This is a genomic window from Herbaspirillum sp. Her3 (genome assembly GCF_057961275.1).
Genome location: NZ_CM176328.1, coordinates 1,426,116 through 1,481,079, shown reverse-complemented (window position 1 = coordinate 1,481,079; position 54,964 = coordinate 1,426,116). Strand labels below are relative to the sequence as shown.

The following is a 54,964-nucleotide window of genomic DNA, read 5'->3' as shown; positions in this document are numbered from 1 at the left end:
ATGCCGGCCTGATGCTGGTGAACCTGATGAGTTCGCACCGCTACTGGTGGAGCCTGGGACCTCTCCTTGGCTGGGGAATCGGGGTACTATTCCACGCCTTGAGCGTATTCGGGCGCTTTCCCGCCGGCTGGAAGCAGGCGATGATCGCGCGTGAACTGCGCCGACGTTGAGAGGCCCGGTGCGCCGGGCAGCTTGTTTGCCTCATCACCACAAACGCATGACCCAACACGATACTTCCATCCCGCCCCGCCTGATCGTCCTGCTGCGCGAGCTGGCCTTGTCCCTGCTGCCCACGCTGGTCATCAACCTGCTGTGTGCACTGGCGGTGACCTACCTGATGCACATCGGCGGCAGCTTTTATGAAAACCTGCAGGTGTCGATGTGCATCGGCCTTTTGGCCATGCTGCTCATCAATGGCACACGCCTGGCGATCTGGGGCGACGGCGAACCCAACAAGCTGGGCTTCCTGGTGGTCATCGTGGTCATGGCGCCACTGGCGGTGCTGCTGGGACGCCTGCTGGCCAGCCTGTTGATGGGGCAGCCGGTCCTGACCCTGGTGCCCGAGCACAGCGACAACATCATTGCCGTGATCGTACTGACTTTCCTGGTCTGCTTCGGCGCCACCCTGTTCTTCTGGAACCAGCAGAAGATGGCCGCCCTGCAAGCCCACGCCAGCCAGGTCGAAAAGCAGGCCGTGCAGGCGCAGCTGCAGATGCTGCAGGCCCAGATCGAGCCGCACATGCTCTTCAACACCCTGGCCACCCTGCAATCGCTCATCGGCACCGATCCGCTGCAGGCCGAGCTGATGTTGAACCAGCTGGTGCAATACCTGCGCACCACACTGTCGGCCTCGCGCGCCGACAGCACCTCGCTGCAAAAGGAATTCGACCTCATCAAGGCCTATCTGGGACTGATGTCGCTGCGCATGGGCCTGCGCCTGACCTATACCCTGCAACTGCCGGAACACCTGGGCCGCCTGCGGCTGGCCCCGATGCTGCTGCAGCCACTGGTGGAAAACGCCATCAAGCATGGCCTGGAACCCAAGGTGGAAGGCGGCAACTGCACCGTGCGTGCGGCGGTCCACAACGACATGCTGGTGCTGAGCGTGCTCGATACCGGCGTGGGCCTGCCCACCAGCATCAGCCTGAACCAGCCGCCCGCGCAGAAGGAGCCGGTGATCGGCATGCACTTCGGGCTGGACAACATCCGCGAGCGCCTGACCACCCTCTACGGCCCGCTGGCCGAACTCATCATCACCCACAACGTGCCGGCCGGCGCGATGGCGCAGATCACCATCCCGCTCAAGGCCCTCAAGGCCGCGCACCGCAGCAGCAAGCACACGCGCCTGCTCGACGCCTGACCACCCTGCCCTGCCGCTTTACGGAGGTTTGCCCATGGCCGCGCCCACTGCCCTGATTGCCGAAGACGAACCGCTCCTGGCCAACGCCCTGCGCCAGGCCCTGGCGCGCTGCTGGCCCGAGCTGCCCGCGCCGCCCCTGGCGGCCAATGGCAACCAAGCGCTTGACCAGGCGCTGGCGCTGCTACCGGACGTACTGTTTCTGGATATCAAGATGCCCGGCCGCAGCGGCCTGGAAGTGGCGGGCGAACTGGCCGAGGAATGGCCGGCCACGCACCCGTTTCCGCTGATCGTCTTTGTCACCGCCTATGACGACTATGCCCTGCAAGCCTTCGAGCGCGCCGCCATCGATTACCTGCTCAAGCCGGTCAGCCAGGAGCGCCTGACCGTGACGGTGGCCCGCCTGCAAACCCTGCTGGCGCAACGTGCCGCCAGCAGCCAGGAAAGCCACCTGGAACGCGCACTGGCACAGCTACGTACCCTGGCCACGCCCGCGCCGCAGGAGACGCCGCCACGACTGGACTACATCCGCGCCGCCGTAGGCAACAAGATCAAGCTGATTCCGGTGGAAGAGGTGCTGTATTTCGAAGCCACCGACAAGTACGTCAACGTGGTCAGCGCCGATGGCGAGGCGCTGATCCGTACCAGCCTGCGCGACCTGATCCCCCAGCTCGACCCGCGCCAGTTCTGGCAGATCCACCGGGGCACGGTGGTGCAGGTGCGGCAGATCCAGGCGGCGGTGCGGGAGGAGAACGGCAAGCTCTTCGTCACCCTGCACGGCCGCCCGGAAAAACTGGCGGTGAGCCGCCTGTTCGCCCATCTGTTCAAGCAGATGTAGAGATCATCCGCCCCCCCCTCAGCGGCCATAGTAATAGCCCGGGCCATAGTAGGGATGGTAATAATGCGGCGGCGGTGGCGGACCCACCGGCACCATCACGCAGGCCGACAGCGTGGAGGCCGCCAGGGCGGCGGCGACGATCAGCTTGATGCAACGGCTCATGATGCACTCCTTGGTTTTTGGGTTTTTCCTTCACTGCGCCCGCAGCCAGGCAGGACGCACAGGCAGATTGCCAGCCGGGACGCCCCACAGGTAATGCACGGACGTATCTTCTGTAACAAGAACAGGAAAAAACCTTCATATCGGCTCCAGGCGCCTTGCCAGCGGGCAAAAATTCTTGCCGGAACGGCCGCAAAGCCCGTGGAACCTGGGGAGCTGCGGTAAAATGCTTGCCATCTGAATAAACAGGCATTCCTCCCCCCGATTCATCTCATGAGCAACGAACTGAAAAACGGCCACACCCCTGCCCCCTCCACCAATTTCCTGCGCGGCATCATCGAGTCCGATCTGGTCTCGGGCACCTATGCCGAGCGCAGCAGCCAGGATGGCCAGGCCCTGCCGCAGGTGGTGACCCGTTTTCCGCCCGAGCCCAACGGCTACCTGCACATCGGCCACGCCAAGTCGATCTGCCTGAACTTCGGCCTGGCGGCGGACTACGCCGGCCGCTGCCACATGCGTTTCGACGACACCAATCCCGAGAAGGAAGAACAGGAATACGTCGACACCATCCTCGATTCGGTCAAGTGGTTGGGTTTCTCCTGGGAGCATGAAGGCAAGTCGCACCTGTATTACGCCAGCAACTACTTCGACGTCATGTATGCCTGCGCCCAGGCGTTGATCCGCAAGGACCTGGCCTATGTCGACGAGCAGAATGCCGAACAGATGCGCGAGAACCGCGGCACCCTGACCGAACCCGGCAAGAACTCGCCATGGCGCGACCGCCCGGTGGAAGAATCGCTGCGCCTGTTCGAGGAAATGCGCGACGGCAAGCATCCGGATGGCTCCATGATCCTGCGCGCCAAGATCGACATGGCCAGCCCCAACATGAACCTGCGCGATCCGGCCATCTACCGCATCCGCCACGCCACCCACCACAACACCGGCGACAAGTGGCGTGTCTATCCGATGTACACCTTCGCGCATCCCATCGAAGATGCGCTGGAAAACATCTCGCACTCCATCTGCACCCTGGAATTCGAAGACCAGCGCCCGTTCTACGACTGGCTGCTGGAACACCTGGCCGAGGAAGGTTTCTTCAAGAAGCCGCTGCCGCATCAATATGAATTTGCGCGCCTGAACCTGACCTACATCATCACCAGCAAGCGCAAGCTGCGCCAGCTGGTGGACGAGAAGATCGTCTCCGGCTGGGACGACCCGCGCATGCCCACCATCGTCGGCCTGCGCCGCCGTGGCTATACGCCCGAAGCGATCCGCCTGATGTGCGACCGTACCGGCGCCTCCAAGAACAACAGCTGGATCGACTTCAGCGTGCTCGAAGGCGCACTGCGCGAAGACCTCGATCCCAAGGCCCCGCGTGCGGTGGCCGTGCTGCGTCCGTTGAAGCTCATCATCGACAACTTCCCCGAAGGCGTCTCCATCGATTGCAGCGCCCCGGTCTATCCGCCCGCGCATCCGGAACACGACACCGCACAGCGCCACTTCCCCATCACCAGGGAACTGTGGATCGAGCGCGAAGACTTCATGGAAGAACCGACCAAGGGCTACTTCCGCCTCTTCCCCGGCAACAAGGTGCGCCTGCGCTACGGCTACGTGGTCGAATGCACCGGCTGCGACAAGGATGAACACGGCAACGTCATCGCCGTGCACTGCAACTACTTCGAAGACAGCAAGAGCGGCACTGAAGGCAGTTCCAATTACAAGGTCAAGGGCAACCTGCACTGGGTCAGCGCCGAACACGCCCTGGCCACCGAAGTGCGCCTGTATGACCGCCTGTTCTCGGACCCGCATCCGGATGCCGGCGGCAAGGACTTCCTGGCTGCGCTCAATCCGAACTCCAAGGAAGTCATCACCGCCTACCTGGAGCCGACCCTGAAGACCGCCCAGCCTGGCGACATCTACCAGTTCGAACGCCACGGCTACTTCGTGGCCGACCGGGTGGATTCGACCGCCGGCCAGCCGGTCTTCAACCGGGCCGTCACGCTCAAGGACAGCTGGGGCAAGTAAGTACCATCAGGGGAATACGGCCGCAAGGCCACGCGGGCGGCCGCGCGCCAGCCGCCCGCGACTACGGGATGGCGCAGCCGGGTGGCAGGGGCCACCGGCAGAGCTAGGGGAACTCATGTTCGAGCAGATCAAGATCCAGCGCTTGTCGATGTCATCCATCTACAAACTGCTGGCCCTCGGTACCAGCTTCTCGCTGGTGCCGTTTTCAACGCTGATGGGTGTGCTTTCGCTGTTCGGCGCGCAAACCATCACCTGGGATGGCAAGCACCTGATCGGCTATGACGGCCTGATCGCGTCGCCCTTCATCGGCCTGTTCCTGTCGGCCTTCATCACGCTCTTCCTGGGCACGCTGTGCTGCATCGGGCTGTGGCTGTATTCGCTGTGGCGGCCACTGTCGCTGAAGGTGGAGGCGGTGGACAACCTGGACATCGACAAGCTGATCCGCGAGAGCGAAGAAGCCATGGCCACGCGCGACTGAACCCGGCCAGCCTGGCGGCCGCGCGGCACGCTCAGAAAATCTTCATCCACTTCAGGAAGGCCACGGTCGCCACACCGAGGCCGCCCATCACGCCCATCACGATCCAGAACGAGGCCTCGTCATGCAGGCCCGGCAAACCCGCCACGTTCATCCCGAAGATCCCCGACACCAGCGTGGCCGGCATCAGCAGCGCGGTCAGGATCGACAGCGCCATCAGGTTGCGGTTCATCTGTTCCGACATCTGCGAGGCGATCTCTTCCTGCAGCAGCTTGGCGCGTTCATAGACCGCTTCCACGGTGGAGTGCAGTTCGTTCAGTTCATCGAGCGCATGGGTGAGGTCTTCCAGCGCCTCGCGTGGCACCCAGGCCGGGCGCAGGCGCTGGAACTGCGCCAGGATGCGGCGTTCCGGCGCAATGAAGCGGCGCAGTTCGGCCAGCTGGCGGCGGATGCCGGAGAGCTCGGCGCGGTCTTCGGCGCGGCGGTCCGAGAGCACCGAGAATTCGATGTCGTCCACCTTGTCATTGAGCTTGTCCAGGCGCGCATTGAAGCCATCGGCCAGGCAGCGCAGCAGCTCGGCGAACAGGTCCATGGGATTGTCGAAGCCGCCGCCGTCGAGCACCTTCTGGCGCAGCATGTTGGTGGAAATCAGCGGCTGGGTGCGCAGCGTCAGCAGGCGCGTGCGGTCCAGGTAGAAATGCAGCGCGCCCTTCTCGGTCCCGGTGTCGCCGATCTCCATCTTCATATCGGTCAGGGTGCCATAGACCCCTTCGGGGGTAGCGTGCAGACCCGGATGGGTATCGCTGCTGAGCAAGAATTCAGTGATGTACTCGGGAATGTCGCTGTGATGCGCCATCCATTGCTGGATCTTCACATCGGCCGTCTTGACGTGCAGCCAGGTGAAATCCGGCGCCTCCGGGTGGTAGTCCACCACTTCATTCCAGTTCATCTGGCGTGCACGACCCTCCTCGAAGCGGAAGGCACAGATGAATCCGGCTGGCTCGTAGAGCAGATGCAAGGCTTGCGGGGTATCCGGCGGATTGTGCATGAGCGGCCAGGTCAGAAAGGGGCGAAAGGCAGGAAGGCGTTAAGCGACCCCGCATTCTAACGGCCGTCTTTGACATATTTGTGACAGCGCCGTGACGGCGCCGTACCGCAGCCGGCCAGGCTCAATAATTGAAGTTGCGGTTGCCCCAGGCTTCGCGGGCTGAACTGCAGACCCTGATCTGCTCCTCGTTCATGCCGGAGGTGCCATTCAACTGGCACTGGTCGGAAACCGACTTGGCCTCATCGATATGGGCGCGGAAATAGGCGTAATCCTTCTTGCCTGCCACGGCATCACAGGCCGAAAGCAAAGGCAGGGCGATGCACAGCAGCGCTGGCAGGCGGAGAGCGGAGTTCATGCGGTGTTTCCCCTGAAATGCGGGCCGGGCCCGCGGCGGCAGCACGGAGGGTACGCCCCGGGCCGGCCCCTGCCGGGTGCCGTCACGGCGGCGCTGCGCTGCAACGCGTCAAAGTATAGACAGCCGCTGAGGATTGCTCAACGGAAATCTTCACTTTCCTCACGCCATGGTAGAACAAAAAAGCCGGTCACAAAGACCGGCCTCGCGGATGTTGCATGTACGTCTTGTCAGGATGAAATCATCCGCGCCGCTTGAGCAGGGCATGCAGGATGATGGCGCCGAAGGTGGCGGTCCCGATGCCGCCGAGGGCGAAGCCGCCCATCTTCAGGGTGAAGTCGCCCGCGCCCAGCACCAGCGTGACGGCCGCCACGATCAGGTTGGTGTTGTTGGAAAAATCGACCTTGTTCTCGACCCAGATGCGCGCCCCCGAGACCGTGATGAGACCAAATACCACGATCGACACGCCACCCAGCACCGCGCCAGGGATGGTCAGGATCACCGCGCCGAACTTGGGCGAGAAGCCCAGCAGGATGGCGATGACTGCCGCCACCACGAAGACCAGCGTGGAATAGATCTTGGTGACGGCCATCACGCCGATGTTTTCGGCATAGGTGGTCACACCGGTACCGCCGACACTGCCCGAGAGCATGGTAGCCAGGCCATCGCCGATGAAAGCGCGGCCGATGTAGCGGTCCAGGTTCTGGCCGGTCATGGCCGAGACGGCCTTGATGTGACCCAGGTTTTCCGCCACCAGGATGATGGCCACCGGTGCCAGCAGGGCCATGGCGCTGCCCTGGAAGACCGGGGAGGCGAAGTGCGGCAGACCGAACCAGGCGGCATTGGCCACGGTGGAAAAGTCGATCGGCTTGCCCAGGCCCATACCATTGGTCAGCACCGCATAGAGCACATAGGCCAGCAGCAGGCCGATCAGGATCAGCAGGCGCTGCAGCATGCCGCGCGTGAAGACCGCCACGAAACCGACGCAGAGAATGGTCGCCAGCGCCATCCAGCTGTCGAAGCTGCTGCCGGAGACGCCCTTGACGGCGATGGGCGCCAGGTTCAGCCCGATCACCGCCACCACCGCGCCGGTCACCACCGGCGGCATGAGCGACTCGATCCAGCGCGTGCCCACGCCCGAGACGATCAGGCCGATCACCGCATAGACGGCACCACAGGCAATGATGCCGCCCAGCGCCACGCCCAGGTTGGCATTGGGACCGGAGCCGGCGTAACCGGTCACGGCAATGACCAGGCCGATGAAGGAAAAGCTCGACCCCAGGTAGCTCGGCACGCGCCCGCCCACCAGCAGGAAGAACAGCAGCGTGCCCACGCCCGACATCAGGATCGCCAGGTTGGGATCGAAACCCATGAGCAGCGGCGCCAGCACGGTCGAACCGAACATGGCCACCACGTGCTGCACGCCCATGGCCAGCGTCTGCGGCGTGGGCAGGCGCTCATCGGTGGCGATCACGGCACCCTGGCCGTCGTTGGTGCTTTGGCGCAGCCGCCATTGGGGGAAATACGAACCCGACATGGAGATCCCTTTCGTTGTGATTTGTTTTGGAATTGTGCGTGGATGTGGAACGGGGGCTAGTGTATTGAGCGCTGGCACAAATAACAATTGCTGCGGCAGTGCGCCACCCAAAAAATCCGTAAAAGATTTCGGCGGTCCGGTGCGCTGCTGCGCGGCGGTGCAAAAAAACCGGCTGCACCCGTCCGATGCCCCAAAACAGGCCACCCATTTGCGCAAATCTGGCGGCCTGTTTTGGGCATGGTTCTTGCGCCTCGGGAGCGGTTAGAATCACGTCCCTGATTGCTTGCTGCCATGTCGATGATCAACCTCACCACTCCTGCCCTGCTGTTCCCGGCGACCTCGCTGTTGCTGCTGGCCTATACCAACCGCTTCCTGGTGCTGGCGCAACTGATCCGCAACCTGCAAAACCAGGGCCAGAACGATGAACGCGGGCTGGTGATCCGGCAGATCCTCAATCTCAGGAAGCGCATCGTGCTCACGCGCTACATGCAGGCGCTGGGCGTGTCCAGCTTCATCATGTGCGCCATCTCGATGTACCTGATTTTCGTGGACTGGAATCGCTGGGCCGAGGTGCTGTTCGGCGTGAGCCTGATGCTGCTGGTGATGTCGCTCTTGGTGTCGCTGTGGGAAATCATGATCAGCACGCGCGCCATCGAGATCACCCTGGAAGACATGGCCCACAAGCTGGAGCAGCGGGGCATCCTGGCCGAATGAAAGCCGGCGCGGGGCGAACATGTGATAATCGATCCGCCCGGCCGGCATTGCAGAGCATCACCGTTGGCCGGCATCCCTCGACTATGCATTGGAGACCTACATGATCCTGGAACTGGCGGACATCCGCATCCAACCCGGCAAGCAGGCAGAATTTGACGAAGCCATCCAGCGCGGCCTGGCGCAAACCATCAGCAAGGCCCGTGGCTATCTGGGCCACAAGGTACAAAAAGGCATCGAGTCGCCCGAACGCTACATCCTCATGGTGTATTGGGCCACCCTGGAAAACCATACCGTGGATTTCCGTGAATCGCCCGCCTTTACCGAATGGCGCGGCATCGTCGGCCCCTTCTTCGCCGGCGCCCCGCACGTGGAACACTTCGCGCTGCTGACCGAATCGGTCTGAGCGCTGCGGCCCGATCTGCGCGACCTGCGCGCATCGGCCACCGGCAGCGCCGCCAAGCCTGGCGCTGCGGAACGTTTGCGGCCTGCCCCTGACTAAAGGGCAGGCCATGGAGGGGCAGGCCGACCCGGCCGCCCCCCGATGGTGGATGAACGATGACCGCTGAAGCGCCGCCACGACAACAGCGCCGGTACGCACCGTGCGCAGGAACACCAGAATGACCACACTGCCCTGTTTTGCCTCTCCCTATTCACGCCATCTGCGCGCCGGTGCCTGTGCACTGGGCATGCTGCTGGCATTGACCGGCTGCAACAATTTCAGCGGCGACGAGCAGCAGCAGGCCGAGGTCATCGGCAACTTCTACCGCATCCACCTCAAGAACCACGCGCCCGGGCTGCCTTCGGCCGATGAACTCAAGCAGTTCGAGCCGCTGGTGAGCCGCGCGCTGTACTCCCTGCTGACGCGCGCCGAAGCCGCCGACCTGCGCTACCACACCGTGGCCGGGGCGCAGGCTGCCCCGCTGATCGAAGGCGACCTGTTCACTTCGCTCTATGAGGGCGCCACCTCCTTCGCCGTGCAATCCTGCGACAGCGAGGCCGATCGCGCTTCCTGCCAGGTGGCCTTCCGTTATCAAAAAGAAGGCGCCGACGAATCCTGGAACGACAAGATCCTGCTGGTGCGCGAAGAGCGCCAATGGCGTATCGACGATATCGAGTTCATCGGCAACGACCAATCCTCCCAGCGCGAATACCTGAGCGACAACCTCACCGACGCCATCCAGCAGGCCGAATGAGCCGGTCCGGCTCGCCCTCGGGCGACCACGGCGGAATTGGTGGCTTTTTGGCGATGTGTTCCCGGGCTTCCGGCTGAGCCAGGCAGCGTAAGATTGCGCGCTGGCATGCTGGTCTTTTTTGCGCACGCTCGGCGCAGATGCGCTCAGGCATGCAAAAACTACCAAAATGGCAATTGCATCATGAACAACACGCCACCCGCACGCCTGCGGAGGGCTCAGGGAGAATCGGATTGAAGCGGATCGGTAAGACACTCATCGTCGCCGCCAGCGTGCTGCTTGCAGCCTGCTCGGCCAATGAAGAGGGCAAGGCCAAGGAACTGGTCACGGAGTTCTACCAGACCCACGCCTCGAACCGCCCTTCGGGCGCGCTGTCGCTCAAGGAACTGATCGTTTTCCGCCGTTTCCTGTCGGTGCCGCTGTTTGACTTGTTGAAGGATGTCTCGGTGGCCGAAGAGGCCCGTACCGCCCAATCGGCGGCGGAGCAGGCCGCCGATCCCGACGCCGAACCGCTGCCGCCGCTGGTGCAGGGCGATCTCTTCACCGGCAACCCGGACGGCGCGGCCGTCTTCCGCGTACTCGACTGCGACGCACAGGAACGCGAGGCCCGCTGCACGGTGGAACTGAGCCTGAGCGACGCCAAGCCGCCGTCGCCGGCCAGGTGGACCGACACGGTCCTGCTCGCCCGCGATGCGCGCGGTTGGGTCATCGACAACATCCAGTATGCGGCCGGCAATCCGCCCCTGCGCAACGGTACCCTGCAAGATGCCATGCGCAAGGTCTTGAAGCGCGATGCGGCGCCGCTGGTACCCTTGGCGCCGGCAAAATAAGTCAGAGTCGGATGGCGGGATTGAGCCTCCCCTCTCCCGCTCCCTTGAAAAAATCAGGCTTCCCCGCGCCCGCGGTGTCGTTGCATGGCAGCAGCCATCGCGCAAGGCTCTATAATCGCGCGATTCCCTTAGAAGCCTGCCGCGATGTCCAATCACACCTTCCTCTGGCACGACTACGAAACCTTTGGCGCCGTGCCGCGCCGCGACCGCCCCTCGCAGTTCGCCGCCGTGCGCACCGATGCCGAACTCAACGAGATCGGCGAGCCCATCATGATCTATTGCCAGCCGGCGCCGGACTACCTGCCCGATCCGGTCTCCTGCCTGATCACCGGCATCACGCCGCAGCACTGCCTGGAACACGGCCTGCCCGAACATGAATTCGCCGCCCGCATCGAGCAGGCGCTGGGCGAGCCCGGCACCATCGGCGTGGGCTACAACACCATCCGTTTCGACGATGAAGTCACGCGCTTCATGTTCTGGCGCAATCTGATCGATCCCTATGCGCGCGAATGGGCCAACGGCTGCGGCCGCTGGGACCTGCTCGACGTAGTGCGGCTGACCTATGCACTGCGCCCGGACGGCATCCAGTGGCCGACCAAGGAAGACGGCAGCGTCAGCTTCAAGCTGGAGCATCTCTCCAAGGCCAATGGCCTGGTCCACGAAGCGGCGCACGATGCGCTCTCCGACGTGCGCGCCACCATCGCGCTGGCGCGCCTGATCCGCCAGAACAACCCGCGCCTGTTCGAGTTCGCCCTGGCCTTGCACAAGAAGGACAAGGCCGCCGCAGAGATCGGCTTGCCGGCGGCCAGACCCTTCCTGCATGTCTCGGGCATGTTCCCGGTGGCCCATGGCTGCCTGGCGCTGATGTGGCCGCTGGGCATGCATCCGACCAACAAGAATGAAGTGATCGCCTGGGATCTGGCCCATGATCCGACCGAACTGGCGGACCTGGACGCGGCCACGGTGCGCGAACGCATGTTCACCAAGCGCGATGAACTGCCCGAAGGCATGATCCGCCTGCCGGTCAAGAGCATTCACCTGAACAAGTCGCCGATGGTGGTGGGCAGCCTCAAGACGCTCTCGGCCGGGCGCGCGGCGCAACTGAACATCGATGTCGACGCAGCCCTGCGCCACGCTGAAAAGGCCGCAGCGCTGCCCGACCTCAGTACGCTGTGGCACCAGGTCTATCAGCGCGAAAACGGGGCCGCTCCGGACGTAGATGAAGATTTGTACGGCGGCTTCATCGGCAACGGCGACCGCCGCCAGCTGACGCAGTTGCGCGCCCTGCCGCCCGAGGCGCTGGCCGGTGCCAGCGTGGCCTTCGACGACATGAGATTGAATGAAATATTGTTCCGCTACCGGGCACGCAACTTCCCCGAGACCCTGAGCCCGGAAGAAGCCCGGCACTGGGAAGAACACCGCGCCGCGCGCCTGTTCGACGGCGCCGGCGGTGCGCGCACCATCGCGCAACTGTTCGAGCAGATCGACCAGTTGCAGGAGCAGGCCGATGACGAACGCACCCAGGACATCCTGGGTGCGCTGTATGACTATGCGGAGATGATTGCGCCGGCCAATCAATGAGGCTTGGCACGCGGGGGCTTATTCGGCGGCAGGACCAGCCTCGGCGGCAGCAGTCGCTGCCTTGCCCTGCGACTTGAGCTTCATGATGAACTCGCGCAGGGCCGGCTGGATGTCCTCGAACAGCGGATGCTTGCGGTTCTTGAGGATCACCTCCCCGAACAGCTTCAACCCCAGCGCCAGCTGCGCGCTGGTATCGCTGTCGAATTGCCCGTTACCACGCAGGCGGGAGACGATACTGAAGAGATCGTCATGATTGCCGGCCTCGAAAGTCAGGGGCGCATGCAAGGGCTGTCCCTCCGAGGCCGTAGCCAGGTGTTCCAGGGTGATGCGGTAGCGATGTTCTCTCATGTGAAGTTCCTTTCCAGATTCCGGCAAAAACCGTTCAGACGCGTTCCACCGCCACGGCAGCGCGGTCGATGATGTCGATGATGGCGTGCAGTTCTTCCTTGGCCAGCTTGCCTTTGGCCAGGCGCGTATGCAGTGCCATGCGGAAGTTCTGCACGGCGCGCTGCAGCTCGGGCGAACCGGCATCCGGACGCTCCTGGCGGCGCAGTTCGAACTTGCGCAGCACCTGCTGCAGCACCTCGGCGTTGTCCTTCTCTTCCAGATGCGCCTGGCCTTCGGGGCTGATGGTGTAGAGCTTCTTGCCGCCCTCTTCGCCCTGGACCGAGGCATGGCCCATTTCTTCCAGCAGCGTCAGGGTCGGGTAGATCACGCCCGGACTCGGGCTGTAGCCACCGCCGACCAACTGCTCGATGGCCTTGATCATGTCGTAGCCGTGACGCGGCTTTTCCTGCAGCAGATGCAGCATCACGATGCGCAATGCGCCCTGCTCGAACATGCGGGCGCCGCGTCCGCCGCCCTCGCGGCCACGCAGGCCATGAGGGCCGCGCGGACCGCGCTGCTCATCGTCGTCGAACAGACCGCCGCCGTGGTGCGGACGGTCGTGGCGCTGGTGCTTGGGGCCGTGGCCGGGCTGGCCGGGTTGATGAAATAGATGCTTGAACATGGTGTTTCCTTCTTGTCGGGTTGCAAAGGCAGCGACTGACGCACGCTGCGGGGCGATCGATATAGCCAAGATATATCTTAATTCGGGGCATTTCAAGATATATCTTAATAATATTTTTTACATTTCCGACAGGAAAGATGAAGCAGAAAGCTTCACCATCTCATGCAGAGAGAGGATGAAGCAGTCTCAGGAGGGGGTGTGGGGGAAATGGGCGTATGCCCGTGCAGTGAACAAGACCGTGCGGAAATCCTCGCTCAGCCCTGTCCTGCATGCCAGCGAGCCACGCGCTGCAGGCAGGTGTGGACATCGCCCTGCACCAGTTCGGCGGCATGGACCAGCATGAGGTTGCGCGGCAGGCCGAAGTCCTCGATGAGCATGCCCGCATGGCAGTACCCCGGTTCAGCCTGCGGCACCTGGCTCAGCAGGTCTTGGGCAGGCGTGTTGTAGCACCACACCTTCTTGCCCCGCCCGACTGCATAGCCGATCTCGAAGACCGTTCCCGAGTCGGGCTCATGCCCACGAAAATTGCACACATTGGCCACCACGTAATCGGCTGAATCGATCAGGGCCACGTTGATCTCGTAGATGCGGCGCGCCACCTCGGCCTTGCAGTCGCCGCTGACTTCATCGTCACCGGGGCACAACGCCACCAGTCCGAGTTCGGCACACCACTGCTTGATCTGCTGTTTGTGCTGCGCATAGTCGCGCTGGAAGACATCGGGGCCGGCCAGGTAGATGCGGGGCTGCGGGGTCATGGTCAATCCTGTGGTTCATCGGGAACCGGCAGGATAACGCAAAGCGTCACGCTTCCTTCAGCGCAACTGCGCGACGATGTCGGCGCGGCCAAAGTCGGCAGAGAAATCGTCGACCCGCACGCTCTGGTCGCCGTAGCGGGCGAAGGTGTCCAGCGCTTCCTTCTCCTGCGGCGAGATCAGGCTGCGCTCCAGCGCCAGCGCGCTCCAGGCCGGGATGTCCGGCAGGTTCTGCGGCATCGGCGGCAGCTTGCCTTCCTTGATGTCGGGCTTGAGCCGGTGCTCCAGCTGCTGCACCACGGGCGTGAGCGCAAAGGCCATTTCGCCGCAGGCCAGCGGATCGCCTTCACGCGGCAGGTAGGCATCGGCCACCAGCCGGTTGCGGCTCTCGCCGGGCGTCTGCATGGCCTTGGCCACGCGCGTGCCCAGCAGATCCGAAGGCCGGCGATACGCCAGGCCCAGCGGGAAGATCAGCACCCGCAACAGCACTGCGATGAAGGGATTGGGGAAGTTGTGCAAGACCTCGATGATGGCGTCCTGGGCGCGGTGCAGCGCATCCTGCACGGACCAGTCCACGTAAGGCAGATCGTCTTCCTGCCGGCCCTCGTCCTCGAAGCGCTTCAGTACCGCCGAGATCAGATAGAGCTGCGAGAGCACGTCACCCAGCCGCGCCGAAATACGCTCGCGGAACTTGAGGGTACCGCCCAGCACGCCCATGCTCACATCGGTCAACAGCGCAAAGGCCGAAGACAGGTGCACGACCGCGCGGAAGTAGCCGCGTGTGGCGCGCGCCGCATGACGCGATGAGGGCAGCAGCCAGCCACGGCTGATGCCTCCCACGAAGCTGCGCGCGGCATTGGCCGCCACGAAGGAGAGATGCGCAAAGAGCAGGCGATCGAATTCCTGCACGGCGCGTTCTCGGTCTTCGTCGGCGGCAGCGGCCAGTTCCTGCAGCACGTAAGGATGGCAGCGGATCGCCCCCTGGCCGAAGATGATGAGACAGCGCGTGAGGATATTGGCGCCCTCCACCGTGATCGCAATGGGTACCTGCTGATACGCCCGCGCCAGGAAATTGCCCGGCCCCATGCAGATGCCCTTGCCACCGATGACGTCCATGCCGTCATTGACCACCATGCGCCCGCGCTCGGTGACGTGGTACTTGGAGATGGCCGAGATGACCGAGGGTTTCTCGCCCGCATCCACAGCCAGGGCCGACAGGCGCCGCGTGGCATCCATCATGTAGAGATGTCCGCCCATGCGCGCCAGCGCTTCCTGCACGCCTTCGAACTTGCCGATCTCGATCTTGAACTGGCGCCGCATGGCGGCATAGGCGCTGGTAGCGCGCACGGCCAGCTTGGAAAAGCCTACGCTGGAAGATGGCAGCGAAATCGCCCGCCCTGCCGCCAGGCATTCCATCAGCATGCGCCAGCCGCGTCCGACCTGCGGTGCGCCGCCGATCACCCACTCCATTGGGATGAAAACATCACGGCCCTCGGTCGGGCCATTCTGGAATACCGCATTCAAGGGCCAGTGACGGCGCCCGGTGATGACACCCGGATGATCGGTCGGAATCAGCGCGCAGGTAATGCCGGGTTCGGCACTACCGCCAAGAAGACCGTCCGGATCACGCACACGGAAGGCCAGGCCCAGCACCGTCGCAATCGGCGCCAGCGTGATGTAGCGCTTGCTCCAGGTGACGCGGAAACCCAGTGTCTCGCGGCCTTCGTGCTCGCCCTTGCAGACGATGCCCACATCGGGAATGGCCGCCGCATCCGAGCCCGCATAAGGGCTGGTCAACGCAAAGCAGGGAATCTCCAGCCCTTGCGCCAGGCGCGGCAGGTAATGGTTCTTTTGCGCCTCGGTGCCGTAATGCAGCAGCAATTCGGCCGGGCCCAGCGAATTGGGCACCATCACTGCAATGGCTGCGGCTGAACAGCGCGAGCCCAGCTTCATCACCACCTGCGAATGCATATAGGCCGAGAACTGCTTGCCGCCGTACTGGCGTGGAATGATCATGCCCAGGAAACCCTTGTCCTTGATGAATTGCCAGGCCTCGGGCGGCAAGTCCTGGTCTTTGATGGTGGTGTCCCAGTCGCTGACCATGGCGCACAACTGCTCGACTTCGTTGTCGAGGAAGCTTTGCTCCTCGGGCGTGAGGCGCGGGGCGGGCAGGTCGAACAGACGCTTCCAGTCAGGCTTGCCGGAGAACAACTCGGCATCCCACCAGACCGTGCCGGCCTCGATGGCATCACGCTCGGTGGCGGACATGCCGGGCATGATCTTGCGGAACAGGTCCAGCGCCGGACGCGTCATCAGTGCCTGCCGTAACGACCTGATCGCTACCAGCAGCGTGGGCGTGAAGAAGAGAATGGCCAGCAGCACCAGCACCGGCAAGTCGATATCGGCCAGCCGCGCGCCCAGCCAGATCAGGACCGCTTCGGATGCCAGCCAGATCCAGGCGCTGGCACGCATCATCATGAGCGCCAGCGCGCTTGCAATGAGAAGGATGAACCAGATGATCATGTCGCCTCCTGTGCTGTTCTCTTTGTGGGTTGGGGGGATGCGGCAGTGTGGCATCGAATGCCGGCAGCGCCTAGGGCCTGCTGCTGCCTGACGATAAGCTGTCAGCACCGTCGCCGAAATCGGACAGTGCAGCCAGCACCCGTCAGACAATGCCCGACAAGCCGCATCCATCTATTACAATCCCGGCATCTCAGACAGCAGCACCGGGAACGACATCATGAAATGGGAAGGCAATCGCGAAAGCGACAACGTGGAAGACCGCCGTGGCGAGGATGGCGGCGGTGGTGGAGGCTTTGGCTTCGGCGGCCGCTCCATCGGACTGGGCACGGTGGCGGTGGCCCTGGTGGCCTCCTATTTCCTGGGCATCAATCCGCTGACCATGCTCAATCTGCTCTCCGGCGGTGGCTCGCCCGCCCCGGTGCAGCAGCAGGTACCCTCGCACAAGCCTTCGCCCAACGACCAGATGGCGCGCTTCGTCTCCACCGTGCTGGCCGATACCGAAGACACCTGGGGCCAGATCTTCGCCAGCAATGGCAAGCAGTACGTGCGGCCCAAGCTGGTGCTCTTCTCCGGGAGCACGCCGACCGCCTGCGGCACCGGCCAGACGGCCACCGGCCCCTTCTATTGCCCGGGCGACCAGAAGGTCTACATCGACCTGTCCTTCTATGAATTGATGAAGCAGCGCTTCAAGGTTTCCGGCAATTTTGCCCAGGCTTATGTGATCGCGCATGAAGTGGGACACCACGTGCAGCACCTGATGGGTATTTCCGACAAGGTGGATGCGGCCCGCCGCAATGCCACCGAGAAGCAGGCCAATGCCATGTCGGTGCGGCTGGAGTTGCAGGCCGACTGCTTTGCGGGGGTGTGGGCCTATCACGCCAACCAGGCGCGCCACATCCTGGAAGAAGGCGACATCGAGGATGCCCTGCACGCCGCCTCGGCCATCGGTGACGATGCCCTGCAGCGCCAGGCGCGCGGCGTGGTCGTCCCGGATTCCTTCACCCACGGCAGTTCGGCGCAGCGCGTGACCTGGTTCAAGCGCGGCATTGCCGAAGGCAAGGTCAGCGCCTGCAATACCTTCGCTGCCAAAGAACTATGACACCCTGAATTCATAACGAGGAGACACAACGCATGACCCTGGCTTACTGGTGCATCCTGATCGCCGGCCTGCTGCCGGTGCTGACCGTTGCCGTGGCCAAGTACGGCTGCCGCGATTTCGACAATGCCGAACCGCGTGCCTGGCTGGACAAGCAGACCGGCCTGCGCCGCCGCGCCGACTACGCGCATCGCAACCACTTCGAAGCCTTTCCCTTCTTTGCTGCGGCCGTGCTGATGGCACAGCAGGTCGGCGCGCCCCAGGAGCAGGTCGATACTGCCGCGGTGGTCTTCATCGTGGCGCGTATCTTTTATACGGCACTCTATCTGACGGACAGGCCTTCGGCCCGTTCGGCGGTCTGGGTCGTGGGATATCTGAGCGTGATTGCCCTGTTCGTCATTGCCGCGTGCGCCTGAAACAGGAGCCATCAATGAGCCACCCCGCCGCCCCGCAACTGGTCCCCATGCGCACAGCCCTGGAGCAACTGTGTGCCGGCCACGCCAGCATCGCCACCCTGTGCAGCACCTGGCGCGCCAGCGAAGAAGTGATGAACGCCCTCCCGCCGCGCTACCGCCAGGTCGCCGAAGACCTGCTGGGCCGACTTGAAGCCGGCAGCCTCTTCACGGAAGAAAGCTGCTCCTTCAGCCAGAAGGATCTCACCGACAGCCTGGCGACCTGGCTGGACAAGGCACAGCAGACGCTGGCGGCGGCCGGCTGAACACAAGGGCGGCTGGACAAATGGCCGCTGCCGGCGTACCGTACCGCTCCCTCCGTCTCGCCTGTTGCGGCCGGGGTTTCCGAAAGAAATCACATGCAAAAGATCACCTTCCCGCTGCAAGGCCATCCCTACGTCGAGCTCAACCAGCTGCTCAAACTCTGCGGCCTGTGCGACAGCGGCGGCGCCGGCAAGCAGTTGGTGGCCGACGGCCAGGTCAAGGTCGACGGCAAGCTGGAGACCCGCAAGACCTGCAAGATCACCGTCGGCCAGAAAGTCACCCTGGGCGACGTTCAGATCACGGTGCTGGCCGAATGAGTACGGCGCCTTCCGCCAACGAGGTACTGGCGTTCTGGTTCGGCCCCGATTGGGAAACACTGCCCGCGCATCAGGTCGCCGAGCGTCAGAAAAAACTCTGGTGGAGCAAGCACCCCGACACCGACGCCGAATGCCGCACCCGCTTCGAAGCCCTGGTGCAGCAGGCCACCGCCAACCAGCTCGATGACTGGACCGAAGCGCCGCGCAGCATGCTGGCCCTGATCCTGCTGCTGGACCAGATGCCGCGCAACATCTACCGCGACACGCCGCAGGCCTTCGCCTTCGACGAACTGGCGCGCCAGTGCTGCCACCTGGCGCTGGCCATGGGGCTGGACCAGGCCTTGCCGCCGATTGCGCGCGTATTCGTCTACCTGCCGCTGGAACATGCCGAAGACCTGGACGACCAGGAGTACGTTGTACAACTCATGCGCGGCCTGGCCAAGGCAGCCAGCGCCGAGGACAAGCCGGCCTTTGATGGCTATGCCGACTATGCGCGGCGGCACCATGCCGTGATCGAACGCTTCGGCCGCTTCCCGCATCGCAACCGCATTCTGGGGCGCGAGAGCACGCCGGAAGAAGTCGAATTCCTCAAGCAACCGGGTTCGTCCTTCTGAAGTTTTCGATAGCTGCAAGCTGATTGCGGCTTTTGCTGGAGACGCATTTTCTTTTGCCATAGACTCGCGGGCTTTCCTTTTCAGGATTCGCCATGCGTGCTCGCTCCCGTGGTTTTTCGATGATGGAAGTGCTGGTGGCCATGCTGGTCATCGGCACCGGTGCCCTGGCCATCGCCATGCTGCAATTGCATGCCCTGCGCAGCAGCCAGGACAGCAGCCTGCACGCCCGCGCCACGCTGATGGCGCAAGAGCTGGCCGAACTGCGGGCCAGCCTGCCACCAGCGCCGGGGGCCAGCGATCCTGCCCTGTTTTCCTTCACTGCCGGGCGGCCGCCCATGGCCCCGGCCGATTGCGAACAGGCCGCCTGCAGCCCATCTGACTTTATCCAGGCCGTACTGGCGGACTGGAAAGCCCGGCTGATGCGCGATTTCCCCCAGGCCCGCGTCATCGTCTGCCGCGATGCCCAGCGCACACCGCAGGTGGACTGGACATGTGATGGCCTGGCCAGCAGCCCGGTGGTGCTCAAGCTGGCCTGGCGCCGCATCGGTGCTGCCAGCACAACCAGTGCTGCAACGCCGCTGCTGAGCCTGATCCTCGGGCATTGATGATGCGCGGCCCGTCCCACTGCTCCCGCCTGGTACGCCGGTACGATCAAACCGGACTGACCCTGGTCGAGCTGATGATCGCGCTGGCCGTGGGGCTGCTGGTGGTGCTGGTGGCCGGCGCACTGCTGCAGCAGGCGCGCGCGGCCTATCAGGAGATGGACGACGCCGGCCGCGTCGAGGAAACCGGCCGCCTGGCCCTGGATCACCTGCAGCAGGCCTTGCGCCAGGCCGGCCACTTGCCGGTGGAAACCCTCGCTCAAGGCGCAGCGACCGCACTTGTCCCGGGCCTGCGCGGGCTCGATGACAGCCGCCAGGCCGAGCTGCTCGACCCGGCCAGTGGCAACTTCGGCAGCAGCACGGGCGATGGCATCAATCATAGCGACGTGCTGATGCTGGGCTTCTTCGGCGCCCCGCGCGGCAGCCGCGCCCAGGTCAGCAACTGCAGCGGCGCCGATGCTGCGGCAGGTCCGCCAGAGGAAGCGACGCGCCAGTGGGTGATCTATTTCATTGCGCCCGGTACCGGCGACGAACCGGAACTGCGCTGCCGCTACCAGGGCAAGAACGGCAACTGGACCTCGGATGCCATCGCCCGCGGCGTCGAAGCCCTGCAGCTGCGCTATGCCATCGACAGCGATGGCTATGGCCGCCCGGACCGCTGGCTGGATGCCTCGGCCATGCCCGCCCACGCCTGGCGCCAGGTGGTGCTGGTGCGCATTGCGCTGCTGGTCAGGGGACTTCAGCGGCGCCCTGCCGGCAGCGAAGCCATACCGCGCAGCTACGACCTCTTCCTCCACGGACGGCGCAGTGACCCGGCCTGGCGCTTCACCGAGCCAGAGCAGGAACAGCGGCGCCGTGCGGTATTCCAGGGCACGGTGATGTTGCGCAACCTTGCCGCAGCGCAGGCCAGCCCATGAAGATCCCGACTGCGCGCCAGCGCGGCGCCACCCTGATGATCGCGCTCATGCTGCTGAGCCTGATGCTGCTGTTGGGCGCGGCCACCACCTCGCTGCTCCTGCTGGAAGAACGCGCCGCCCGCAATCACCGTGAATATGCCCAAGCCCGGCTGGCCGCACAGGCGGCCCTGGAGGATGCCTGCGATGATATCCGCCATCGGCGCCGTATCGAACCGGAGCAATTCAGCGCCACGCTGGAATGCCGCAGCGATGCCGCCGGCGCCGGCCTGTGCCTGGGCCAGCACGAGCGCGCCGGCTGGGAACCTGCGCAGCTGCATGGACCGCAAGCCGTCTCCGCAACGTACGGCCAGTTCACGGGGCGGCGCTTTCGCAGCGCTAGCGGCATGGCCGTGCCGCGTTATCTGATCGAGCGCCTGCCATCCAAGCCCGGCAAGGGACCGCGCAAGCCGGCCGCCGATGAAGCAGCGGCCACGCTCTATCGCCTCAGCGCCGTCGGCTACGGCCGCCACGGCGCCATCGTCGCGCTGCAGGCGCTGGTGCAGTTGCCGGCGCCCGCAGACAGCGCAGCAGCCAGTTGCCCGCTGCGGGCCTGGCGTCCTCTTTATCTGCCTACCCAGGAATGAACATGTCTCCCCTCTCTCTGCCCGCGCCGGCACGTGGCTTCACGCTGCTGGAAATCCTGGTCAGCCTGACCATCGTGATCCTGCTGGCCGGCCTCAGCTGGAACGGCTACCGCCACGTGGTCCAGAAAGCGGCCCGCGCCGAAGGACGTGCGGCCCTCCTGCACGTGCTGCTGCAACAGGAGCGGCATCACGCCTACCAGCACCGCTACAAGGCATTCCAGCCGGGCAGCGGGGCGCATGGCTTCAAGTGGTATTCCGGCCCCACCCCGCAAGCCAGCGCCTATGCCCTGGCCGCCCGCGCGTGTGACGACGAAGACCTCTCCAGCTGCGTGCTGGTCACCGCCACACCCGGCGGCAGCGGCGTCAACACCGCCTATGAAGATGCTCGCTGCGGCGTACTGCAGGCCGACAGCCGGGGCAATCGCCGCGCCGACGGCAAGGATTGCTGGTGATCCCATGGAATCAAGAGGATTTACGCTCATCGAGCTCATGGTGGTCTTGCTGATTGCGGCGCTGGTGCTGGCAGCGGGCATCCCGGCCCTGCAGAACCTGTCCAGCGAGCACCAGCTGGCGGCGGCCGGCAGCGATTTCTTCCACAGCGTACAACTGACACGTTCTGAAGCGCTGCGTGCCGGCCGCCGCGCCGAACTGCGGCCCAGCGATGGCCGCGACTGGCAAAGCGGATGGGAAATCCGCGTCGGCCAGCAGGTGGTCTCCCGCCATCCTTCGCTGGACCACGGCATTGCCGTGGCCTATACCACCGGCGGTGAACTGGTGGGATATCAGCCGGACGGGCAGCCGCTCACGCGCGGCACCTGGTATTTCAGCAGCGGCAGCAACTCGCGCGCGGTCGTGGTCAACTTCCTCGGGCGGGTGCGGATCTGCAACCCGGTCATCGACAGCCAGTGCAGCCAGGCCGCCATCGAGTGAGGTGCGGGCGCTTCCGGCCTTGCGGGCAATGCAGCAAAGCCGTGTATATTGACGGGCATCCGGCCTCGCCCCTGGCAGGCCTTGCCGCCTTTACCGCCTTTGCACACCATGACTTCCACTGCAGATCCGCTCTACCAGTTCGACATCGAGAATGACCAGCAGGCCATGGCCCTGGCCTTGCTGCAGGCCGGCTTCGGCATGCTCGACACCACGCCCAACCCGCGCGTGGGCTGCGTCATCGTCAAGGACCGGCGCATCATCGGTGCCGGTTTCACCCAGCCGCCGGGCGGCAACCATGCCGAGATCCAGGCCATGGCCGACGCCGCCGCGCGCGGGGCGGACGTGCGCGGTGCCACCGTCTACGTCACGCTGGAACCCTGCAGTCATTTCGGCCGCACCCCGCCCTGCGCCGATGCCCTGATCCGCGCCGGCGTAGCGCGCGTGGTCGCCGCCATCGCCGACCCCAACCCGCTGGTGGCCGGCCAGGGCCTGGCGCGCCTGCAGGCGGCCGGCATCGAGGTGGCCTGCGGCCTGCTGGAAGAAGAGGCGCAGGAGATCAACATCGGCTTCCTGCACCGCATGCGCACCGGCCGCCCCTGGGTGCGCATGAAGAGCGCCGCCAGCCTGGACGGCAAGACCGCCCTGCACAATGGCGTGAGCCAGTGGATCACCAGCCAGGCCGCGCGCGACGACGGCCACATCTGGCGCGCCCGCGCCTGCGCCATCATGGCCGGCATCGGCACCATCCAGAAGGACGACGCGCAGCTGACCGTGCGCGCCGTCGAAACCCCGCGCCAGCCGCGCCGAATCGTGGTCGACAGCAAGCTGCTGGTCTCTCCCGAGGCCCGCGTGATCCAGGGCGGCAATACCTGGGTCTTCACCGCCACCGACGACCGCGAGAAACGTGCCGCCCTCGAGGCGGAAGGCGCCGAAGTGATCCTGCTGGCCAATGCCGAAGGCAAGGTCGACCTGCCCGGCCTGGTACGCGAACTGGGCCAGCGCCAGATCAACGAATTGCACGTCGAAGCCGGCGCCAGGCTCAACGGCTCGCTGATCCGCGAAGGCTGCGTGGATGAACTGCTGGTCTACCTGGCCCCGGCGCTGATCGGCGATGGCCGCAGCATGTTCGAATTGCCGCCGCTGGAAGACCTCTCGGGCAAGATCGGCATCCACTTCCATGAGGTCAAGCAGGTCGGGCCGGATTTGCGTATCCTTGCCCGTTTCGAATAATCGTTTTTTGGCTTTTTCTTTCAGATTTTCGTATCAGGGACTGAATCATGTTTACTGGAATCGTTGCCGCCGTCGGCACCATCACCTCCGTCACCCCCTTGGCAGCTGGCCCTGAGGCCGGTGTACGCCTGAACATCGACGCCGGCAGCCTGCCGATGGCCGACGTTGCCCTGGGTGATTCGATTGCGCTCAATGGCGCCTGCATGACCGTGGTCGACAAGACCGAGCGCAGCTTCACCGTCGACGTCTCGCGCGAAAGCCTGCGCCTGACCGCTGGCCTGGACGCCCCCGGCGAAGTCAACCTGGAAAAGGCGCTGACCCTGGCCGAACGCCTGGGCGGCCACCTGGTCTCCGGCCACGTCGATGGTTTGGGCCAGGTGCATTCGTTCGAGCCGGTGGGAGAGTCGCGCGAGCTGATCGTGGACGCGCCCAAGGCGCTGGGCAAGTACCTGGCCTACAAGGGCTCCATCGTGGTCAATGGGGTGTCGCTGACGGTCAACCGCGTGGAAGACCTGGCCGAGGTGTGCCGCTTCTCGATCAACCTGATTCCGCATACGGTGGAAGTGACGACCCTCAAGCACCTAAAGGCGGGCAGCAAGGTCAATCTGGAGATTGATCTGATTGCGCGGTATGTGGAGCGCATGCTGTCGTCCTCGCAAGCAGCCTGATCCACCTGCGCTGCGCGAGGATGCGGTATTCAATTTTGCTTAACGCAGATTGCAACAGCATTAAGCTGGCATGAATGCTCATGATTGCTCATGAGCAGGCGTCCTCCACAATGGCACCATCAGGGTGCCATTTTTTTCGTCCCTGCCTCCCCTGCCGACATCCCGGCACAAGCCTTGCGCAAAGGCAGCAGGCACTGCAATCCACGCCCACCTCATATGCATATGAGGATTCATTTCTTGGCGCATGCACATGCCCGCGCTAGCTTCTCGGGTGGGCAAGCCGTTCCCGCCTGCCAACCACGACAAAGAGAGACAACATGCCAGACCAACCCCAATGGAAATTCGAAACCGTATCCGTCCACGGCGGCTATGATCCCGATCCGACCACGCGCGCCGTGGCCGTGCCGATCTACCAGACCGTCGCCTTTGCCTTCGACGATACCCAGCACGGTGCCGACCTGTTCGACCTGAAGGTCCAGGGCAACATCTATTCGCGCATCATGAACCCGACCCAGGACGTGCTGGAAAAACGCCTGGCCGCCCTCGAAGGCGGCATCGCCGCACTGGCGCTGGCTTCCGGGCAGGCGGCAGTGACCTACGCGATCCAGACCATTGCCGAAGCCGGCGACAACATCGTCTCGGCCTCCACCCTCTATGGCGGCACCTACAATCTCTTCGCCCATACGCTGCCGCAGTTCGGTATCCAGACCCGCTTTGCCGATCCGCGCCAGCCGGAGTCCTTTGCACCGCTGATCGATGAACGCACCAAGGCGATCTTCATCGAATCCATCGGCAACCCGCTGGGCAACGTCACCGACATCGCCGCCGTGGCCGGGATCGCGCATCGCCATGGCATCCCGCTGATCGTTGACAACACCGTGGCCACACCCTACCTGCTGCGTCCCTTCGAACACGGCGCCGACATCGTGGTGCATTCGCTCACCAAGTACCTGGGCGGCCATGGCACGACGCTGGGCGGGGCCATCGTGGACTCGGGCAAGTTCCCCTGGGCCAAGCACAAGGAACGCTTCAAGCGCCTCAACGAACCTGACGTCAGCTATCACGGCGTGGTCTATACCGAAGCGCTGGGCGAAGCGGCCTACATCGGCCGCGCACGCGTGGTGCCGCTGCGCAATACGGGCGCGGCGCTCTCGCCCTTCAATGCCTTCCAGATCCTGCAGGGCATCGAGACCCTGGCCCTGCGCCTGGACCGCATCACCGCCAATTCGCTGGCGGTGGCGCAGTACCTGAAGCGCCATCCCAAGGTGCGCTGGGTCAACTATGCCGGGCTGGAAGATCATCCCGACCATGCGCTGGCGCAGAAGTATTTCAAGGGCCGTGCCTCGGGCGTGCTGACCTTCGGCGTCGCCAACGGACGCGACGGCGGTGCGCGCTTCCAGGATGCGCTGCAACTGTTCACGCGCCTGGTCAACATCGGCGACGCCAAGTCGCTGGCGACCCATCCCGCTTCCACCACGCACCGCCAGCTGTCGCCGGCCGAGCTGGAAAAGGCCGGTGTGACCGAAGACACGGTGCGCCTGTCCATCGGCATCGAACATATCGATGACCTGCTGGCCGATCTGGAGCAGGCCTTGCAATCGGCTTGATCCGACCTCCGCTCCAAGCAAAAAAATGGCTCCGCATCAGCGGAGCCATTTTCACATCCGGCGTCAGAAAGTTCAGGCGGCCTGCTTCTGCCCTGCCCGTTGCTGCACACGCTGGGCCACCAGCTCACGCGTGCGCGGGATCAGTTCACGGCCATAGTCGATGGCGTCTTCCAGCGGATCGAAGCCACGGATGAGGAAGGTGGTCACCCCCAGGTCGTAGTAATCCAGCAGCGCCTCGGCCACCTGCTCGGGCGTACCGACCAGCGCGGTGGAGTTGTAGCGGGCACCGGTTTCCTTGGCGATCGCCGTCCACAGGCGCTTGTCCACGCGGTCGCCCTTCTCGGCCGCGGCCAGCAGGCGACGTGCGCCTTCGCTTTCCTGGGGGCCAGTGTAGGCCGGATGGCGCGTGCCATTGCCCGAGCGCAGGCGGCGTGTCTCTTCCAGGATGTGTTCGGCGCGCGCCCAGGCCTGCTCTTCGGTAGCCGCCAGGATGGGACGGAAGGACACCGAGAAACTGACCTCCCGTCCATGCCGCGCCGCCTCGGCCCGCACGCGCCCGGTCAGGTCGCGCACCTGCTCCAGCGACTCACCCCACAGCGCATACACATCGGCATGCCGTCCCGCCACCGGGATGGCAGCCTCGGACGCACCGCCAAAGAAGATGGGAATGTGCGGCTGCTGCAGTGGCTTGACCTCCGAGTAGGCTTGCTCGAAACGATAGTGCGCGCCCTGGTGATCGAAAGGCTTCTGCGCCGTCCACACCTGGCGCAGGATCTGCAGGTATTCGTCCGTGCGGGCATAGCGCTGGTCATGGTCGAGATAGTCGCCATCGCGGCGCTGCTCGATATCGGAGCCACCGGAAATGATGTGCACGCCCAAACGTCCTCCGCTGAAATGATCCAGCGTCGCCAGCTGGCGCGCCGCCAGCGTGGGCGCGACGAAGCCGGGACGATGCGCCAGCATCAGCTTGATGCGCCGGGTGGCCGCAGCGACCTGGGCGATGGTGAGGATGGCATCGGGACCGTTGGAGTGATACGGCACCAGTATCCGGTCGAAGCCGGCTTCTTCATGCGCGCGCGCAAAGCGCAGCAGGTAATCGGTATCGATGGCCGGTCCCACCGATGGGTGGATCTCGGAATTCTTGTGGGTGGTGACCATGCCGATGAAATTGACGCTCATGTGTGCTCTCCTGATGGCCTGCCATGGCAGGCGGTAGATGAATCAGACCTTGACGATGTAATCGCTCACCTGCACCTTCTGCGACAGGATCTTGCGCGCCGCCAGCCAGTCTGCCGCCCCCTGGAAGGTGGCGATGAACTTGGCGTCGTCGGTGCCATGAAACTCCCAGCGGCGCGCCAGCTTGATGAGCGAATCGCGCACCGCATCCGAATAGCCCGCATCCTTCTGCACCAGCAGTTCGGCTTCACGCGGGTTCTTGCTGATCCACTCGCCCTCGGCACGATAGGCCGCATTGACGGCGCGCACGATGTCGGCGTTCTCTTCGGCGAACTTGCGATGGGTGACGTAGGAATTGAAGTCGATCAGGAATTCCAGGTCACGTCCTTCGAAGAAGACGTCATGCGCCTTGTACTCCACCCGCGCGATATCCACGCCAGGGCTCCACATCGACCAGGCATCGACCTTGCCCTGTGCAAAGGCCGGCCCCGCATCGGGTGGATTGAGGTAGACGAACTTGACCTTGTCGCGTGCGATGCCGTGCTTTTCCAGCGCGGCCACCAGCAGGAATTCACCGAGGCCGGAGCGATTGACCGCCACCGTCTTGCCGACCAGGTCGCTCACCTTGTCGATGCCGGAACCATCCTTGGCAATGATGGCCGTGCTGCGCGGCTCGACCACGGCGAACTGCGTGAACACCAGCGGCGAACCGGCGATCATGGCCGCCAGTGCCGGGGTGGTGCTGCCACCGAAACCGAAGTCCGCACTGCCACCGGTCACCGCCTGCAGTGACGGCGCATGATTGGGGAAGGGGCCGATCCACTGCACCTTGATTCCGTCCTTCGCGAAGATCTTTTCAAACTCGCCGCGCGTGCGGGCAATGCCGGGCAGGCCGCCCTTGCCCCAGGCCAGGCGCACGGTGTCGGTATTGCGCGACTTGCCGGCGGCGCGGGCCAATACGGGAAGACCGGTGGCAGTGAGGGCCGCGCTTCCCAGCGCAGCTTGCAGCAGTTGACGGCGATGGAGATTGGCAGGCTTGGAATCGTGGTGCATGGACATTAATCTGGTTTTAATGAGAATAGGAACAGCATTCAGGAAAATTTAATGCTCGGCCGGCGCCACCACCCCGAGCTCCGCCAGCAACTGCGCACGCAACGCTTCGGCGGCGGGATGGCTGCGGTCATGGGCGGCTTCGGGCGCGACGCGGTAATCGCTGGCGATGGCGCCGTTGCGCATGACCAGGATGCGGTCGGCCAGGACGATGGCTTCATCCACATCGTGCGTGACCAGCAGCACACCCGGACGGTGCCTTGCCAGCAGTTGCCGCACCAGCGCATGCATGCGGATGCGGGTGAGCGCATCGAGGGCGGCAAAAGGTTCATCCAGCAGCAAGAGGCGCGGCTCGCGCACCAGCGCACGTGCCAGCGCCACGCGCTGGGCCTGGCCACCGGAGAGATTGCGCGGCCAGTCATCCAGGCGTTCGCCCAGGCCGACTTCTGCCAGTGCCGCTTGCGCGAGCGGTTTTCCACGGCGCTCGTCGAGCCCCAGCGCGACGTTGCGCCAGAGCGGGTCCCACGGGATCAGGCGCGGTTCCTGGAACACCACGGCGGGCTGCGCCGGTCCGTCGATGCGTCCGCCGTCGATGTGGTCCAGTCCGGCCAATGCACGCAGCAAGGTGGTCTTGCCGCAGCCGCTCTCGCCCAGTAGCGCCACGAATTCACCGCGCGCAATGCGCAGGTTCAGGCCCTGGATCACGGTGCGCTGGCCGTAGCTGCGCTTCAAGCCCGCCACGTTCACCGCCAGTTCATCGGCGCTGGCCGGGTGCAGGGTGTGCCGGTCATGCAGAGCGTGCGTCATCATTTCCCCTTGGCGGCGTAGTTGGGATGCCAGGCCAACAGGCGGCGTTCCAGCAGACGGGCGATGGCGTCCGACACCACGCCGATGCCGGCATAGATGACGATGGTCAGCACGATCACGTCGGTCTGCAGGAATTCGCGCGCATCCATGGCCAGCGAGCCGATGCCGGTATTGGCGGCGATGGTTTCGGCGATCACCAGGGCCAGCCAGGCCACCGCCAGCGCATAGCGCACCCCGGCCAGGATCGAGGGCAAGGCGCCCGGCAGGACGATGCGGCGGATCAGGGTCCAGTTCGACAAGCCGGTCACACGGCCCAGTTCCAGCAGCTTGGGATCGACCTGGCGGATGCCCAGCACGGTATTGATATAGATCGGGAACAGCACGCCCAGCGAGACCAGGAACACCTTGCCGCCCTCGCCCACACCGAACCACACGATCACCAGCGGCAGCGCCGCCAGGAAGGGCACGGCGCGCACCATCTGCACGCTGCGGTCCACCAGCGCCTCGGCCAGGCGCGAGAAGCCCACCAGCGTACCGAGCACGAAGCCGATGCCGCCGCCTATGGCAAAACCTGCGGCGGCCCGCAAGAGGCTCGCACCGAGGTCCGACAGCAGGCGGCCTTGGGCGATCAGGTTCAATGCGGTCTGCAGCACCTTGCTGGGCGCGGGCAACACCTGCGGCGAGAGCACGCCGGCACGGGCCAGCGCTTCCCAGGCCAGCAGCAGCACCAGCGGTGCGGTCCAAGAGATCAGGAAGAACGCACGCGGACCCGGCGCGCGCAAGCTGCGGCGGCGCACCGGGGCGGGCGTGGCGACAAGCTCGGCCGCGGCCGAGGATAGAGGGAAGTGATGGACCGCTTCGTGCATGGGGTTTCCTTCTCGGTGAAACGTTGGCGCGCCCGGCATGCGTGGGGTCGCGCAGAGAAGGAAATCGTAATCAGCTTCGCGGCGAGGGAATACGAATGATTTTGTGTTTGGATATCCGGTAAACGGATTTGGACTCAGCGCAGCTCGGCCGCGTCCACGCCCGGCACTCCCTGCCGGATGCGCTTGCTGTAGTCGTCCTGCACTCCGCTCAGCAAGGCGCGTTGCGTGATCCGCCCGGCCTGGCGCAATTGCGCGAAGGAGTAGCCGGGCGTGAGCACCCCGTGGTCGAACACGTAATCGGCGAAGTAGCCCGAGAGCAGCAGGCGGTAATCCAGCGGCAGCGAGGGCGAGAGGCGGCGCGCCAGTTCGAAGACGATGGTGGTGCAGTTGCTGGTGAGGGTGTTGTAGAAGCGCGGGCTCTCCCGCAATTGGGCCGCGCGCTCCAGATAGCCGAGGAAGACCTTGCGCAACTGGTCCGGACGCAATTGCAGGCGATACAGATACACATCCTCGCCGCGCGCATTGGTACGGGTGCGGATGATGTCGTTTTCGTCGGCAGCGACGATGACGGTCTCGAACTTGCGGAAGAAGCCGCCCAGGGCCGAGAAGGCCTCGCCGCGTTCACGCCGGATCTCCAGCGAGAACACCAGGCGCCGGCCATCGGCAAACCCGAACGACACCAGCGTGTGGGCAATGGCCGGCCCCATCCAGTAGGACAGCAGCAGGTCGGCCGAGACCAGCTGCACCAGATCATACCGGCGCGATTCCCAGCGGATGTCGTAGTCGGTCTCGGTGCGCCAGGCGAAGTTGCGCACGTTGTCCAGCTGCACGAGATCGCCCTGCACCTGCGGCACCAGCATGCGCGCCACGTCGTCGGCCCAGTCACGTTCATGGCTGGGGCGGATGCTGTTCCACCAGGCCATCATGATGAGGCCGGCCAGTGCGAAGACCAGCGCAGCCCAGCGCCAGGAGAGTGGCAGACCGGCCACCCCGGCCAGGATCGCGGCCGGCGGCAGGCACCACAACATGATAGCCACAATGCGCAGCCAGGCTGCACCAGGCAACTGGAACCACAGCGCAAAGGCGCCCCATACCGCCAGGCCCAGCGTGAGCAGGCCCAGCATCGTCATCAACGCAGCATGTACCACAGCCATCGGCAACACCTCAGGTAGTTCAACGCGCGCACCCATGCGGCGCTGGCGCATTGTAGCGGCCCTGGGCGCATAAGTTCATGCGAAAGCATTCGTGGCCGCCGTGCCAGGGGTGATCCACAATCGCGGGTCCGCCCCGCCTTGTTCGAGGAATCCGTCATGTCCCACCCGCCACGCCAGCTGCACCTGAACGTCAACATCCTGCACTCCGGCTTCATCCCTTCTGCCTGGCGCCTGCCGGGGGCCGATCCGCTGGCCTTCGTGAAGGCGTCGCATTACGTCGAGGTGGCGCGCATCGCCGAGGCGGCCAAGTTCGATGCGGTCTTTCTGGCCGACAACGCGACCATCATCGAGCAGATCGATTTCCGCCCGATCACGGCGCTGGAGCCGACCGTGCTGCTGGCCACCATCGCCGCCGCGACCACGCACATCGGCGTGATCGGCACGGCCTCCACCAGCTACAACGAGCCCTACAACATCGCGCGCCGCTTCGCCTCGCTGGATCACGTCAGCGGCGGCCGGGCCGGGTGGAACATCGTTACCACGGCCGACCTGCCCTCGGCGCGCAACTTCGGGCTGGAACAGGTACCCGACCATGCGGCCCGCTATGCCCGCGCCGATGAATTCACGCAGGTGGTCAAGGCCTTGTGGAACAGCTGGGAGGAAGACGCCATCGTGGGCGATCCCTCCAGCGGCCGCTTCATCGACGACGCACGGGTCCATCCGATCGGCCATCGCGGTGCGCACTTCCAGGTGCACGGTCCGCTGAACCTGCCGCGCACACCGCAGGGCCAGCCGGTGCTGGTGCAGGCGGGCGGTTCCGGCGATGGCCAGGAACTGGCTGCACGGCATGCCGAAGCGGTGTTCTCGGCCGCGCATACCATCGACGAAGCGCGCGCCTACAGGCAAGCCATCCACGCCCGCGCTGCCGCCCTGGGACGCGGCCCGCAGGCGGTGAAGATCCTGCCGGGACTGGCCACCATCATCGGCGCCACCGAAGCGCAGGCACGGCAACGGCGCGACGAGCTCATCGACATGATCCCGTGGAGCTACAGCCTCAAGCGCCTGGCCGGCATCCTCGGCGTACCGGTCGCGAGCCTGGACCTGGATCGTCCCTTGCCGGAGAACCTGAGCCTGCCGGGCGGCGGCAACGGCAACCACACCTTCTTCCATGCCACCCTCGCGCTGGTACGCGGACGGGCGCACACGGTGCGCGACGTCATCCGGGCACTCAGCGGCGGTGGCGGGCATCGCGTGCTGGTGGGCACGCCCGAGCAGATCGCCGACGACATCGAGCGCTGGTTCAAGGCCGGTGCGGCCGATGGTTTCAACCTGATGCCGGACGCCCTGCCCGGTGGCTTGCAGGACTTCGTGGATGGGGTGGTGCCGCTGCTGCAGCAACGCGGTTTATACCGATATGAATACGAGGGCAGCACCTTGCGCGAGCATCTCGGACTGGCGCGCCCGGTGGCGCCGTCTGGCAGCGAGGGAACGGCGCGGGCTGCATGAGCCCGTTTGCATGAAGGAAATGACGAAAAATCAGGACGCGCTGGTTCAGCCAGCGCGTCCTTGTTCACTTTTACAACTCAGTTCCTGCCGAGTTTTACCGTGCCGGTGGCGCTGAAGTAATCCGGCAGGGTGAAGCCGTCATAGAAGCGCTCGGCGCAGATGGCCTTCTGGAAGAATTCGGAGCGGTAGGCTTGCGCAATGTCCTGGGCATAGGGCTCGTCCTGGCGCGTCTTCTTGACGGCCACCACGTTGATGTAGGGCGGCTTCATGTCTTCCAGGATGAAGGCTTCGGAGAGCTTCAGCTTGGCAAAGATGGCGAAGTTGCCCTGGATCGCGGCGAAGTCGGCATCGTCCAGCGCGCGCGGTCCCTGCGCGTTTTCCAGCAGGACCAGCTTGAGGCCGACCTTGTTTTCCACCACGTCCAGTTCGGTCACGTCCACCGGCTTGTTCTCGCGGATGCGGATCCAGCCCAGGCGCTGCAGGATCCACAGGGCGCGCTGCAGGTTGACCGGATCATTGGGCACGGCGACGGTAAAGCCCTTCTTCAGGTTATCCAAACTCTTGTGCTTGCGCGAATACAGGCCCATGGGCGGCGTAGGCACCTGCACGATGCCGACCAGATCGGTCTTGTTGCGCTCGTTGTAGGAAGCCAGGAAGACCGAATGCTGCATCACGTTGGCATCGATGTCGCCCTTGAAGACGGCGCTGTTGGCTTCCAGTCCGGTGGAGAATTCGTAATAGCGGATCTTGTAGCCCTTCTGCTCCAGCTGGGGTTGCACGCCCAGCTTGAATTCATCGATGTAGGGGCCAGGGACGAATCCCACCTTCAGCTCGCGCACGGGTGGCGCAGCGTGGGCATTGCCGATCAGGGTGGTGGCGAGAAGGACGAGGCTGGACAAGCGCAGCAAGGGCTGCAGGATCTTCAACATGGCAGGTTCGCTTTCCGGGAGAGGGAGGGTCGCCTGCCAGTGTAGGGATGCACGACGATGAAATGAACGAAGCAATCCGCATGTCGATATCTGCTCGCAGATGAGTACGCGGCGCGCTACGCAGATGCGCTCACTCCCAGCAGAGCAGCCAGGCGCGGCAACACCGACTCGGCATCTTCACGCAGTTTGAAGGCCAGCAAATCATCGGCACGCGTGATGCCGCGATTGATCGCCACCACCGACTTGCCCGCCGCTGCCGCCATGCGCGGGAAGCGGAAACCGGACAACACCATCAGCGAAGAACCGATCACCAGCATGGCGTCGCAGGCCTGGGTCGCGGCCTCGGCCTGGGCGCTGCGTCCGGCCGGCACGCCATCGCCGAAGAACACCACATCCGGTTGCAGCATGCCGCCACAGGCCACGCAAGCCGGGACATGGAAGGCCGCATCGGCCTGCGGCTCCAGCCGGGCATCGCCGTCGGGCAAGGCGTCGGCCTGCAGGTGGACGAAGGCGGGATTGCAGCGCGCCAGTTCCTGCTGGATCTCGGCGCGCGGATAGTTGGTGCCGCAAGCCAGGCAGCGCACCGCATGGATGCTGCCGTGCAGTTCAATGACGGCGCGGCTGCCCGCCTGCTGGTGCAGGCCATCGACATTCTGCGTGAGGATGCCTGCGAGGTAGCCGGCCTGCTGCAATTGCGCCAGCGCACGATGCGCTGCGTTGGGGGTGGCTTGCGCCAGGCGCGGCCAGCCCAGCATGCTGCGCGCCCAGTAGCGTTTGCGGGCGGCTTCGGACTGGCGGAACTCGCTGCCCTGGATTGGCAGGCGGCCGCGCCGCACGCCACTGTCGTCACGATAATCAGGAATGCCGGAGGCGGTGCTGATGCCTGCGCCGGTCAGCACCAGCACCTGGCGATGCGAGGACAGCCATTGCGCCAGCGTGGGCAGCAGGTCGGCAGCGGCATCGACCTCGGGGCCGGCAGGGACAGCGTTCGGAACGGAGAGGATCTGGCTCATGGCTGGACTCGGCGGGAAGATCACATGCGGCAGACTACGCGAATTTGGCACAGCCTGCAGCGGCGAGGGCGCGCCTGTCGAGGTCGGGTGGCGGACGCGATTGTTGGATTGTCCCTATAATCTGCGTGCAACTTTCAAGGTGCCACCCGGCCCGCAAGGCCGAGTCGGCGCCCATATAAAAATTCTTCCGCCAAAAGTTCGAGGAGCATCAATCATGCGGCTATTACTTCTGCTGCCTTTCATCGGCCTGCTCTGGGTCCCCTTCTACAACGCCGAATTGCCCAGCCTGTTCGGTTTTCCTTTCTTCTACTGGTACCAGTTCGCCTGGGTACCGCTGACCTCGTTCATCATCTGGCTGGTCTATCGTGATGGCCTGAAGAAGGGAGTCGAATAATGGAGGCGTCCAACATCCACTGGACCGCACTCTGGGTCTTCCTGTTCTTCTTCGCCCTGGTCACCGTGATGGGCTTCCTGGCGTCCAAATGGATGTCCGGCGGCAGCCACAAGGGTGCCCACCTCGATGAGTGGGGCCTGGGCGGCCGCAACTTCGGGACCTGGATCACCTGGTTCCTGGTGGGCGGCGACTTCTATACCGCCTATACCGTCATCGCGGTGCCGGCGCTGGTCTATGCGGTCGGGGCCTATGGCTTCTTCGCCCTGCCCTATACCATCCTGGTCTATCCCATCGTCTTCGTGATCATGCCCAAGCTGTGGCATGCCGCGCACAAGGCCGGCCACGTCACGGCAGCCGACGTGGTGTGGGGCCGCTACCAGTCGCGGCCGCTGGAGTTCGCCATCGCCCTGACCGGCGTGGTGGCCACCATGCCCTACATCGCGCTGCAGCTGATCGGCATGGAGGTGGTCATCAAGGCCCTGGGCCTGACGGGGGAACTGCCGCTGCTGGCGGCCTTCGTGATCCTGGCGCTGTACACCTACTCGGCCGGCCTGCGGGCGCCTGCGCTGATCGCCTTCGTCAAGGACATCATGATCTACATCGTGGTGCTGGTGGCGGTGGTGGTGGTGCCGGTCAAGCTGGGTGGCTACGGTGCGGTGTTCAACTCGGCGCGCGAAGCCTTTGCGGCGAAGGGCGGCGCCACCGGCCTGACCTTGAAGCCCACGCAGTTCCTGCCCTTCGCCTCGCTGGCGCTGGGTTCGGCACTGGCGGCCTTCATGTATCCGCATACCCTGACCGGTATCTTCGCGGCCAAGGATGCCAACACCATCCGCAAGAACGCCGTGTTCCTGCCCGCCTATACGGTGCTGCTGGGACTGATCGCGCTGCTGGGCTACATGGCCTATGCGGCGGGCATCAAGGTGCAGGCCAACAATGACGTGGTGCCGGCGCTGTTCAATGGCCTTTTCCCGGGCTGGTTCGCCGGGTTCGCCTTCGCAGCCATTGCCATCGGTGCGCTGGTGCCGGCGGCGGTGATGTCCATCGGTGCTTCCAACCTGTTCACCCGCAATTTCTGGAAGCCCTACGTCAATCCTCGCATCAGCCACGAGGGCGAGGCCAAGGTCGCCAAGGTGGTGTCGCTGGTGGTCAAGTTCGGCGCGCTGGTGTTCATCCTGTTCCTGCCCACCAAGTTCGCGCTGGACCTGCAATTGCTGGGCGGCGTGTGGATCCTGCAGACTTTCCCGGCGCTGGTGTTCGGCCTCTTCGTGGGCTGGTTCGGCGCACGCGCACTGCTGTGCGGCTGGGCCGTGGGCATCATCGGTGGCAGCTGGCTGGCCTTTGCCGATGGCATCAAGCCGGTGCACAGCTTCGTCATCGGTGGCGAGACTTATACCCTCTACACCGGCCTGATCGCGCTGACCCTGAACGTGGTGGTGGCGGTCATTGCCAACCTGATCCTGGGCAAGGGTTCGCAACCTGCATTGAAGCGTTGAGGAGGTAATGCATTCCTGCATCAGCGCATAAAAGCTTGATGCAGGGATGCATCACCTGGTCGCGGTGCTGCGCCGGCGTTATCCGGAAAGTTGCAATGACTGGCGTAGCGCTGCACGTCCTATTTCGCATCCCGCAAGAAAGTATTGCTGACGTCTTGCTGACGTTTTCCTGATGAGATGCTGACGCGTCGGCAGGCAGCTTTGTTGATCGCTGTCGGGTACGTGGTTTGCACGCCACGCTCTGCAATAAATCAATAAAAAAAATCCCTGGCATGAAGTTCATTGCTCCTTCACGAAGGAGCATTTTTTTTGGCAAGGCGCGGATCGACCGAACCTGATTTTCGATCAACCTGCCTGCCTTGTCCGCCTTGCAGCAAGAGGTTTTGCACGTTTCGGTGCAAATGGGCATGCGGTCAGGAACAACACCATTACCCAAATTTTCTTAATAAATTAATTAATAAGGACAAGCTAATCAAGAAAACGATATTCCTCTAGAGTGCGTCTCTGCCCCCAACAACGGGAGGCGTCAACGGGGGCATGAATAGAGAGCAAGCTGCGCTTGCATCTACACCCGCAACGGGTCCGCATGGCGCTCCATCCTGAACTCGTTCGTCAGCCAATTCGCGTTTCTACACAGGGGAGAAGTAATGAAGGTCAGTCGTCTTAAGGTTTCGACCCGGCTCATGCTGGGCTTCGGGACGGTGCTGTTGTTGCTGTTGCTGACCATCGGTACGGCACTCAATAAGATGAACGGAATTCATGAGCAACTGGTTTCCATCACCGACGTCAACAACGTCGAGATCTACCATCTCTCCGTCATGCGCGCTGCAGGCTATGAACAGTCCCTGGCTTCGCGCGCGCTGTCCATGGTCTCTACCCCTGCCGAGTCAGATCAACTTGCCGATACGCTCAAGCGACAGATTGACATCTACATTGATGCAGAAAATGCGCTCGACAAGATCTTTGCGGAAGTGCCGGACACCACCGACACAGAAAAGAAAGAGATTGTACGCATCAAGAAGCAGACGGAGGTATTGACTCCCTACTTGCAGAAGCTCCTCAATATGGCCAAGCAGAACAAGGTGAGCGAAATGGAGGCCCTGGCCCTGGGTGACCTGGCCAAGCTGCAAGCACAGCGCCGGCAGATGGTGGCCGATCTGTCGAAGTTCGAGGACAAGCTCAATAATGACGCTGCGAAGGAAGCCAAGGCACTCTATACAGCCACGCAGCGTCTGCTCATCACGCTGGGCGTGCTGGCCATCCTGCTCGGTCTGATCAGCGCCACGCTCATCATCCGCAGCGTATTGCAGCAACTCGGTGGCGAACCGGCGGACGCAGCGGAACTGGCCGCCCTGATCGCCAAGGGCGATCTGCGCAGAGAGGTTCGTGTCGCTGGCAGCAATCCGGATAGCCTGATGATGTCGATGAAGAGCATGAATGAAGGGCTCAGGCAGATCGTGCGCGAGGTGCGCATGGGTACCGATGCGATCAACACGGCCAGCAGCGAGATCGCTGCCGGCAACCTCGATCTTTCCTCCCGCACCGAGGAGCAGGCCAGCTCGCTGGAAGAAACCGCCTCGGCCATGGAGCAGTTGACTGCCACCGTCAAGAACAACGCCGACAGCGCCGCAGAGGCCAATCGCCTGGCGGCGCAAGCCTCTGCGGTGGCTTCCGAAAGCGGCAAGCTGGTGCAGGATGTGGTCACCACGATGGCCGCCATCGATGAGTCATCCAGGAAGATCGTGGACATCATCAGCGTCATCGACGGCATTTCCTTCCAGACCAACATCCTGGCCCTGAACGCGGCAGTGGAAGCGGCGCGGGCAGGTGAACAAGGGCGCGGCTTCGCCGTGGTCGCCTCGGAGGTACGCAGCCTGGCACAGCGCAGTTCCACCGCCGCCCGCGAAATCAAGGCGCTCATCGATGACTCGGTTGAAAAAGTCTCTTCCGGTAGCGCCCTGGTCAACCACGCCGGCCAGACCATGGGGGAAGTCGTCACCAGCGTGGAGCGCGTGGTCTCGGTGATCGGCTCCATCACTGCCGCGAGCAACGAGCAGAGCAAGGGCCTGGAAGAAATCAACAACGCCATCTCGCAGATGGATCAGGTGACGCAGCAGAATGCGGCGCTGGTGGAGCAGGCTGCGGCGGCTTCACAATCCTTGCAGGCACAGGCACGCAAGCTCAGCGGCGTGGTGGAAGTGTTCGTGGTCACGTAAATGTTGGTGCGGCCCAGCCCTTGTTCGGGGCATGGGCCTTGGTGTTCATCGCATCGAGGAGCAGATGCGGTGCGTTGTGCTTGTGGTGTGAACAAAACGGCTGGCGATTGCCTCATCGCGCGGGAAATGAAATCGTTTCAGCCTGCAAGCCAGCACTGGCTTGGTCTTTGCTAGTGTGTGCATGGGGAATCCACACGTCAGACAGCCTCTGCACACCATAATGAACAAAGATAAACAGAACCATGATTTTCTGCGCCACATGCCGGCCATCGTCGACTGCGAACGCGCATTGCGAGAACTCAGCGTCGCCTGGCGCCTGATCGAATCGACCACCAAGATGGTGTGTCCGGCAGAAGCCAAGAGCATCCTGCCGACCATCAAGATCACGCGGGAAGGCTTCAACCAGCTGGAAAAGCAGCTCATTTCCAATCTGGTACAGCAGAACCTTGCCAAGGTAGTCCAGGAATTCGACTTCAAGGCCCGGGTCATCATCGACATCGTGGTGCGCAATCTTTTCGAGCGCACCGCCGACGTGGGTTTCCTGTCCATGGATGAGGCCATCCGGTCCTTCATCCTGGAGGGACCGGATGCGGACCGGCGCGGCATCGTCGCGCGCTTGCAGGCCTATCGGGAGAAATATACCGTCTACGACGAAATCTTCATCCTCGATACGCAAGGGCGGGTGCTGGCCCATCTGGATCAGGACAACGACGTCCAATACTGCCACGATCCCCTGGTGGCGCGCACCCTGGCCGCTTCCGGATATGTGGAAAGCTTCGAGGTTTCCGATCTGCGCGGCGGCGAGCGTTCGCTGATCTATTCCCACAAGATCGTCGATCCGGCAGACGGCCAGGCTATCGGAGTGCTGTGCCTGTGTTTCCCGGTAGCGGTAGAAATGAATGACATCTTCAGCGGACTGCGCAAACCCCATGACCGCACGGTCATGCTCATGCTCGACAGCGAAGGCCGCGTCATTGCCAGCAGCGATGCCGAACATGTGGCGGTAGGAAGAAGCGTACCGCTGGCGCTGGAAGGCAGCTATCAGATCGTCAGCCACGCCGGCCGCGAATACCTGGCGCGCACCTGCGCGGCCCGCAATTACCAGGGCTACCGCGGCCCGGGCTGGTTCGGCCATGTGATGGTGCCGTGCGACCTGGCGTTCCGTCAGCAAACCCAGGAGATGCTGGCGCAATATGATCCGCAGTTGCTGGCGGGGGTGATGTCCCATGCCAAATCATTCTGTCCGCCGCTGCACGATGTCACCACGATGGCCGACGCCATCAATCACTCGCTGCGGCGCGTGGTGTGGAACGGCAAGATCATGGCCTCGGGCGAGGCCGGCGACCTGTTGCGGCTCAAGGCCATCCTGCAGGAGATCAGCCAGACCGGTGACGAGACCAATGACGTGTTCCGCAAATCGATACTCGACCTGTACGCCACTGCACTGTCGTCCAATCTGCAGGATGGGCAATACATCTCGCGCCTGATGGTCGATATCATGGACCGCAACCTGTATGAGCGCGCCAATGATTGCCGCTGGTGGTCGCTCACGCCGCGCCTGCGGCAGATCATGGCCAAGGACGTGCGCAGCACCGCCGAGCTGGCCGAGATGACCAGCATCCTCGGCGCCATCAATGCGCTCTACACGGTCTACACCAGGCTGGTGGTGTTCGATGCGCAGGGCCGCATCGTGGCGACCAGTGCAGCGCTGGCCGATGGCAGCGAGCTGGTCGGCTCCCATGTGGATGAACAATTGCTGCGCGATACGCTGCGCCTTTCCGACGCCAGCCAATACTGCGTATCGCCCTTCGCGGCCACGCCGCTGTATGACGGTGCAGCCACCTATGTCTACTGCAGCGCCCTGTTCCATCCGGATCGCGCGCAAGTCACAGGGGGGATCGCGGTGGTCTTCGATGCCACTCCGGAGTTCGCCAACATGCTGACGGGGGCACTGCCGGAACAGCCCGGGGCGTTCGCCGCCTATACGGATCGCCAGGGCAAAGTGATCTCCAGCACCCACCAGGACTACCCGCCGGGCAGCATCCTGCCGCTGGGCGCCAAGGCCAGCACTGCCGCCAATGGCAGCAGCACGGCGGATATCCGGATTCATGAGGACACTTATATGGTGGTGGGACACACCACCTCGTTCGGCTATCGTGAATACAAGAACGACGGGCAGTACATCAATGATGTGATCGCCAGTGTCTTCGTGCCGATTGGCCAGCAGAACGATGCCGAGCCCGCGCCGGAAAGCTTGAGCATGGAAGCCGCACCCTGCGCTGGCCCCAAGCGCGAATTTGCCAGCATCCGGCTCGATGGCGCAACCTTTGCGTTGCCGGCCGGCCAGGTGGTCGAATCCATCGAAGCCGAGCGTATGTTGTCCACCTCGACCTTCAAACCGGTGATGGCCGGCGCCCTGGACTACCAGGACGGTAGCGGCAAGACCTCGATCTTCGTGCCCGTGGTGGATATGCGCCAACTCTTGCTGGGCAGCAGCGCCGCATCCCACCAGGGCAAGGAAATCATCATCGTCCGTCATGCAGGCAGAACGGTGGGACTGTTGGTCGATAGCCTGCATGATGTCCTGGAATTCGGCGAAATTCATATCGATGCCGCCTTCAGGATCCCTGGCGCCGAACACAACTATATCTGCAACCTGATTCGCACCGCCCACGCGGGCCGTACGATCCAGGTGATCGACGTGGAGAGCATCGTCACGCTCTTCTTCACGCCGCGCAAGAAAGAATTGCTGGCGGTCTAGGGCCAGGTCAGAGCTTTTCTGTCTCGCCGCTCTTGGGCTGCCATTTCATCAGGCGCTTTTCGATCACGCCCACGGCGAGGTCCAGTACCAGTGCAAAGACGGTCAGCACGACGATGCCGGCGAAGACGGTGTTGATGTCGAAGGTCCCTTCGGCCTGCAGGATCAGGTAGCCGACGCCGCGCGCCGAGCCCAGGTATTCACCGACCACCGCACCGACGAAGGCCAGGCCAATGGAAGTGTGCAGGCTGGAAAACACCCACGAGGTCGCCGAGGGCAGATAGACCGTGCGCAGCAGCTGGCGTGCATTGGCGCCCAGCATGCGGGCATTGGCCAGCACCACCGGACTGACTTCCTTGACGCCCTGGTAGACGTTGAAGAAGACGATGAAGAACACCAGCGTCACCGCCAGCGCCACCTTGGACCAGATGCCCAGGCCGAACCACATCGCAAAGATCGGCGCCAGGATCACGCGCGGCATGGAGTTGGCGGCCTTCACATAGGGATCGAGGATGGCCGAAGCGGTCGGCGAGAGCGCCAGCCACAGGCCGATGGCCAGGCCGAAGACGGTGCCGATGACGAAGGCCAGCACGGTTTCAGTCAGCGTGATGAGGAGGTGTGAATAAATCTCCGCCGGGAAGTTGAGCGTGAAGAAGGTGGTGTCGCCGATGCCCACTTCCAGCGAGCCGCTACCGACCGTGAACCATTCCCAGATGCGCTGCGCCACCTTCAGCGGTTCGCCGAAGAAGAAAGCGGTCTGCGGGTTGCGTGTGGCGACGTGCCATACCAGCAGCACGATGGCCAGTACCATCAGTTGCCAGAAACGGATGTTCTTGTGACTCGGTTTCAATAATTTCCACATGGTGCTGATTCTCTTCCCTGATCTTTTCCGGCGGCTTACGCTGCGCGCTTCTGTTGTTGATAACCCTTGAGCACTTCATCGCGCAGCACATCCCAGATCTGCTGGTGCAATTCGACGAAGCGCGGATGCATGCGGATCTCGGCCACGTCGCGCGGACGCGGCAGGTCGATCCGGAATTCGCCGATGGGGTGCGTGCCGGGACCGGCTGCCAGCACGATCACGCGATCGGACATGGCAATGGCTTCATCGAGATCGTGGGTGATGAAGAGGACGGCCTTCTTCTTGGCATTCCAGAGATCCAGTACTTCGTTTTCCATCAGTTGGCGGGTCTGGATGTCCAAGGCCGAAAAAGGCTCGTCCATCAGGATGATGTCGGGGTCGAGGATCAGCGTCTGCGCCAGGGCCACGCGCTTGCGCATGCCGCCCGAGAGCTGGTGCGGATAGCGGTCGCCGAAGCCTTGCAGGCCCACGCGTGCCAGCCATTGTTCGCCCAGTTCTTCTGCCGCCTTCTCGTCATGGCCGCGATACTGCAGGCCGGCGATCACGTTCTGCAGGGCGCTGCGCCAGGGCATCAGCGCTTCGGCCTGGAACATGTAGCCAGCACGGCGGTTGATGCCCTTGAGTTCTTCACCGAAGACCCTGACGCTGCCAGAGGACGGTTGCAGCAGGCCGGCACCGACGTTCAGGAGCGTGGACTTGCCGCAGCCGGTGGGACCGACCACGGAGACGAATTCACCCGGTGCAATGGAGAGATCGGTATTGGCCACGGCGGTGTAGCGCTGGGAACGGTCGTCCTTGGAGACGAAGGTACAAGTGATGTTGTCGAACTGGAGTGCTGGCGTCATGGCAATGCGGGCCGGTGCGGCCACGGTGGGTCATACGGAAGAAGATGGCAGCTCCCAGATGCGCAAATGCCCGTTGCCGGGCATTTGCGGTGCGTTCGCATCGGCCGGGAGCGCCGCGCTTGCTGCTCTCACTTACTTTTACTTGTATTTGGCGTTGGCCTTCTGCACGAAGGCATTGGTGAAGGTCTTGGAGAGGTCAATCTGCTTGTCGGCCAGCGAGGGCTCGAAGGCCTTCAGGGTGCGCAGCGCAGTATCCGGGCCACCCGGCGGGAAGTAGCCGTCCGGCGAGATGGCCTGGCGCACCTTCATGAAGGCATCGATGTAGAGCGAGCGGTCGCCCAGCAGGTAGCTTTCCGGCACGGCCTTGATGATGTCGGAGGGACCGGCCTTCTGGATCCACTTCAGCGCGCGCACCATGGCATTGGTCAGGGCTTGCGTGGTGTTGGGATACTTCTGCACGAAGGCAGCCGGGGCATAGAGGGTGGCGGCCGGCATGGGGCCACCGAAGACGTCGTTGGTATCCTTCAGGGTGCGGGTATCGGCGATGGTCTTGATCTCGTTGTTCTGCTCCAGCATGGAAATCACCGGATCGAGATTGGCAATCGCATCGATCTGGCCCGAGCGGATCGCCGAGATGGCACCCGCTGCGGCACCCACGCCGATGAAGGAAACATCGCTGGGCTTCAGACCCGCCTTGGCCAGCACATAGCTGGCCATGATGCTGGTGGAGGAACCCGGTGCGGTCACGCCGATCTTCTTGCCTTTCAGGTCGGCCACGGTCTTGTAGTTGGGCATGGTCTTGTTGTTGACCGCCAGCACGATCTGCGGCGCCCGGCCCTGCAGCACGAAGGCCACGATGGGCTGGTTCTTGGCCTGCATGTTGATGGTGTGTTCGTAGGCGCCGGAGACCACATCGGCGCTGCCGCCCACCATCGCCTGCAGCGCCTTGGCGCCACCGGCAAAGTCGGAGATCTCGACCTGCAGGCCCTCATCCTTGAAATAGCCGAGCTGCTCGGCAATGGTCAGGGGCAGATAGTAGAAGAGGTTCTTGCCACCCACGGCGATGGAGACCTTGGGTTTTTCCAGCGCCTGCGCGCCGGCGCTGCCGTTGAAGGAAAAGTAGCCGGCCAGGAACAGGCCAGCGGCGATCAGCAATTGCTTCCAGCTCAATTTCATTATGTCTCCTCCGTGGATGGATGGGGGTACAACTTATTGTCCAGCTTGTTGCAGGCGACCCCGTGCAGGTGCCTGCCTTTGTCATGCTGCTTCAGACCACGCCTTCGTCCCGCAGCTTCTTGATGTGGGCCTCATCATACCCCAGCGATTGCAGGATTTCATCGCTGTGGGCACCCAGCTCCGGGCCTAGCCATTTGGTCTGGCCGGGAGTCTCCGAGAGCTTGGGCGTGATGCCGGGCAGCTTGACCGGCGTGCCGTCGGCGAACTGGTGCTGCTCGAACATGCCACGGGCCAGGAACTGGGGATCGTTCATCATGTCCTTGACCGAATAGATCTTGCCGACCGGGACGTCGGCGGCCTGCAGTGCGGCCAGGGCCGAATCGATGGTCTGGGTGCTGCACCACTGCTGGATGGCATCGTCGATTTCCTGCGTACGCGGCACGCGGCCGTCATTGCGCGCCAGGCCCGGATCATTGGCCATGTCGTCGCGGCCGATGGCGCTCATCAAGCGCTTGAAGATGGCATCGCCATTGCCGGCGATGACGATGTTCATGCCGTCGCCGGTAGTGTAGGTGTTCGAAGGCACGATGCCCGGCAAGGCCCCCCCGGTGCGTTCTCGGACTACGCCGGCGAAATCGAACTCGGGCACCATCGATTCCATCATATTGAAAACAGCTTCATATAACGCCACGTCCACCATCTGCCCCTGCCCTGCCACGCAGTCTGCGCCTGCCTTGCCGTTCCAGCGTCCGCCTGTTGCGTCACGATGCCGCAAAGCCATCATGGCGCCGATCACGCCGTGCAGCGCGGCGATGGAATCGCCAATCGAAATGCCGATGCGCACCGGTGGGCGATCCGGATGGCCGGAGACGTAGCGGATGCCGCCCATCGATTCGCCGATGGCGCCAAAGCCGGGCAAGTCGCGCAGCGGGCCGGTCTGGCCGTAGCCGGACAGGCGCACCATGATGGTGGCCGGATTCAATTGCTTCAGGTCTTCGTAGCCGAGCTTCCACTTCTCCAGCACGCCGGGACGGTAATTCTCGATGATGACGTCGGCCTCCAGAGCGAGCTTGCGGGCGATCTCCTGGGCGCGTTCATCCTTCATGTTCAGGGTGATGCTTTTCTTGTTGCGCGCCTGGACCGACCACCAGAGCGACGTGCCATCCTTGAGCACGCGCCACTGGCGCAGCGGATCGCCATTGCCGGGCGCTTCGATCTTGATGACGTCGGCACCGAACTCGGCCAGCATGCGCGAGCAGAAGGGCCCGGCAATCAGCGTGCCCAGTTCGAGTACCTTGATGCCGGCCAGCGGGCCGGGCTTGGATGTGGCTGTGCTCATCGTGCTTGCACCGGATGCCTGGCAGACGCGGCCTGCGCGGGCGCTCCGGTGTTCTCCTCTTTGTCGATGGTGCGGGACCAGGCTCTTGTGGGTGAACGGGCCAGTGTCCTGGAATGCGATGGATTCGGGTGATGCTGCGCGGCGGGCGGGGGGATGAACGTTGCGCGGGTCGGTGGACACCTTGCAATCCCTCGCCTGACGTCGTACGTGCAAGCCGGCAGCCAACATTCTATTGCAGCATGCGCGCGATGTCGCGCATTTTGGCCTTCATCGGCGACGCCATGCCTGCAAGTTTTTCACCTGAAAACGATCCCGGTGCGGGATCAGGTGGTGCGGCGATCCAGCATGGCACGGGCGATGGTGCCGGCATCCACGTATTCCAGCTCGCCGCCGACCGGCACGCCGCGCGCCAGGCGGCTGACCTTCAGGCCACGGGCCTTGAGGGTTTCGCTGATGTAGTGGGCGGTGGCTTCGCCTTCGTTGGTGAAATTGGTGGCCAGCACCACTTCGCTGACCACGCCATCGGTGGCGCGGGTGATGAGCTTTTCGAGATGGATGTCGCGCGGGCCGATGCCGTCCAGCGGCGAGAGCCTGCCCATGAGCACGAAGTAGAGGCCCTTGAAGGTCAGGGTCTGCTCGATCATCACCTGGTCCGAGGGCGACTCCACCACGCACAGCTGGGTGTGGTCGCGCTGGCTGTCCTGGCAGGTCTCGCAGATGACCTGCTCGGTGAAGGTATTGCAGAGGGCGCAGTGGCGGATGGTGTCGAGCGCCTTGGCCAGCGACTGGCTCAGGTCGGCGGCGGCGTCGCGGTCATGTTGCAGCAGGTGGTAAGCCATGCGCTGCGCGGTCTTGGGGCCGATGCCGGGAAGCCGGCGCAGCGATTCGGTCAGGAGGGTGAGACTGGAGGGCGTTTTCAATTGCGGTCTACGGAATAGCGGAAGGCTTCCAGCGCCTCGGCCGTCATGGAGGGGACGAATTCGATGATCTCGTATTCGGCCACACCGCCGATGAAGAAGGGATCGGATTCCATGATGGCTTCGATCTCGGCACGGTCGGCACAGTCGGCGATGATGATGCCACCGGTGCGCGGCACCTTGCGGCCGGACATCAGGAATACGCCTTCGGCATATTGCTGGTTGAGGAATTTCTTGTGCGCGGTCAGCAAGGCATCGATTTCGCCTGCCGGCCTGGTGTACGTGATCGAGACGATGAACATGGTGCCTCCACTAAGCAATCCTGCATTCCATCAGAATCAGACTATCCTGCGCGATGCTGCCTGCGCCCCGGGGCCGAGGCCACCGGGCGCACTGCATCAGAACGGCATCTTGAAGCCCGGGGGCAGCGGCATGCCGGCGGTGACGCCCGACATCTTTTCCTGGGCAGTGGCTTCAGCCTTGCGCACGGCGTCGTTGAAGGCGGCGGCGACCAGGTCTTCCAGCATGTCCTTGTCGTCAGCCAGCAGCGACGGATCGATGGAGACACGCTTGACATCGTTCTTGCAGGTCATCACGACCTTCACCAGGCCGGCACCGGACTGGCCCTCGACCTCGATGCTGGCCAGTTGCTCCTGGGCCTTCTTCATGTTGTCCTGCATGGCCTGTGCTTGCTTCATCAGACCTGCCAGTTGACCTTTCATCATGCTCATTGCTCCTTGTTTCAATTCACGGAATTCTATCGCGTTTGGGCAAGCAGCCGGCAAGCTGGCCGGCGCTCGCGTACACGTCTCACAACGCCTGGATCGACCCCGGCACGATGGTGGCGCCGAACTCGCGCATCATGCTCATCACGAAGGGATCGCTCTTCATCTTCTGTTCAGCCCGGCGCTGGCGCTCGGCGCGTTCGGCCTCGGCCACCGCGTTGGCGGTATCGGTGACGGCGCCGATCTCGGTCTCGACGCGGATTTCCTTGCCGAAACGCTCGGACAGCGCCGCCACCAGTTTTTCCACACTGCCGGAGGAACGCAGGGTTTCCAGCGGAATACGCAAATGGAAGCAGACATTGCCGCCATTGAGCGCTTCGCAGCGCACCAGTTCACTCTGGAAGGCCATCTGGTGCGCCACCCCGCGTAGCGCGGTGAGGCTGGCAGCCAGCGTCGGCCAGTGGCCATCCCACCCCAGTTCGGCGGCGATGCGTGCGGTTTCCTGCTGTTGCGCCGGTGTCGCGGCCGGGCGCTGGGGTGCGGGCGGCTCTGCGGCAGCGGCAGGTGCGGGAACGGCATCCCTTCTTTCTTCAGCCAGCTCTGGCATCGGCGCGGGCGGCGGCATCGCTGCCGAGCCGGTGTCATCTTCCCACGGAGGGATGGCGTCGAAGGGCGGCGGCTCGGGCATATCGGGGGGCATCGGCGCGGCGGCACGGCCCGCCCTGGCGGGTGCTGCTGCCGGGGCTGACACGGCAGGCGCGCTGGGCGTAGCTGCCGGGACTGCCGGTGCAGCGGAAGGTACAGAGGCAGGCGCAGCCGCTGCGGGCCGCGCCGCTGCCTTGCCGCCCTTGCCACCGCGCAAGGCCATCAGCGCCGCTTCGCGGGCCGAGGTCGGTGCGGCAGCCGCGGCGGGTTGGGCCGCTGCGGAGGGCGCCGCAGGGGCCGGTGCAACCGGTGCCGTTTCGGCCCTGGCCGGTGCCGCTGCTGACGCGGGAGCGGCCGGCGGTTGCGCGCGGCTGACCGGTGCGCTGGTCACGGCGGCCTGCGGGGCCAGCAAGGGAGCGGCCTGGCGCGGCGTGGCCGCACGGCCGCCGCCCGGTGCGGGGGCGGCAGGCACCGGCGCAGTGGCGCTGGCACTGACCGGACGGAAGGCCAGCATGCGCAAGAGCGTCATGCTGAAACCTGCATATTCGTCGGGGGCCAGGCCCAGTTCATTGCGGCCATGCACGGCGATCTGGTAGAACAGCTGCACATGTTCCGCACTGAACTGGCCGGCCAGGCGCAGGATATCTTCGCGGTTGGGCAGGTCATCGGCCAGCGCGGCCGGCACGGCCTGGGCCAGGGCGATCTGGTGCAGCAAGCTGCCCAGGTCCTGCAGGGCAGCGTTGTAGGAGAGGCTACGGGTAGCCATGTCATCGGCCACGCCCAGCAAGGCGGCACCATCCTGCACCGCCAGCGCATCGAGGATGCGGATCAGGTAGGACTGGTCGAGCGCACCCAGCATGCCCTGCACGGCTTCCAGCGTGACCTTGCCGGCGGCATAGGCGATGGCCTGGTCGGTCAGCGAGAGCGCATCGCGCATGGAGCCGGAAGCGCCCTGCGCCAGCAGGCGCAGCGCGGGCGGATCGAACTCGATGCCTTCCTGATGCAGGATGTTGTCGAGATGGCCGATGATGTGGCCGGGCGGCATCTGCTTGAGGTTGAACTGCAGGCAGCGCGACAGCACGGTCACGGGAATCTTTTGCGGATCGGTGGTCGCCAGGATGAACTTGATGTGCGCGGGCGGCTCTTCCAGCGTCTTCAGCATGGCGTTGAAGGCGTGGTTGGTGAGCATGTGCACTTCGTCGATCATGTAGACCTTGAAGCGCGCATTGGAGGGCGCGTAGATGGCCTGCTCCAGCAGTTGCGCCATCTCGTCCACACCGCGGTTGGAGGCGGCGTCCATCTCGATGTAGTCGACGAAGCGCCCGGCATCGATGGCCACGCAGGCTTCGCACACGCCACAGGGCGCGGCGGTGATGCCGCCGCTGCCATCGGGGCCGACGCAGTTGAGCGACTTGGCGAGGATGCGGGAGAGCGTGGTCTTGCCCACGCCACGGGTGCCGGTGAAGAGATAGGCGTGGTGCAGCCGCTGCTGTTCAAGCGCGTGCGTCAACGCGCGCACGACGTGTTCCTGGCCGACCAGGGTGTCGAAGCTGCGGGGACGGTATTTACGGGCGAGAACTTGATAAGACATGGAGTGGCTGCTGTCGGCTTTTTGGCTCAGGGGGGCATTTTAAGCTATTTCGCCGCCGCCAACGCCTTTGCCTGCATCCACTCTGCTCCCCCGCCGGTCAGGCCGGTGCGCTGCGCGCCTTCTTGCATTCGTACATGGCCTCATCGGCGCGTCCCATCAGGGTGACCAGATCGGGATGGCGAGCCGCGTCGTACTGGGCGACGCCGACACAATACTCCAGCTGATATTGGCGCTGGCCGCGCTGGTTGAAGGCCTGGACGGCCTCCTGCAGATGTTGCAGGACGATGGCCGCATCAGCCTCGGCAGTATTGGTCAGCAACACCGCGAATTCGTCACCGCCCAGGCGGCCGATGACGTCCGATTCGCGCAGATTGTTCATCAGCAGGCCGGCAAAGTCGCGTAGTGCAAGGTCGCCTGCGGCGTGGCCGAAACGGTCGTTGATCTGCTTGAAATGATTGAGATCGAAACCCAGCATGCAGGCCGCACGACCTGTGCGCTTGCTGACCGCCATGGCGTGCCGGGCCAGCGACTCGAAACCGCGCCGGTTGGACACACCAGTGAGCTCATCGATGGTAGCCAGCCTCACGGCTGCCAGTTCTTGCTCGACCATCGCCGCCAGGTCCTTCAACAGGCACTGCTCATCGGCATCGAAATTGCGCGGTACGGTGTCAACCAGGCACAGGGTGCCGAGCGTAAAGCCGCTTTCGCTCTTGATGGGGCAACCTGCGTAGAAACGGATGAAGGGTTCGCCGGTGACCTGCGGATTGTCGGCGAAGCGGGCATCGAGCCGGGCATCGGGCACGATGGTCATGCCTTCATGGAGGATGGCGTGGGCACAGAAGGAAATATCGCGCGATGTCTCGGTGGCGTCACCCAGCCCCACGCAGGATTTGAACCATTGGCGATGCACGTCGATCAGCGTCACCACCGCCATCGGCACGTCGAACAAGCGCCGTGCCAGGCGGGTCAGGCGGTCGAATCGCTCTTCGCGGGGAGTATCGAGGATGCGCAGCGAATGCAGGGCGTCGATACGGGCAGCTTCATTGGCGGGTAGCTCGGCAATTCTCATGATCATCAGCACGGAATGGACATTGTTACCGACGTTAACGACAGGCTGCGGCCCACTTTAATCCCAATTTTTTGGAGAAACAAGAATAAGTTGTTCACAATGGGCAGCAGCATGTCGACCTTACGGTCAGCCGCTCCCAGCCTTACCGCGAGGCAAACAGCAGGCTCCCCAACTCCCTGGCCTGCCATCCGATTACTTGCCGGTGGCGGTCTTTTCCGGCGCCTTGTCTGCTGCCTTTTCTTCAGCCTTGCCGGCTTTGGCACCGCCGTCCATGGCCTTGTTCTCAGCACGTGGCTTTTTGCTTTCCTTGCCTTCCTTGGCCGCCGGTATTGCAGTGCCCGCCTTGGCCTGGCCGTTGACCGTCAGGCCATTGGCAGAAAGCTTCACTGCGGCCTTGTCCTTGATGCCCTTGACGCGCATTTCGAGGTCACTCCAGTCCTTGAAGGCGCCGCCTTTCTGGCGTTCTTCCAGGATGCGCTTGGACATGGCCGGGCCGATCCCGCGCACGCCATCCAGGGCGGCCTGGTCGGCCTTGTTGACGTCCACTTCGGCCCAGGCCAGGGCGGTCGCGGCGAAGAAGCTGAGGATGAACAACAGGGTTTTCTTCAACATGATGCTTCCTTTCGACTTTCGGTTGGAGGAAAAACAAAGGGCAGCCACCCGGAAGTGGACTGCCCTTGCTCAACGAAAACCGAACCAGCCTGTTGACCGAAATTCAGCTAGAAATACCCCGCAAATCAGTCCGCCAGCAACTCCTCGCGGGTGACGGTGGCTGTGCCCAGCTTGCCGACCACGATGCCGCCGGCACGGTTGGCCATGGTCACCGCATCGACCAGCGAGGCACGCGCGCCCAGCATCACGGCCAGGGTACCGATGACCGTATCGCCGGCACCGGAGACGTCGAACACTTCGCGCGCCATGGTCGGGAAGTGCGTAACGTCTCCCTCGCGGTACAGGCTCATGCCTTCTTCGGAGCGGGTCAGCAGCAGTGCTTCCAGGTTCAGCTCGGCACGCAGCTCCTGGGCGCGTGCGGTGAGATCTTCCTCATTCTTCCACTGCCCGACGATGCGCACCAGCTCGGACTTGTTGGGCGTGAGGATGGAAGCACCGGCATAGCGCGCGAAGTCGTCTCCCTTGGGATCGACCAGGATGCGCTTGCCGAGCTTGCGGGCAGTGGCAATCATCTCGGCCACGTTGACCAGGCCGCCCTTGGCGTAATCGGAAAAGATGATCACATCGTAGTCGGCCACGAGTGAATTGAATTGCGTGAGCTTGTCGCGCAACACGGTATCGGTCGGGGCTTCTTCGAAATCGATGCGCACCAGTTGCTGCTGGCGGCCGATCACGCGCAGCTTGACGATGGTGGAGATGCTGGCGTCGCGATTGAGATGGCTGCGGATGCCCATCTCGCCGAGCATGCTCTCCATCACGCGTGCCGGTTCATCATCGCCGGTCACGCCCAGCAGCGCGGTCTGTGCGCCCAGGCTGGCAGTGTTGCGGGCGACGTTGGCGGCACCGCCAAGGCGCTCTTCCTTGCGCTCGACCCGCACCACCGGAACCGGAGCTTCAGGCGAAATGCGATTGACTTCACCGAACCAGTAACGATCCAGCATGACGTCGCCGACGATGAGAATGCGCGCCGAATTCCAGGCTGCAGCGAGGTTCTTGTCCACGATGTTATCTACCTTCTTGTTCAGATTGGCATGCAACTTATTGCACACGGGCTTGCAGCGAACGTCCGATGCCGTAGTACTCGATCCCGCTGTCGGCCATGAGCTGGGGATCGAACAGATTGCGTCCATCGAAGATGACCGGGCTGTTCAGGGCCAGCTTGACGCGTTCCAGATCGGGGCTGCGGAAGGCTTTCCATTCGGTGACGATGGCCAGCGCGTCGGCGCCCTGCAGGGTGTCCATGGGCGAGGCGGCAAAACGGATCCGCTGCAGGCGGGCGCTGTCATCGGCGAAATCCAGCTCCAGCACGCGCGCGGCTTCCTTCATGGCGACCGGATCGTAGACTGCCACGGTAGCGCCACGGCGCACCAGTTCACCGATCAGCACGCGCGAGGACGCCTCGCGCATATCGTCGGTATTGGGCTTGAAGGCAAGGCCCCAGATGGCGAAGTGCTTGCCGGAGAGATCTTCGCCAAAACGCTTCACTATCTTCTTGCCCAGCACGTGCTTTTGCAGATCGTTGACCTGCTCGACGGCGCGCAGGATCAGCAGCGACTGGTCGTAGTCGCGCGCAGTGCGTTCCAGTGCCTGCACGTCCTTGGGGAAGCAGGAGCCACCGTAGCCGCAGCCGGCGTAGAGGAAACTGTGACCGATGCGCGGGTCAGAGCCGATACCGTGGCGCACCGACTCGATGTCGGCGCCGACGCGATCAGCCAGGTTGGCCAGTTCGTTCATGAAGGAGATGCGCGTGGCCAGCATGGCGTTGGCGGCGTACTTGGTGAACTCGGCCGAGCGCACGTCCATCCAGTAGGTGCGTTCATGGTTGCGGTTGAAGGGCGCGTAGAGCTTCTTCATCAAGGTCTGTGCGCGCAAGCCGTCCGCGGTCTGGTCGTGCCCGATGACGATGCGGTCAGGACGCATGAAGTCTTCGACGGCCGCGCCTTCCTTCAGGAATTCAGGATTGGAGACGACCGAAAAACTCAGATCGGTCTTGCCGCGCTGAACCAGTTCATCCTTGATCGCCGCAGTCACACGATCAGCCGTACCCACCGGCACGGTGGACTTGTCGACCACCACCTTGAAGCCTTCCATGTAACGGCCGATGTTGCGGGCAGCGGCCAACACGTATTGCAGGTCAGCGGAACCATCTTCATCGGGCGGCGTGCCGACGGCGATGAACTGGATATCGCCATGCGCCACGCTGGCAACCACGTCGGTGGAGAACTGCAGGCGTCCGGCGGCGCGGTTGCGCGCCACCACTTCTTCCAGGCCGGGTTCATGGATGGGGATGCCACCATTGTTGAGGATGTCGACTTTGCGCTGGTCAACGTCCAGGCAGAAAACGTCGTTACCCAGTTCGGCCAGGCAGGCGCCGGTCACCAAGCCTACGTAGCCAGTGCCGATGATAGTAATTTTCATGGTAGTTCCAGAGTTAAAGTACGGGCCCCGAGGGCCTCAATTCATGACGTTCAATTCTTCGGTACGACGCGGCGGGTAAGTCTCCCACTGGCTGCAGCCCGGGCACTGCCAGTAGAACTGGCGCGCCTTGAAACCACAATGGCTGCACTGGTAGCGCGCCAGCTTCTGCGTATAGCCGTGCACCAGGGTCTTGACCACGGCCAGTTCGGGACGCACGGTCTGGGGCGCGCTCATCATGCGCGCTTCCAGGAACTTGTCCAGACCCAGCAGCGTGGGAGTGCGGCGCAGTTCGTCGCTCACCAGCACGTTGGCGGCATCGATACCATCGGCGTCCAGTACGGCCTTGAAGACCACTTCCAGCAGGTCGATCGAGGGAGCTTCGGCCAGGTAGGCGCGCAGCAGGTTGATGCCCTCCTGCGGACGGCCCACGGCGATGTAGCCATCCATGAGGCGCTGTGCCACCAGGGCTGTGTGCGGCACGCTCTGGTGCTCGACGCGGCGCCAGGTTTCCAGCGCGCCTTCGATGTCGCCCTTGGCGCGCAGAGCGTCGCCCATCAGCATGGTGGCGCGCACGCTCTTGCGGTCGGCGGCCAGGGCCTTGTCCAGCAAGGCCATGGCGGCCTCGGTATTGGTGCGCACCAGTTCGTCGGCGGCCAGTTCGCAGTAGAACTGGGCGATTTCGCGCTGGCGGCCGCCGGCACCGGTAGCTTGCAGGATCTCGGCGGCGGAGATGGCGCGCTCCCATTCCTTCTCGCGCTGGTAGATTTCCAGCAGGGCACGGCCGGCCTGGGCGCTGTAGGAGGTGTCGATGAGCTTGTTGAAGGTTTCTTCGGCGCGGTCCAGGAGGCCGGCCTTGAGGTAATCCTGGCCCAGTTCGTAGAGCGCATGGCCTTGATGCTCGGCCGGCAGGTCGGGACGCGCCAGCAGGTTCTGGTGCACGCGGATGGCCCGCTCGGTTTCGCCACGGCGGCGGAACAGGTTGCCCAGCGCGAAGTGCAGTTCCACCGTTTCAGGGTCCAGCTTGACGATTTCGATGAAGGCGTCGATGGCCTTGTCGGGTTGCTCGTTGAGCAGGAAATTGAGGCCCTTGAAGTAGCCGCGCGGCAGGGTGCGGGATTCCGACAGCAGCTGGTTGATATCCACCCGCGCGGCAATCCATCCCAGGCCGAAGAAGACCGGGATGCCAAGCAACCACCAAAATTCAAATTCCATAAACAGTGAGGGGCAATTAGAGGATGTGCTGCGCGGTGATCACGCTGTCAGGTTGCGGCGGCTGGGCCTGCACCTGGGCGATCTCTTCCTGCTGCTTCTGCACTTGCGACAGCGCCTTCTTGTAGCGCGTGGCTTCACGGCGGTGACGCAGCGCCAGCGGCGCCATGGCCAATACGCCCAGCACCGCGCCGGTCACGAAGAAGGCCAGCAGCACCAGCACCAGCGGGTCGGTACGTTCATAGCCGAGGAAGAAATGCAGGGTCACTTCCTGGGTATTGCGCAGCGCGAAGAAAAAGAAGAACACGAACAGGATGGCCGCGATCAATCGGGAGAGTATTTTCATGGCGTAATCCTTTCTGGCGGGTCGTGGCATTTCCCAATGGCAAAGCTCTGCGCTGAGCACGAGCGAGCCTGGGTAACG

The 54,964-nt window shown here is 63.7% G+C and carries 57 protein-coding genes (1 of these 57 running past the window's edge); 28 read left to right on the top strand and 29 right to left on the bottom strand.

The window, feature by feature from the left end:
* The 3 genes in view from ACVC5H_RS06775 to ACVC5H_RS06765 are tightly spaced (at most 47 nt apart) and all read left to right on the top strand, a layout consistent with a single transcriptional unit that may run on beyond the window.
* A protein-coding gene (locus tag ACVC5H_RS06775; RefSeq protein WP_489621596.1) for a 2TM domain-containing protein crosses the window boundary here: on the top strand, positions 1–170 show its 3' portion. The gene continues 136 nt to the left of window position 1, outside the view; only the last 170 of its 306 coding nucleotides appear in the window; the start codon falls outside the window, past its left edge; its stop codon occupies positions 168–170.
* Positions 171–217: 47 nt separating this feature from the next.
* Positions 218–1,360: a sensor histidine kinase gene (locus ACVC5H_RS06770; protein ID WP_489621595.1), complete on the top strand. Its 1,143-nt coding sequence runs from the start codon at positions 218–220 to the stop codon at positions 1,358–1,360.
* Between the two features lie 34 nt (positions 1,361–1,394).
* Entirely contained in the window at positions 1,395–2,195 is an 801-nt protein-coding gene (locus ACVC5H_RS06765) for a LytR/AlgR family response regulator transcription factor (protein ID WP_489621594.1), read from the top strand.
* A gap of 18 nt (positions 2,196–2,213) precedes the next feature.
* Here the strand turns inward: ACVC5H_RS06765 and ACVC5H_RS06760 are convergent, their stop codons facing one another.
* Complete coding sequence (locus ACVC5H_RS06760; protein WP_338716154.1) at positions 2,214–2,357, bottom strand: hypothetical protein; 144 nt, start codon at positions 2,355–2,357, stop codon at positions 2,214–2,216.
* A gap of 270 nt (positions 2,358–2,627) precedes the next feature.
* Between ACVC5H_RS06760 and ACVC5H_RS06755 the strand changes: the two genes are divergently transcribed.
* Both ACVC5H_RS06755 and ACVC5H_RS06750 read left to right on the top strand, forming a co-directional pair.
* The gene (locus ACVC5H_RS06755; RefSeq protein ID WP_489621593.1) at positions 2,628–4,379 is read left to right on the top strand and encodes a glutamine--tRNA ligase/YqeY domain fusion protein; all 1,752 of its coding nucleotides are present in this window, start codon (positions 2,628–2,630) and stop codon (positions 4,377–4,379) included.
* A gap of 115 nt (positions 4,380–4,494) precedes the next feature.
* Positions 4,495–4,857 (top strand): hypothetical protein, encoded by a 363-nt coding sequence (locus tag ACVC5H_RS06750; protein WP_489621592.1) that lies wholly within the window; start codon positions 4,495–4,497, stop codon positions 4,855–4,857.
* Between the two features lie 31 nt (positions 4,858–4,888).
* Here the strand turns inward: ACVC5H_RS06750 and ACVC5H_RS06745 are convergent, their stop codons facing one another.
* From ACVC5H_RS06745 to ACVC5H_RS06735, 3 genes are all read right to left on the bottom strand, one after another.
* Positions 4,889–5,902, bottom strand: a complete 1,014-nt coding sequence (locus tag ACVC5H_RS06745; RefSeq protein WP_489621591.1) for a transporter — start codon at positions 5,900–5,902, stop codon at positions 4,889–4,891.
* Between the two features lie 121 nt (positions 5,903–6,023).
* Positions 6,024–6,257, bottom strand: coding sequence for an EexN family lipoprotein (locus ACVC5H_RS06740; RefSeq protein ID WP_489621590.1), 234 nt, complete (start codon positions 6,255–6,257; stop codon positions 6,024–6,026).
* A gap of 238 nt (positions 6,258–6,495) precedes the next feature.
* Positions 6,496–7,791 carry a solute carrier family 23 protein gene (locus tag ACVC5H_RS06735; RefSeq protein ID WP_489621589.1) on the bottom strand — a complete coding sequence of 432 codons (1,296 nt, stop codon included), beginning with the start codon at positions 7,789–7,791 and terminating at the stop codon, positions 6,496–6,498.
* A 297-nt stretch (positions 7,792–8,088) separates the two neighbouring features.
* Between ACVC5H_RS06735 and ACVC5H_RS06730 the strand changes: the two genes are divergently transcribed.
* The 5 genes from ACVC5H_RS06730 (at position 8,089) to sbcB (ending at position 12,106) form a co-directional block, all read left to right on the top strand.
* Entirely contained in the window at positions 8,089–8,505 is a 417-nt protein-coding gene (locus ACVC5H_RS06730; RefSeq protein WP_489622658.1) for a DUF2721 domain-containing protein, read from the top strand.
* Between the two features lie 100 nt (positions 8,506–8,605).
* Positions 8,606–8,908 (top strand): antibiotic biosynthesis monooxygenase family protein, encoded by a 303-nt coding sequence (locus ACVC5H_RS06725; protein WP_489621588.1) that lies wholly within the window; start codon positions 8,606–8,608, stop codon positions 8,906–8,908.
* 214 nt (positions 8,909–9,122) lie between these two features.
* Positions 9,123–9,698, top strand: a complete 576-nt coding sequence (locus ACVC5H_RS06720; protein WP_489621587.1) for a DUF3828 domain-containing protein — start codon at positions 9,123–9,125, stop codon at positions 9,696–9,698.
* Between the two features lie 230 nt (positions 9,699–9,928).
* Positions 9,929–10,525, top strand: coding sequence for a YqhG/Tai3 family protein (locus ACVC5H_RS06715; protein WP_489621586.1), 597 nt, complete (start codon positions 9,929–9,931; stop codon positions 10,523–10,525).
* A gap of 144 nt (positions 10,526–10,669) precedes the next feature.
* Positions 10,670–12,106, top strand: coding sequence for an exodeoxyribonuclease I (gene sbcB, locus ACVC5H_RS06710; protein ID WP_489621585.1), 1,437 nt, complete (start codon positions 10,670–10,672; stop codon positions 12,104–12,106).
* 18 nt (positions 12,107–12,124) lie between these two features.
* Here the strand turns inward: sbcB and ACVC5H_RS06705 are convergent, their stop codons facing one another.
* The 4 genes from ACVC5H_RS06705 to ACVC5H_RS06690 form a co-directional block, all read right to left on the bottom strand.
* A complete protein-coding gene (locus ACVC5H_RS06705; protein ID WP_489621584.1) occupies positions 12,125–12,454 on the bottom strand; it encodes a DUF3861 domain-containing protein in 330 nt (109 codons plus the stop codon).
* A 34-nt stretch (positions 12,455–12,488) separates the two neighbouring features.
* Positions 12,489–13,115 (bottom strand): PadR family transcriptional regulator, encoded by a 627-nt coding sequence (locus ACVC5H_RS06700; protein WP_489621583.1) that lies wholly within the window; start codon positions 13,113–13,115, stop codon positions 12,489–12,491.
* A gap of 254 nt (positions 13,116–13,369) precedes the next feature.
* Complete coding sequence (locus ACVC5H_RS06695) at positions 13,370–13,870, bottom strand: nucleoside 2-deoxyribosyltransferase (protein WP_489621582.1); 501 nt, start codon at positions 13,868–13,870, stop codon at positions 13,370–13,372.
* A 57-nt stretch (positions 13,871–13,927) separates the two neighbouring features.
* On the bottom strand, positions 13,928–16,390 hold the full coding sequence (locus tag ACVC5H_RS06690; RefSeq protein WP_489621581.1) for an acyl-CoA dehydrogenase: 2,463 nt from the start codon (positions 16,388–16,390) through the stop codon (positions 13,928–13,930).
* 217 nt (positions 16,391–16,607) lie between these two features.
* On the opposite strand from ACVC5H_RS06690, the gene ypfJ reads away from it, so the two are divergent.
* The 13 genes from ypfJ to ACVC5H_RS06625 all read left to right on the top strand — a co-directional run bounded on the left by ypfJ (position 16,608) and on the right by ACVC5H_RS06625 (position 25,710).
* Positions 16,608–17,489, top strand: coding sequence for a KPN_02809 family neutral zinc metallopeptidase (ypfJ, locus tag ACVC5H_RS06685; RefSeq protein WP_489621580.1), 882 nt, complete (start codon positions 16,608–16,610; stop codon positions 17,487–17,489).
* Between the two features lie 32 nt (positions 17,490–17,521).
* Positions 17,522–17,902, top strand: a complete 381-nt coding sequence (locus tag ACVC5H_RS06680) for an MAPEG family protein (RefSeq protein WP_489621579.1) — start codon at positions 17,522–17,524, stop codon at positions 17,900–17,902.
* A gap of 14 nt (positions 17,903–17,916) precedes the next feature.
* The gene (locus ACVC5H_RS06675) at positions 17,917–18,204 is read left to right on the top strand and encodes a hypothetical protein (RefSeq protein ID WP_489621578.1); all 288 of its coding nucleotides are present in this window, start codon (positions 17,917–17,919) and stop codon (positions 18,202–18,204) included.
* Between the two features lie 93 nt (positions 18,205–18,297).
* Positions 18,298–18,519, top strand: coding sequence for an RNA-binding S4 domain-containing protein (locus ACVC5H_RS06670; RefSeq protein WP_034335781.1), 222 nt, complete (start codon positions 18,298–18,300; stop codon positions 18,517–18,519).
* Positions 18,516–19,133 carry a DUF924 family protein gene (locus ACVC5H_RS06665; protein ID WP_489621577.1) on the top strand — a complete coding sequence of 206 codons (618 nt, stop codon included), beginning with the start codon at positions 18,516–18,518 and terminating at the stop codon, positions 19,131–19,133. The genes ACVC5H_RS06670 and ACVC5H_RS06665 overlap by 4 nt, the downstream gene beginning before the upstream one ends.
* Positions 19,134–19,225: 92 nt before the next feature.
* Positions 19,226–19,738 carry a type IV pilus modification protein PilV gene (pilV, locus tag ACVC5H_RS06660; protein ID WP_489621576.1) on the top strand — a complete coding sequence of 171 codons (513 nt, stop codon included), beginning with the start codon at positions 19,226–19,228 and terminating at the stop codon, positions 19,736–19,738.
* A gap of 2 nt (positions 19,739–19,740) precedes the next feature.
* Positions 19,741–20,652, top strand: a complete 912-nt coding sequence (locus tag ACVC5H_RS06655; protein ID WP_489621575.1) for a PilW family protein — start codon at positions 19,741–19,743, stop codon at positions 20,650–20,652.
* Entirely contained in the window at positions 20,649–21,275 is a 627-nt protein-coding gene (locus tag ACVC5H_RS06650) for a pilus assembly protein (RefSeq protein WP_489621574.1), read from the top strand. The genes ACVC5H_RS06655 and ACVC5H_RS06650 overlap by 4 nt, the downstream gene beginning before the upstream one ends.
* Before the next feature lie 2 nt (positions 21,276–21,277).
* The gene (locus tag ACVC5H_RS06645; protein WP_489621573.1) at positions 21,278–21,727 is read left to right on the top strand and encodes a type IV pilin protein; all 450 of its coding nucleotides are present in this window, start codon (positions 21,278–21,280) and stop codon (positions 21,725–21,727) included.
* A 4-nt stretch (positions 21,728–21,731) separates the two neighbouring features.
* Positions 21,732–22,205, top strand: a complete 474-nt coding sequence (locus ACVC5H_RS06640; protein ID WP_489621572.1) for a GspH/FimT family pseudopilin — start codon at positions 21,732–21,734, stop codon at positions 22,203–22,205.
* Between the two features lie 108 nt (positions 22,206–22,313).
* Positions 22,314–23,435: a bifunctional diaminohydroxyphosphoribosylaminopyrimidine deaminase/5-amino-6-(5-phosphoribosylamino)uracil reductase RibD gene (ribD, locus tag ACVC5H_RS06635; RefSeq protein WP_489621571.1), complete on the top strand. Its 1,122-nt coding sequence runs from the start codon at positions 22,314–22,316 to the stop codon at positions 23,433–23,435.
* 47 nt (positions 23,436–23,482) lie between these two features.
* Positions 23,483–24,103 (top strand): riboflavin synthase, encoded by a 621-nt coding sequence (locus tag ACVC5H_RS06630; protein ID WP_489621570.1) that lies wholly within the window; start codon positions 23,483–23,485, stop codon positions 24,101–24,103.
* A gap of 317 nt (positions 24,104–24,420) precedes the next feature.
* The gene (locus tag ACVC5H_RS06625) at positions 24,421–25,710 is read left to right on the top strand and encodes an O-acetylhomoserine aminocarboxypropyltransferase/cysteine synthase family protein (RefSeq protein WP_489621569.1); all 1,290 of its coding nucleotides are present in this window, start codon (positions 24,421–24,423) and stop codon (positions 25,708–25,710) included.
* 72 nt (positions 25,711–25,782) lie between these two features.
* Here ACVC5H_RS06625 and ACVC5H_RS06620 read toward each other — a convergent pair whose 3' ends face one another.
* The 5 genes from ACVC5H_RS06620 to ACVC5H_RS06600 form a co-directional block, all read right to left on the bottom strand.
* Positions 25,783–26,889 (bottom strand): LLM class flavin-dependent oxidoreductase, encoded by a 1,107-nt coding sequence (locus ACVC5H_RS06620; protein ID WP_489621568.1) that lies wholly within the window; start codon positions 26,887–26,889, stop codon positions 25,783–25,785.
* Positions 26,890–26,931: 42 nt separating this feature from the next.
* The gene (locus ACVC5H_RS06615; RefSeq protein ID WP_489621567.1) at positions 26,932–27,939 is read right to left on the bottom strand and encodes an NrtA/SsuA/CpmA family ABC transporter substrate-binding protein; all 1,008 of its coding nucleotides are present in this window, start codon (positions 27,937–27,939) and stop codon (positions 26,932–26,934) included.
* A gap of 48 nt (positions 27,940–27,987) precedes the next feature.
* Complete coding sequence (locus tag ACVC5H_RS06610; protein ID WP_489621566.1) at positions 27,988–28,743, bottom strand: ABC transporter ATP-binding protein; 756 nt, start codon at positions 28,741–28,743, stop codon at positions 27,988–27,990.
* Entirely contained in the window at positions 28,743–29,609 is an 867-nt protein-coding gene (locus tag ACVC5H_RS06605) for an ABC transporter permease subunit (RefSeq protein ID WP_489621565.1), read from the bottom strand. The genes ACVC5H_RS06610 and ACVC5H_RS06605 overlap by 1 nt, the downstream gene beginning before the upstream one ends.
* 134 nt (positions 29,610–29,743) lie before the next feature.
* Positions 29,744–30,763 (bottom strand): Lnb N-terminal periplasmic domain-containing protein, encoded by a 1,020-nt coding sequence (locus ACVC5H_RS06600; RefSeq protein WP_489621564.1) that lies wholly within the window; start codon positions 30,761–30,763, stop codon positions 29,744–29,746.
* 156 nt (positions 30,764–30,919) lie between these two features.
* On the opposite strand from ACVC5H_RS06600, the gene ACVC5H_RS06595 reads away from it, so the two are divergent.
* The gene (locus tag ACVC5H_RS06595) at positions 30,920–32,269 is read left to right on the top strand and encodes an LLM class flavin-dependent oxidoreductase (RefSeq protein WP_489621563.1); all 1,350 of its coding nucleotides are present in this window, start codon (positions 30,920–30,922) and stop codon (positions 32,267–32,269) included.
* Between the two features lie 77 nt (positions 32,270–32,346).
* Here the strand turns inward: ACVC5H_RS06595 and ACVC5H_RS06590 are convergent, their stop codons facing one another.
* Together ACVC5H_RS06590 and ACVC5H_RS06585 are read right to left on the bottom strand one after the other, a co-directional pair.
* The gene (locus ACVC5H_RS06590; protein WP_489621562.1) at positions 32,347–33,198 is read right to left on the bottom strand and encodes a MetQ/NlpA family ABC transporter substrate-binding protein; all 852 of its coding nucleotides are present in this window, start codon (positions 33,196–33,198) and stop codon (positions 32,347–32,349) included.
* Between the two features lie 116 nt (positions 33,199–33,314).
* The gene (locus ACVC5H_RS06585; protein WP_489621561.1) at positions 33,315–34,211 is read right to left on the bottom strand and encodes an NAD-dependent protein deacetylase; all 897 of its coding nucleotides are present in this window, start codon (positions 34,209–34,211) and stop codon (positions 33,315–33,317) included.
* A 214-nt stretch (positions 34,212–34,425) separates the two neighbouring features.
* Between ACVC5H_RS06585 and ACVC5H_RS06580 the strand changes: the two genes are divergently transcribed.
* The 4 genes from ACVC5H_RS06580 (at position 34,426) to ACVC5H_RS06565 (ending at position 41,075) form a co-directional block, all read left to right on the top strand.
* Entirely contained in the window at positions 34,426–34,605 is a 180-nt protein-coding gene (locus tag ACVC5H_RS06580) for a DUF3311 domain-containing protein (RefSeq protein ID WP_008331525.1), read from the top strand.
* Positions 34,605–36,098, top strand: coding sequence for a monocarboxylate uptake permease MctP (gene mctP, locus ACVC5H_RS06575; protein ID WP_489621560.1), 1,494 nt, complete (start codon positions 34,605–34,607; stop codon positions 36,096–36,098). The genes ACVC5H_RS06580 and mctP overlap by 1 nt, the downstream gene beginning before the upstream one ends.
* A 647-nt stretch (positions 36,099–36,745) precedes the next feature.
* A complete protein-coding gene (locus tag ACVC5H_RS06570) occupies positions 36,746–38,314 on the top strand; it encodes a methyl-accepting chemotaxis protein (RefSeq protein ID WP_489621559.1) in 1,569 nt (522 codons plus the stop codon).
* 220 nt (positions 38,315–38,534) lie between these two features.
* The gene (locus ACVC5H_RS06565; protein WP_489621558.1) at positions 38,535–41,075 is read left to right on the top strand and encodes a chemotaxis protein CheW; all 2,541 of its coding nucleotides are present in this window, start codon (positions 38,535–38,537) and stop codon (positions 41,073–41,075) included.
* Between the two features lie 7 nt (positions 41,076–41,082).
* On the opposite strand, the gene ACVC5H_RS06560 is transcribed toward ACVC5H_RS06565, so the two are convergent.
* The 14 genes from ACVC5H_RS06560 to ACVC5H_RS06495 all read right to left on the bottom strand — a co-directional run bounded on the left by ACVC5H_RS06560 (position 41,083) and on the right by ACVC5H_RS06495 (position 54,886).
* Positions 41,083–41,934, bottom strand: coding sequence for an ABC transporter permease (locus ACVC5H_RS06560; RefSeq protein WP_489621557.1), 852 nt, complete (start codon positions 41,932–41,934; stop codon positions 41,083–41,085).
* 35 nt (positions 41,935–41,969) lie between these two features.
* The gene (locus ACVC5H_RS06555; RefSeq protein ID WP_489621556.1) at positions 41,970–42,779 is read right to left on the bottom strand and encodes an ABC transporter ATP-binding protein; all 810 of its coding nucleotides are present in this window, start codon (positions 42,777–42,779) and stop codon (positions 41,970–41,972) included.
* 138 nt (positions 42,780–42,917) lie between these two features.
* On the bottom strand, positions 42,918–43,955 hold the full coding sequence (locus ACVC5H_RS06550) for an ABC transporter substrate-binding protein (RefSeq protein ID WP_489621555.1): 1,038 nt from the start codon (positions 43,953–43,955) through the stop codon (positions 42,918–42,920).
* 91 nt (positions 43,956–44,046) lie between these two features.
* Positions 44,047–45,294, bottom strand: a complete 1,248-nt coding sequence (locus ACVC5H_RS06545) for a CaiB/BaiF CoA transferase family protein (protein WP_489621554.1) — start codon at positions 45,292–45,294, stop codon at positions 44,047–44,049.
* Positions 45,295–45,617: 323 nt separating this feature from the next.
* Entirely contained in the window at positions 45,618–46,214 is a 597-nt protein-coding gene (gene recR, locus ACVC5H_RS06540) for a recombination mediator RecR (protein ID WP_338716215.1), read from the bottom strand.
* Entirely contained in the window at positions 46,211–46,513 is a 303-nt protein-coding gene (locus ACVC5H_RS06535) for a YciI family protein (RefSeq protein WP_338716216.1), read from the bottom strand. The genes recR and ACVC5H_RS06535 overlap by 4 nt, the downstream gene beginning before the upstream one ends.
* A 96-nt stretch (positions 46,514–46,609) precedes the next feature.
* Positions 46,610–46,936 carry a YbaB/EbfC family nucleoid-associated protein gene (locus ACVC5H_RS06530; protein ID WP_008331542.1) on the bottom strand — a complete coding sequence of 109 codons (327 nt, stop codon included), beginning with the start codon at positions 46,934–46,936 and terminating at the stop codon, positions 46,610–46,612.
* Positions 46,937–47,021: 85 nt separating this feature from the next.
* Positions 47,022–49,172 carry a DNA polymerase III subunit gamma/tau gene (locus ACVC5H_RS06525; RefSeq protein WP_489621553.1) on the bottom strand — a complete coding sequence of 717 codons (2,151 nt, stop codon included), beginning with the start codon at positions 49,170–49,172 and terminating at the stop codon, positions 47,022–47,024.
* 97 nt (positions 49,173–49,269) lie between these two features.
* Positions 49,270–50,241, bottom strand: coding sequence for a GGDEF domain-containing protein (locus ACVC5H_RS06520; protein WP_489621552.1), 972 nt, complete (start codon positions 50,239–50,241; stop codon positions 49,270–49,272).
* A gap of 192 nt (positions 50,242–50,433) precedes the next feature.
* Entirely contained in the window at positions 50,434–50,853 is a 420-nt protein-coding gene (locus ACVC5H_RS06515; RefSeq protein ID WP_489621551.1) for a ComEA family DNA-binding protein, read from the bottom strand.
* A gap of 125 nt (positions 50,854–50,978) precedes the next feature.
* Complete coding sequence (gene rfaE1 / locus ACVC5H_RS06510) at positions 50,979–51,854, bottom strand: D-glycero-beta-D-manno-heptose-7-phosphate kinase (RefSeq protein ID WP_489622657.1); 876 nt, start codon at positions 51,852–51,854, stop codon at positions 50,979–50,981.
* Positions 51,855–51,951: 97 nt separating this feature from the next.
* Positions 51,952–53,331 (bottom strand): UDP-glucose dehydrogenase family protein, encoded by a 1,380-nt coding sequence (locus ACVC5H_RS06505; RefSeq protein ID WP_489621550.1) that lies wholly within the window; start codon positions 53,329–53,331, stop codon positions 51,952–51,954.
* A 36-nt stretch (positions 53,332–53,367) separates the two neighbouring features.
* The gene (lapB, locus tag ACVC5H_RS06500; protein ID WP_489621549.1) at positions 53,368–54,543 is read right to left on the bottom strand and encodes a lipopolysaccharide assembly protein LapB; all 1,176 of its coding nucleotides are present in this window, start codon (positions 54,541–54,543) and stop codon (positions 53,368–53,370) included.
* 16 nt (positions 54,544–54,559) lie between these two features.
* Positions 54,560–54,886 carry a LapA family protein gene (locus ACVC5H_RS06495; protein ID WP_489621548.1) on the bottom strand — a complete coding sequence of 109 codons (327 nt, stop codon included), beginning with the start codon at positions 54,884–54,886 and terminating at the stop codon, positions 54,560–54,562.
* Between the last annotated feature and the right edge of the window lie 78 nt (positions 54,887–54,964).

What these genes read in the sequence shown, in the direction of transcription:
- ACVC5H_RS06615 (WP_489621567.1), bottom strand. Translation starts at nt 27,939, where the DNA reads ATGCACCACGATTCCAAGCCTGCCAATCTCCATCGCCGTCAACTGCTG.
- ACVC5H_RS06625 (WP_489621569.1), top strand. Translation starts at nt 24,421, where the DNA reads ATGCCAGACCAACCCCAATGGAAATTCGAAACCGTATCCGTCCACGGC.
- ACVC5H_RS06650 (WP_489621574.1), top strand. Translation starts at nt 20,649, where the DNA reads ATGAAGATCCCGACTGCGCGCCAGCGCGGCGCCACCCTGATGATCGCG.
- ACVC5H_RS06550 (WP_489621555.1), bottom strand. Translation starts at nt 43,955, where the DNA reads ATGAAATTGAGCTGGAAGCAATTGCTGATCGCCGCTGGCCTGTTCCTG.
- ACVC5H_RS06750 (WP_489621592.1), top strand. Translation starts at nt 4,495, where the DNA reads ATGTTCGAGCAGATCAAGATCCAGCGCTTGTCGATGTCATCCATCTAC.
- ACVC5H_RS06700 (WP_489621583.1), bottom strand. Translation starts at nt 13,115, where the DNA reads ATGTTCAAGCATCTATTTCATCAACCCGGCCAGCCCGGCCACGGCCCC.
- ACVC5H_RS06515 (WP_489621551.1), bottom strand. Translation starts at nt 50,853, where the DNA reads ATGTTGAAGAAAACCCTGTTGTTCATCCTCAGCTTCTTCGCCGCGACC.
- ACVC5H_RS06590 (WP_489621562.1), bottom strand. Translation starts at nt 33,198, where the DNA reads ATGTTGAAGATCCTGCAGCCCTTGCTGCGCTTGTCCAGCCTCGTCCTT.
- ACVC5H_RS06600 (WP_489621564.1), bottom strand. Translation starts at nt 30,763, where the DNA reads ATGGCTGTGGTACATGCTGCGTTGATGACGATGCTGGGCCTGCTCACG.
- ACVC5H_RS06535 (WP_338716216.1), bottom strand. Translation starts at nt 46,513, where the DNA reads ATGTTCATCGTCTCGATCACGTACACCAGGCCGGCAGGCGAAATCGAT.
- ACVC5H_RS06505 (WP_489621550.1), bottom strand. Translation starts at nt 53,331, where the DNA reads ATGAAAATTACTATCATCGGCACTGGCTACGTAGGCTTGGTGACCGGC.
- ACVC5H_RS06665 (WP_489621577.1), top strand. Translation starts at nt 18,516, where the DNA reads ATGAGTACGGCGCCTTCCGCCAACGAGGTACTGGCGTTCTGGTTCGGC.
- ACVC5H_RS06605 (WP_489621565.1), bottom strand. Translation starts at nt 29,609, where the DNA reads ATGCACGAAGCGGTCCATCACTTCCCTCTATCCTCGGCCGCGGCCGAG.
- ACVC5H_RS06770 (WP_489621595.1), top strand. Translation starts at nt 218, where the DNA reads ATGACCCAACACGATACTTCCATCCCGCCCCGCCTGATCGTCCTGCTG.
- ACVC5H_RS06565 (WP_489621558.1), top strand. Translation starts at nt 38,535, where the DNA reads ATGAACAAAGATAAACAGAACCATGATTTTCTGCGCCACATGCCGGCC.
- ribD (WP_489621571.1), top strand. Translation starts at nt 22,314, where the DNA reads ATGACTTCCACTGCAGATCCGCTCTACCAGTTCGACATCGAGAATGAC.
- ACVC5H_RS06555 (WP_489621556.1), bottom strand. Translation starts at nt 42,779, where the DNA reads ATGACGCCAGCACTCCAGTTCGACAACATCACTTGTACCTTCGTCTCC.
- rfaE1 (WP_489622657.1), bottom strand. Translation starts at nt 51,854, where the DNA reads ATGCTGGATCGTTACTGGTTCGGTGAAGTCAATCGCATTTCGCCTGAA.
- ACVC5H_RS06755 (WP_489621593.1), top strand. Translation starts at nt 2,628, where the DNA reads ATGAGCAACGAACTGAAAAACGGCCACACCCCTGCCCCCTCCACCAAT.
- ACVC5H_RS06740 (WP_489621590.1), bottom strand. Translation starts at nt 6,257, where the DNA reads ATGAACTCCGCTCTCCGCCTGCCAGCGCTGCTGTGCATCGCCCTGCCT.
- ACVC5H_RS06630 (WP_489621570.1), top strand. Translation starts at nt 23,483, where the DNA reads ATGTTTACTGGAATCGTTGCCGCCGTCGGCACCATCACCTCCGTCACC.
- ACVC5H_RS06730 (WP_489622658.1), top strand. Translation starts at nt 8,089, where the DNA reads ATGATCAACCTCACCACTCCTGCCCTGCTGTTCCCGGCGACCTCGCTG.
- ACVC5H_RS06520 (WP_489621552.1), bottom strand. Translation starts at nt 50,241, where the DNA reads ATGAGAATTGCCGAGCTACCCGCCAATGAAGCTGCCCGTATCGACGCC.
- ACVC5H_RS06530 (WP_008331542.1), bottom strand. Translation starts at nt 46,936, where the DNA reads ATGATGAAAGGTCAACTGGCAGGTCTGATGAAGCAAGCACAGGCCATG.
- ACVC5H_RS06695 (WP_489621582.1), bottom strand. Translation starts at nt 13,870, where the DNA reads ATGACCCCGCAGCCCCGCATCTACCTGGCCGGCCCCGATGTCTTCCAG.
- sbcB (WP_489621585.1), top strand. Translation starts at nt 10,670, where the DNA reads ATGTCCAATCACACCTTCCTCTGGCACGACTACGAAACCTTTGGCGCC.
- ACVC5H_RS06545 (WP_489621554.1), bottom strand. Translation starts at nt 45,294, where the DNA reads ATGAGCACAGCCACATCCAAGCCCGGCCCGCTGGCCGGCATCAAGGTA.
- ACVC5H_RS06620 (WP_489621568.1), bottom strand. Translation starts at nt 26,889, where the DNA reads ATGAGCGTCAATTTCATCGGCATGGTCACCACCCACAAGAATTCCGAG.
- ACVC5H_RS06640 (WP_489621572.1), top strand. Translation starts at nt 21,732, where the DNA reads ATGGAATCAAGAGGATTTACGCTCATCGAGCTCATGGTGGTCTTGCTG.
- ACVC5H_RS06680 (WP_489621579.1), top strand. Translation starts at nt 17,522, where the DNA reads ATGACCCTGGCTTACTGGTGCATCCTGATCGCCGGCCTGCTGCCGGTG.
- ACVC5H_RS06745 (WP_489621591.1), bottom strand. Translation starts at nt 5,902, where the DNA reads ATGCACAATCCGCCGGATACCCCGCAAGCCTTGCATCTGCTCTACGAG.
- ACVC5H_RS06580 (WP_008331525.1), top strand. Translation starts at nt 34,426, where the DNA reads ATGCGGCTATTACTTCTGCTGCCTTTCATCGGCCTGCTCTGGGTCCCC.
- ACVC5H_RS06495 (WP_489621548.1), bottom strand. Translation starts at nt 54,886, where the DNA reads ATGAAAATACTCTCCCGATTGATCGCGGCCATCCTGTTCGTGTTCTTC.
- ypfJ (WP_489621580.1), top strand. Translation starts at nt 16,608, where the DNA reads ATGAAATGGGAAGGCAATCGCGAAAGCGACAACGTGGAAGACCGCCGT.
- pilV (WP_489621576.1), top strand. Translation starts at nt 19,226, where the DNA reads ATGCGTGCTCGCTCCCGTGGTTTTTCGATGATGGAAGTGCTGGTGGCC.
- ACVC5H_RS06655 (WP_489621575.1), top strand. Translation starts at nt 19,741, where the DNA reads ATGCGCGGCCCGTCCCACTGCTCCCGCCTGGTACGCCGGTACGATCAA.
- ACVC5H_RS06765 (WP_489621594.1), top strand. Translation starts at nt 1,395, where the DNA reads ATGGCCGCGCCCACTGCCCTGATTGCCGAAGACGAACCGCTCCTGGCC.
- ACVC5H_RS06690 (WP_489621581.1), bottom strand. Translation starts at nt 16,390, where the DNA reads ATGATCATCTGGTTCATCCTTCTCATTGCAAGCGCGCTGGCGCTCATG.
- ACVC5H_RS06525 (WP_489621553.1), bottom strand. Translation starts at nt 49,172, where the DNA reads ATGTCTTATCAAGTTCTCGCCCGTAAATACCGTCCCCGCAGCTTCGAC.
- ACVC5H_RS06570 (WP_489621559.1), top strand. Translation starts at nt 36,746, where the DNA reads ATGAAGGTCAGTCGTCTTAAGGTTTCGACCCGGCTCATGCTGGGCTTC.
- ACVC5H_RS06675 (WP_489621578.1), top strand. Translation starts at nt 17,917, where the DNA reads ATGAGCCACCCCGCCGCCCCGCAACTGGTCCCCATGCGCACAGCCCTG.
- ACVC5H_RS06725 (WP_489621588.1), top strand. Translation starts at nt 8,606, where the DNA reads ATGATCCTGGAACTGGCGGACATCCGCATCCAACCCGGCAAGCAGGCA.
- ACVC5H_RS06760 (WP_338716154.1), bottom strand. Translation starts at nt 2,357, where the DNA reads ATGAGCCGTTGCATCAAGCTGATCGTCGCCGCCGCCCTGGCGGCCTCC.
- ACVC5H_RS06735 (WP_489621589.1), bottom strand. Translation starts at nt 7,791, where the DNA reads ATGTCGGGTTCGTATTTCCCCCAATGGCGGCTGCGCCAAAGCACCAAC.
- ACVC5H_RS06720 (WP_489621587.1), top strand. Translation starts at nt 9,123, where the DNA reads ATGACCACACTGCCCTGTTTTGCCTCTCCCTATTCACGCCATCTGCGC.
- mctP (WP_489621560.1), top strand. Translation starts at nt 34,605, where the DNA reads ATGGAGGCGTCCAACATCCACTGGACCGCACTCTGGGTCTTCCTGTTC.
- ACVC5H_RS06670 (WP_034335781.1), top strand. Translation starts at nt 18,298, where the DNA reads ATGCAAAAGATCACCTTCCCGCTGCAAGGCCATCCCTACGTCGAGCTC.
- lapB (WP_489621549.1), bottom strand. Translation starts at nt 54,543, where the DNA reads ATGGAATTTGAATTTTGGTGGTTGCTTGGCATCCCGGTCTTCTTCGGC.
- ACVC5H_RS06705 (WP_489621584.1), bottom strand. Translation starts at nt 12,454, where the DNA reads ATGAGAGAACATCGCTACCGCATCACCCTGGAACACCTGGCTACGGCC.
- ACVC5H_RS06560 (WP_489621557.1), bottom strand. Translation starts at nt 41,934, where the DNA reads ATGTGGAAATTATTGAAACCGAGTCACAAGAACATCCGTTTCTGGCAA.
- ACVC5H_RS06595 (WP_489621563.1), top strand. Translation starts at nt 30,920, where the DNA reads ATGTCCCACCCGCCACGCCAGCTGCACCTGAACGTCAACATCCTGCAC.
- ACVC5H_RS06585 (WP_489621561.1), bottom strand. Translation starts at nt 34,211, where the DNA reads ATGAGCCAGATCCTCTCCGTTCCGAACGCTGTCCCTGCCGGCCCCGAG.
- ACVC5H_RS06645 (WP_489621573.1), top strand. Translation starts at nt 21,278, where the DNA reads ATGTCTCCCCTCTCTCTGCCCGCGCCGGCACGTGGCTTCACGCTGCTG.
- ACVC5H_RS06610 (WP_489621566.1), bottom strand. Translation starts at nt 28,743, where the DNA reads ATGACGCACGCTCTGCATGACCGGCACACCCTGCACCCGGCCAGCGCC.